This is a genomic window from Terriglobia bacterium (genome assembly GCA_020072565.1).
In the GTDB taxonomy this organism is placed as follows: domain Bacteria; phylum Acidobacteriota; class UBA6911; order UBA6911; family UBA6911; genus JAFNAG01.
On record JAIQGI010000015.1, the window covers coordinates 1 to 57,671 of the forward strand.

Consider the following 57,671-nt stretch of genomic DNA (forward strand, 5'->3'; position numbering starts at 1 on the left):
ATCGTGTCATGTACAACGAAGAGATTCATATCCAATCGCTTCGAAATAAAGGGTCCGAGGTTTTGGACTTTATTGACAAGGCCGCATAGAGAATCATGAAATCAAAAATACTTGACAGACTACCTCAGATGTCTTCGGGATTTCGGCGTTGAACTGAACGCTCTCGATGTGAGTGTCGATCTGCTGGGAGAGCACCTTTCTTCTCAGCTCGTGAGGGACCAGGATGCCCTCGACGTTTCTGTAGTCGCTCAGGTAAGTCTCGACGGCGATCTCCCCCATCGTTGGCGTCAAGGTGGTCATGGCCATCTTGACAAGCAAGCCGGATCTTTCGTCGTAGTACTGAGTCACCGGTTTCCCTTCCTTTGGCGTCAGCACCACTTTGAAGCACAGCTGGTCGCCGACCTTTTCGCTGCTGACGCATTCGGACTTGCTGTACAGATCACGCCAGTGAAGTGCAGCGTTGAAGGTCGCTTCGCGCAGTGCCGTAGCCCTTTCTTCGCCGGACTTAATCCTCGCCCCTGTCTCGGATGAGCGCTCCCAGGCAACGCTCCCGTCGGTGCCGGCTTCAATCTTACCGACACCCTCGAGATCAACAACCCTGTAAGCTTTATTGGTCTCGGTCTTGTATTCGGCGGTCTTCCCCTTGATTCCGGACTCCACGAACTCGACCGCTCCCATGATGATCTGGTTGTGCAGTTTCTCGTAGGCGGGCCTGCCGCCGGTCGCCCGGATGAATCTCTCGAGGATTTCCTCTGCGGCCGGCGGCTTATCCTGGGTGCGGGAGAGCCGGGTCGTGGACGTGCCGGCGATGCCTGCGGCCAGAAGGACAAACACGAGCGAGCGTGAAGACGGCAGGGAAGGTCTCATGACATCTCCATTCTTTTGTGCCTGCAAGTTTACCCCAAAACTCAATGTACCGACACCACGACGTGGAAGGCGAGCTTTCATTTTCGAAGGGGGCAACCAGGGGCGGGTGGAAATCTGCGTGGCGTTCTGCGGATCGCAGATGGCCTAATGACAACTTCAATTGTGTCCTGTGCGAATTCGGGCTATGCTGGCTCCCACGGTCGTTTCGCTTTCCACCCATGCAACGGGAGTGCTCACCATGAAAACCTCATTCGTGGTAACTATGATCGGATGCTGGCTGCTGCTCTCCGGCGGCTGCCGGACGAGCCCGCAGGAAGCTGCGGATCTGGTGCTGCGCGGCGGGCACATCGTGACTATGGAGAGTTCGTACCCGGCCGTCCAGGCCATTGCCGTAAAGGCGGGCCGCATCATCGCTGTGGGCGCGAACGAAGACATTCAGCAGCATGTCGGTGACAGAACGAGGATCATTGAACTCGGCGGCAAGACCGTGATCCCCGGCTTGATCGACGCGCACACACACTTCCTCGGCATCGGCTCCCGCAGCATGCAGATTGACGTGGGCGGCCCGAGCAAGGAGGAAATCATCAAGAGGATCGCCGCCCGGGCGTCGCAGGCGAAACCCGGCGAGTGGATCCAGGGGCGCGGCTGGGATCAAAACAACTGGCCGGTCAAGGCGTTTCCTACCAGAGCCGACCTCGACGTCGTGGCGCCGCAAAATCCCGTTTACCTGAGTCGTGTGGACGGTCACGCGGCCTGGGTGAACAGCAAAGCGCTCGAGATTGCCGGAATCCGCAAAGGCACGCCTGATCCGTCGGGCGGCCGGATTATCCGCGACAGCGGTGGAGAGATTGCGGGCACCCTGGTCGACAACGCGTTCCGCCTGGTATCCAGTCACATTCCCCCGATGAGCAAGGAGCAAAGGAAGGAGGCCGCGCGGCTTTCGGTCCGGGAATGCCTTGCTTCGGGTCTGACCGGCGTGCACGAAGCCGGCGGATCGCGCGAGGACATCGAGCTCTACGAGGAGATGATGAAGGCGGGCGAGTTCGACTTGCGGATCTACGAATTCGTACGCTGGCCGGCAGACGAGCAGAAACTGCCTCACACTTATGAATCACTGGACTACTATCTGGTGCAAGGGCCGCAGATCGGCCTGTACGACAACCGTCTCACGATCCGCGGCATCAAAATGAGCCTCGACGGCTCCCTCGGGTCCCGCGGAGCGGCTTTCCTCGAATCCTACCTTGACGATCCGGGCAATCGTGGGGTACTGCGCCTCACCGAAGAGGAGATCTACCAGACGATTCTGCGGGGTCTGAAGGCAGGCTTTCAGACCGCAGTTCACGCGATCGGCGACCGCGCGAACCGTGTCGTTCTCGACGCCATGGAGCGCGCCCTGAAGGAAGCCAAGGTTGCCGACGCACGCTTGCGCGTCGAGCATGCGCAGGTGCTCGATCCCGCGGATCTCCCCCGCTTCGCCCGGCTGGGGATCATCCCCTCGATGCAACCCACGCACTGCACGACCGACATGCACTGGATTGCGCAGAGAATCGGCGAGCAGCGGACGAGGTACTCCTATGCCTGGCGGTCACTGCTCGACACCGGCGTCCGGATTCCGGCCGGGTCGGATGCTCCCGTCGAATCCGTCGCCCCGCTTCCGGGAATTTATGCTGCCGTCACGCGACAGGACCGGCAGGGTTGGCCGGAGGGCGGCTGGCATCCCGAGCAGATCGTCAGCCGCGAGCAGGCGTTGCGGATGTTCACGATCGACGCGGCCTATGCCGCGTTTGAAGAAAAGATCAAAGGCTCACTTGCCCCGGGAAAGCTGGCGGACATGGTCGTGCTCTCAAAAGATATCCTGACAATTCCCGCCCGTGAGATACTGCAGACAAGCGTCGAAATGACTATTCTGGGAGGCAAGGTCGTCTACCCGAGGTAACGCCGGTCGTGATGGCGCATGGTCCGGGAACAAGGGATGAGTCATAAACGGCCAGGTCTGCGGTGGAGATTTCTGGACAGGCGAATCGACTCCCGAGCTACACGACCGCTCACGTGAATTCTGCAAGTTTTTCGCGCCTACCTATGCTATCTTGCCTCCCGGCGGTGAAAAGCAGGCGACTGTTCCACTTTTCCTGCCTCGGTCTGAGCGCTGGCAGCATCGGTGCGATGGACATCCTGCCGGCCCCAAAAGCTAATTCCTATATCTGCAAGGGGGGAAACAGCCTCATGATGAGTACCGGATGTCCGGACCGGAAAGCGGTCTGGCGGTGCGGGTTCCTGTCGCCGGCGCTGGTGGTGGCTCTGACTCTCGGCGGGTCTGCCTGCCTGTGGAGACAAACCTCCGCGACCAGCGATAATGCGGCAGAAACAGTCAAGGTGTTGTTCCGTCAGTTTTCAGCGAGCGTAACTGCCATCGGCGCGGTGAAGCCGCAGGTAGGGGCGGAAGTCAAGGTGGGGTCGCGCGTCTCCGGCCGGGTCTTGCGCCTGCACGCCAACATCAAAGATCAGGTGCGCAAGGGGCAGGTGATCGCGGAGCTGGAAAAGGCTGATCTGGAGGCGATAGTGGCTCAAAGCCAGGCCGAGGCGCAGTTTGCGGAAGCGAAGCTGGCCGCTTTGGATGCGCTGTTTCCCAAGGAAGTGGCGCGGGCTGAAACGGATGTGGCCCGGTGGGATGCCACCGTGATCCTGGCGCGCAAAGACTTCGGGCGGCAGCAGGACCTGCTTAAGAAGAAGCTTGCGACGCAGGTGGATGCCGATCAGGCGCAGGAACAGCTGGCGGTGTCGGAGGCCCAGCTTGCGACGGCACGCAGAGCTCTTGATCTGGTGCGTGCCCAATACGCCGAAAACCTCAAACAGGCCCAGGCGGAACGCGACCGCGACCAGGCGGCGTTGACCAATGCGCACGTCCAGCTCTCGTACGCGGTCATCACCGCGCCCATTTCCGGTGTCATCGGCTCCGTCTCCACCCAGGAAGGCGAGACGGTCGCGGCCGGCCTGAACGCCCCGACTTTTGTCACCATCATCGACCTGGCCAAACTTCAGGTCGAGGCCTATGTCGATGAAGTGGACATCGGGAAAGTCAAAGTGGGCCAGCACGTGGTCTTTACGGTGGATGCCTTTCCCGCCGACGACTTTGAGGGTAAAGTAGTGGCGATTTATCCCAAAGCCACGATCCAGGACAATGTGGTGAAATACGTGGTCGCGGTCGAAATCGTCACGCCCTACGAAGGCCGCCTGAGGCCCGAGATGACCACGAGCGTCGGCATCCAACTCGAATCCCGCCGGGTTCTGGCGATCCCCTCCAGTGCCGTCCGGCGTGAGGGGGGCAAGCACTTCGTGCTTCTGTCCGTCAATGGCAGGCCCGAGCCTCACGAAGTCAGGCTCGGCTGGAAAGACGGCCCCTGGACCGAAGTGGCTGGCGGCCTCAGCGAAGGGCAGGAGATCTTTCTCGATCTGCCCGGGACAGAGAAAGGGAAAAATTGAATCGATCATTGCGACTGCTGCAGCAGGCCGGTGACTCTCTGCTGTCAAACCGGCTGCGGTCGTTTCTCATGATGCTCGGCCTTGTCATCGGCATCGCCTCCCTCACGGCGGTCATTTGCATCGGTCAGGGGACGCGCGCCCAAGTCATGGACATGGTCGCCAAGCAGGGATGGGACCTGATCATGATCCGCGCCGGCTCAGCCAAGCAGGTCTTCGCGCCCACCACCGACCGCACGGTCGCCTCGTTGATGGAGGCGGACACCCAGGCTATTGAAGCTGGCCTCGGCAACATCCGCTACGTCTCTTCCGTGCAGAACCAGCGCGGCTGGGAGGTCGTTTATGGCGACCAGTCGGTCAAGACCCGCATCTTTGGGGTTGGTCCCACCTGGCATTACATCCGGCGCCGGCCGGTGGAGCGGGGCGAGTTCCTTAGCCAAGCCGACCTGGTGAATATGAACCGGGTGGCCATTCTTGGTTTCCGCACTGCTAAGATGCTCTTTGGCGCAGGTGACCCGATCGGTCAGACCATCCGCATCGGCAGCGAGGCCTTCCAGGTAAAGGGCGTCTTCGTCGAGGCGGGCATCACGCCCGGCGGAGACGACTGGGATGACCGGATCGTCATCCCGTTCACAACCTCCTCCAAACGGCTCTTTGGCCGCTTGTATCTGGAACAGATCGTCGTCCAAGTTCGGGATGCCCGCAAGCTGCACCAAACCGCCGAACAGATCCGCAAACTCCTGCGCGAGCGCCACCAGATCCGCGCTGGCGCCGAAGATGACTTCTTTGTCCGCGAGCCCGAGGATGTCAAAGAGACCGCGCTCACCACGTCATCGACGCTCACCACACTGCTGATCGCGATTTCAGCCATCTCGATGCTCGTGGGCGGCGTGGTGATCATGAACCTGATGCTCATCTCCGTCTCCCAGCGCGTCCACGAGATTGGACTGCGCCTGACCGTCGGTGCGCGCCCCCGGGATATCCTTGTCCAGTTCCTTTTCGAAGCGCTTGGTGTCGCGCTGGCCGGCGGCGTGCTCGGCGCGGCCGGCGGCGCCGGCATCGCCTCGCTCCTGGCATGGAAAGGTGTGGCTGTCAGCCAGATCACCTGGATCCCGTTTGCGATTTCGATCGCGGCATGCACCCTGGTGGCGGTCGCGTTCGGCCTCTATCCGGCGCGCAAGGCGGCGCGTCTGGATCCGGTGGCAGCGCTCCGGGAAAAACGAATGTAGGGGACTTCCATGATTGAACTCGAGAACCTGACCAAGAACTACACCAAGGGCACAGTCGTCACCGAAGTGCTCAAGGGAGTTTCCTTCCGTGTGGAGAAAGGTGAGTTCGTCGCCATCATGGGCGCCTCCGGCTCCGGCAAGACCACCCTCATGAACATCCTGGGCGGCCTCGACAAACCCACGGGCGGCACGTACCGGCTCGATGGCGTGGATATGGCGCTCGCCGGCGAGCATGAGCTCTCCCGCATCCGCAACCGCAAGATCGGTTTTGTCTTTCAGCAGTTCTATCTGCTCGATCGCGCCGACGCCATGAAGAACGTGATGCTCCCGCTCATCTATGCCGACGGAAACGGCGGCGGCGCCGCCCGCGCCGAACAGGCCCTCGCATCGGTGGGCCTCGCCGGGCGCAAACACCATCATCCGGCAGAGCTGTCGGGCGGAGAACAGCAGCGCGTGGCGATCGCGCGCGCTCTCGTCACCAACCCCGTGATCGTCCTGGCGGACGAGCCGACGGGCAACCTCGACACCCGCAACGGCCTGGAAGTCCTGGCCATTTTCCAGCGCCTGCACCGCGAGGGGCGCACCCTCGTCATGATCACGCACGACCGCACCGTGGCCGAACACGCCCGCCGCCTCATCGTGCTGAAAGACGGCCGCATCGCGGGCGACCAGCCTGTCGCCCAGCCGCACGACGCGGAAACGGAACTTCGCCTGATGGCACAGGACGCCCACGGCGCCGGGCCCGGTTAAACGGAACCGCGCCATGCAATTCTCCCGCAACGCCATGCTCTCGTGCCAGATCCTGGCGGCGCACAAGCTGCGGACACTCCTCAGCATGACCGGCATAGTCGTGGGAGTCGGCGCAGTCATTCTGATGGTTTCCACCGGGCGCGGCGCCGAGAAGCGCATTCTCGACCGTATCGGCAAGCTGGGTACGAACCTGATCGTCGTCAACGCCGCGCCCGCCCGTCTCATGATCGGACGGCAGCGGACCGTAGCCACCGTCACTACCCTCACCGCCGAAGACGGCCGTGCTATTGGCGAGGAATGCCCTCATGTCATCGCCGCGGCTCCGGCTGTCGGCAAGTCGCTCGTGGTCCGCTGGGAGAGCAACAATACCACTACCGCAGTGACCGGGATGGCTGCCGAGGGCTTCCGCATCCGCAATATCCCATTTGCGAGCGGCCGCCCGTTTGATGCCGATGAAGACCGCACGCGCCGCCGTGTGGCGGTGATCGGCCCGACGGTAGCGAAGAACATCTTCGGCAGCTCCGACCCTGTCGGCCAGCAGATCCGCATCGGGCGCGTGCCGTTTGAAGTCATCGGCATTACCCGCCCGCGCGGCATTGACGCCAATGGCATGGATCAGGATGACATCGTTCTTGTACCCCTCGAGACTGCCATGCGCCGCCTGTTCAACGTTCCCTACATCCAGACCATTTACATCCAGGCGCGTGGCAGCCAGTGGATGAATCAGGTCGAGCGTGAAGTGCAGGCGCTTTTGCGTGAGCGCCAGCATTTGACGGAAGGGCGCCCGGACACTTTCACCATCCAGAATCAGACGACCCTGCTGAAAACCGAGCGCGATACTGCGCGCGCGATGACGCTGCTCATCGGCAGCGTGGCGGGCATTGCGCTGCTGGTGGGGGGCGTGGGCATTCTGGCGGTCATGCTCATCTCCGTCCGGGAACGCACGCGCGAAATCGGCTTGCGCCGGGCCCTGGGCGCCAGGCCGCACGATATCACGGTTCAGTTTCTCGTTGAGGCTGCCCTGCTGAGCGGAATCGGTGGCATCCTCGGCGTCTGGGCTGGCATCGCCGCCACGCGCGTCGCTGCGGTTTTTGGATTCTGGGAGACCCTGATATCCTGGCCGGCGGCGGCCATCGCTTTTGCGTTTTCGATCACGGTGGGCGTCATCTTCGGCATCTACCCTGCCTTGCGCGCATCCCGTCTCGAACCGATCCAAGCCCTGAAATCCGAATAACGCCGTTCCCCTTGCCTGGCTCCGGTCGACATTCCGATGAAAGCAAGATACAGTCTGCGGTAGCAGGTGTGGAGAGGAGCCTTGGTTGCCATGGGTTCACACTCCCTGCGCCTCGACACGGGAGGGAATGCCATGCACGCCATTTGGAATGACATGTTTACGTTGGGGGTCCCGGTCGCTGAGAAGGTGCTGCGGCCGGTCCTTGTCTACGTTTTTCTGATTGTCGGCCTTCGGCTTTCCGGCAAGCGGGAGCTGGCGCAGTTGAATCCGTTCGACCTCGTCGTTCTGCTCACACTTTCCAATACCGTTCAGAACGCGATCATCGGGAATGATAATTCGGTCGCGGGCGGACTGATCGGAGCGGCCACGCTTCTCCTCCTGAATTATGTGGTGGTCAGGTTTCTGTTTACTCACCAGAAGCTGGACCGCCTGGTCGAGGGAGAGTCCGACGTCCTGATCGAGGGGGGCGTGATTCATGAAGAACGGATGAAGCAGGAACTCCTCACTCGTGCCGAGCTGGAAACGGCAGCTCACCGTCAGGGATTTTCCGGCTTGCAGGAGATTGAGCGCGCCGTGATCGATCCCGGCGGAACCATTTTCTTCATCGGCAGGAAACCTTCGCCTGAAGAGCTTCAACAGAAGGCTCTCACGGACCGCCTCGACGCCATCACCCGCCAGCTGACGGAAATTCGTGAACGCCTCATCGCCCACCCTTGAACTGCTGGATCGGGGCCGGACCGCCGCAAAATATTTGGCGCTAACCTATGCGCCTGTAGAAAGAGTCGATCAAGATCTTTCAGTTCGGCCGCGTCTCCCTGCACAGTCGGCGACTCGTCGCCGATTTCTTTGGCGGCCTTGCCGAGCGTCTTCTCATCGCGAATTCGCACACGGCGAACCTGGGGGGTAGTAAGAGCAACTAGCAGCCGTCGTCGTTCAGCGAACAGCAACACATCAAGCACGGGTGCCTGGCTACGCGTACCGGAAGGTCTCGGCCGCTTGAACTCGGGCTCTACCGACTTTAGCCGCCAGCAATAGCCCCAAAGATAAGAAAGGGCTCCGCGCCCGTGGCAACCGCGTCGGGGAGCGGGGTGTCGGGCAGTTCGTTGGACAGATCCTGCTCGCAGGCGTACAAACGCAAGAACGGCCGGCGCTTTTGCGTGACGTGGTCGCGGATCGTCCCCCGCAGCACCGGATAGCGAGCTTCGAGGGCATCGAGAACCGATCGCTGTGTCACCGGACCCGTGACCTCGAGTTTCACCTCGCCGTCCAGGCGCGCGAGCGTTCGCAGATGAAAGGGGAGCACGACCCGAATCATGGCAGCGTCTGGACCTCGACGGACAATACGGCGGGAAGATCCCGGACGATGGGCGCCCAGTTGTCCCCGGCGTTGTTCGATGCGTACACCTGCCCGCCGGTGGTGCCGAAATACACGCCGCCCGGATCGAGCGAGTCCACGGCCATCGCGTCGCGCAACACATTGACGTAGCAGTCGCGTTGCGGCAAGCCTTTCGTGAGCGCCTCCCACTCGTTTCCGCCCGAGCGGCTGCGATACACGCGCAGCTTGCCGTCGGGTGGATAGTGCTCGGAGTCGCTCTTGATCGGGACGACGTAGATGGTGTTCGGCTCGTGCGCATGAACTTCGACCGGGAACCCGAAGTCGCTCGGCAAATTCCCGCTGATTTTGTGCCACGATTCCCCGGCGTCGTCGCTGCGCATGACGTTCCAGTGCAACTGCATGTACAGCACATTCGGGCGTGAGCGGTGCATCGCGATGCGGTGAACACAGTAGCCGACTTCGGCGTTCGGGTCGGGCAGATATTGGGACTTCAGTCCACGGTTGGTCGGCCGCCACGTGTGGCCGGCGTCATCGGTCCGGAACACGCCCGCCGCCGAGATGGCGATGAAGATGCGCCCGGGAATGCTCGGATCGAGAATGATCGTGTGCAGGCCCATCCCGCCGGCGCCGGGCTGCCATTTGGGTCCTGATTCGTGGCCGCGCAGGCCGGGGAGTTCCTGCCACGTCTGTCCGCCATCGGTCGTGCGAAACAGGGCGGCGTCCTCCACCCCGGCATAAACGGTGTCCGGATCGGTCAGCGATGGTTCGAGATGCCAGACTCGCTTGAACTCCCAAGGGTGCGGCGTGCCGTCATACCACAGATGAGTGCCGGGAACGCCGTCGTACACGAACTTGTTGCCCACGGGCTCCCACGTCTTGCCGCTGTCGTTGGAGCGCTGGATCACCTGCCCGAACCAGCCGCTGGACTGCGACGCGTACAGCCGGTTCGAGTCAACGGGCGAGCCCTTCAGATGGTAGATCTCCCAGCCGCCGAAGTGGGGACCGCTGACATCCCATTTCTCGCGCTTGCCGTCCGATGTCAGGACGAACGCGCCCTTTCGTGTACCCACCAGAACTCGTACTCTGCTCATCGCTTTACCTTCCTCGACCCGGCAGGAAAGCCGTTGGCATCGGTGAAGTAAAAGTTGATGGTTGCGGTTGAGTCATTCGGGTTGACAATCGCCAGCCCGGCGTCCACGCCACCGCCGATTTCAGCATAAATCCGGCCCGCGGTCAGTGCCGCCGTGGCTGGAACACCTGTTTCGCTCACCAGAGCGTTGGCCTGGCGCAGACCGAAAATGGCGACGCCTGAGGGCGTTGTGCTCCCGATGTTGGGTTGGATGTTCGCGTAGCCGCTTAGCGTGGAACTGGAGTCTCCCTGGGTCGTGCGTGTGAACCCTCCGCGGTCCGGGAGGGCAAACGTCATAGTATCGGAATTGGCAGCAATCACGGCAAAGCAGACCAGACAAGAGGTCCTTGGGAGAGAATTCAACCAACCCATGGTTGCAATTCCTCGATTTGTTCCAAGCTCGATTTGTTCCAAGAGAGATGCATGTGCCCACACCCGACTATTTTAAAGGTAACATGACCCAGGGGGGTGATCAACGTCCCATGGCTTGATCCGGCAGTGATTGAGTCAAGGTCAGCTTGCTTTGAATAGAAGCTGAACCTGCTCGATTTGCTTGGAATGTCTGCTGAAATCTGCACGGCTGCATAGGGTAAGGGTCTAAGTGCGTTTTCTAGGGCTTGGGATGCATCACAGGTTCAGGCGCAGGCCGAAGCGGATGGCGCGCGGGTTCTGAATCTCCACTGGTGTGCGCGACGTAAAGAGGGGCCCGGAAATGTCGTACTCGCGGAGATTCCGGTTCGAGTTGAGCAGGTTGAATGCATCGACCATGGCCGAAACCCGGAACCGACCGAGGGCGAAGTCGCGCGCCAGACGCTGGTCGAACGAGAGATCGAATTGGGTGCGAAATCCCCCGGGTTCGCCGCGCGGCGTCGCCAGGATATAGAACGGCCCCTGGTTGAAGCCGGTGATGATGAGCTTGCGGCCGAAAGGCAGACCGTCCGCATACCGGATTGCCGAGCCGGAGTAGAAACCGAAAGGAAGGCGCACGTAGGAAGCAACTTTGCCCACGTAAGCGCGATCGAAGAAGGTGCGCCCGCGCGCGTTCAAAAGGTTGTTGGGGTTGTCGAACAGACCGCCGATGATCCCGGGATCATTCTCGAACTCGGTGTTTCCGGGATTGGTGGTCCCGATGGCCTTATAGGCAGTGAAGGAAGCGGAAAAGAAGCCGCGTTGGGCAAATTCCCAGTGCACGGTAATCTCAAGTCCTTTGTAAGAGGAACGCAGGCCCAGCGGATTGGCAAGAAGATAGCGGTCCTCGCCCAAAGTGCTCGGATCCTGATTTAAAACCGTGAGCGTCTGATCGTCGCTCGTTCCCGGAATATTGTCATCGCCGGCATCGGAAACGCTCACGGGTGTGCAGGAAGAAAAAGGCACCCCGACGTTCACTGTCTCGATCAGCCTCTTTTGATCGCGACGGAATCCACGCGCCTCCAGGGAAAGCCGCTCCCCGATCTGCTGATCCAGACCGATGGCGAATTCATCCGTGAATGGCCGTTTCAGACGAGGATCTACCGAAGAGTAAGGGCCGCCGAACACCCGCAGCAGTGTACCCTCCTCGCCCGGATGGAAAAAGCCGTCGTGATTCAGGTCGTTCCAGAGAAAGACCTGGCCACCGAGGCTCGTCGGATTCGCGAAGTTTGCGTAACTCGCGGGTAAGACATGATAGTAGCGCGCGTATCCGGCGGAAAGCCTGGCTCCCCCGAGGCGGCGGGATAGAGGCATTGACACGCCGATGCGCGGCGCAAGCGTCGTCCAGGATACGATGCTGTTCATCCCTGGGAACTGACGCGCAGGCACGAAGGCTCCGGCGCCGCTGCGCTGCGGCGGCAGGAAGGTTTTGCTGGAATCGAGAAGCAGCCCGGCGCGCACGAAAATCCTGCCCGTCACGTGCACGCGTTCGTCCAGGTACAACGACAGTTCCCGCAATCGCTGCTTGGAATGGCTCGGCGTGTTGTACTCGACGACCTCGGCCGGGACGCCAAACGGGTAGTAGAGCTGCTGGAAGTCACCGAATATCCTGCGCTCTTCCGTTGATTTCGATTCTTCCAGGTCCAGGCCGAAATCCAGCTGGTGCTGCCGGCCCAGGAATCTGCGCCATGCCTCGCCTTGCCCGGCCAGCGAAAAACGGCTGCGGGCGGAATCAGATTCGAGCGGCGCCGCGCCCGCAGTCTCTCCCGTAAAGAGCTGGATGCGGCTTGCGGCGGCGATGCCGTGCTGCAAGGTATCGGTCGGGGAGGAGTGAGAGAACCCCCCGAGTACCTGCCAGACCAGGTCGCCGCCCTGGTAGTGTGTCCAGTGCCCCTGAACCACCTCGAAACGATCGTGACCACGCAGAGTCGACGAAGGGGCAACACCCGAGCGCGCTCCCAGGTTGGAGTTGTCGACGATTTGCCCGGTCGACAGGAGATTGAACTGCTCGCGCGCGCCGAGCCTGCCGTCAAAACGCACCAGGGCGGAGCTGACCGTCGTGTCCGGGATCGAGGGAAAACCGGGGACGACCCTGGTCAGATGCTGGATGCCGAAAGAAGTAAAGAAAGACCATCTCCGCGTCCGCGGCAGCGCGCCCCCGAACTGGAACTGTCCCTCCTCGAAGCGTTTGAAATGCGGCACGTCCGTGAAACCGAAGCCGCGCAGCCGGCTGTCCAGATTACTGCTCTGGAAGGGCTCTCCGAGATAGTAGCCTTCAACCCCGAAATGAAAGTCCCGGGCGCTCTCCCGGCTCGTCATGTTCAGGGAAGCGCCCGGCGCCGCGATTTCCGGCGTGTGGAGAGCGGTCGACGCCTGCAATTCCTGAAGCGCGCCATAGTCCGGAAAGACAAGCGGCTTCCCGGTCTCGAACGGGTCGGTGACGTTGAGGCCGTCGAGACGATAGCTGACTTGCGTCCGCGAGGCGCCCAGGGACCCGGCAAGAGCAATGACGCCCGTTGCAAAACCTCCTTCCTGCGGCGCGTTGGTGATGGTGGACCGCTCCTGACTTTCCAGCACCGCCCAGATGTTGCGTGCGCTCGGGATCAAAGCCAGCCGGGTTGCGTCAAAGTAGCTTCCGTAATCCGCGGCCCATAGATCCTCAGGGCTCCCTTGCCATCGGATGGAAACCGGAGTGGCGCCTGTTCCCATCGTCACGTCTGCGATGCTCGCGCGGCTGCTTGCGACTCTCACAAGATGGATGGTGGTAGCCGCATAGCCGGGCTTCTCGCAAACCAGATCGTATGTGCCGGGATAAAGCGCGAGAAAGTGATAGCCCCCCGAGGAATCTGTGGAAGCGGCCCGTGTCGCCTTGTCGGCGAGCCTGGTTAGAATGAGCCGCACTCCCTGAAGTCCCCGCGAATTGACGGCGTCACACACCCGGCCCGTGATCCACCCTTGCGAGATTTGCGCCCATGCCGACGCTGTTACCACGAACAAGCCAAGACTGACAAGGCAAGCACAGCGTCTCATGCCAACAGGATAGTGAGGGTCCCACAGTTAATCCACACCAAACCCCTGGCTGTGCGTCTATTGACGATGTCGGCCAGAACTTCGGCCCAAGGTTGAAACTTTGGCGCGGCGATTCCTCAAGAATCGCCGCGCCGGCTGTTGGCTTTTGGGAGCTTAGCGACGGCGGGATGAACCAGAGGATCGGCCGCTACTCCCTCCGCGGGGAGCGACACTACCACGTCCACTGGGACCGCGGCTGGGGGCTCCGCGCGGCGGCCCGCTGATGATCGGCCTGCTCAGATTCAGGGGAGGCCGCGCAGTGTAGCGTGGAGGGGCGTAATTCGGCTGAGAGTTGTAATCAGGCGACGGGCCACGCCTGGTGTAGCCCGGGGCCGGACCACGGTTCGAGTATGGTGCGCTTCCCTGATGCCGAGGTTGTGCCACCGCTCCGTTGCTGCGTCCGGCGGGCGCCTGCGCCGGGGATTCGGCCGGATGCGGAGCAAAACGCTGCCAGCCGCCGGAGCTTGCTCCGGGGCTTGAGTTCTGCCCCGGCCGAGTCTCGTGCGTTCTGCAGAAAAAGTGCATCCCTTGATCGTTGCGCATCGTCGACGGGCTGGCGGCACGATTGGTCGGAGCCAGGCTCTGGCGGTCGAGGCCGTCAGTCCGGAGCCGCTGGTCGTGTTGGCGCCGGATGCATTCACGCTTGGCCACAGCCCTGCGCCTGCTATCGTCCGGGATGCGCGCTCAAAAAGTGTATTGGCGCGAGTTCATCCGGCAGTTCTTTATCCTGGCCTCAGCTACGACACTTCTCACCGTGCCCTGCTTCGCGGCTGGCCAGCAGGATACGGGGCTCATTCTCAACCTGGGTTTTGGGGGAAGTTCGAATCAGGCAGGCCAGGTATACAGACGGCAGAATCACACCATTCGTCAGCGCAGGTGTAAGTAACACGATTTCCGACACCCACTTCTTTTATCGTCCTTTCACTCAGTCTTTTCGGCTCGCCCGTAACTGCGACCCTTGGAGCCATCGTCTTCCTCTATCTCGTGCGGATATTAAAAAGGATCTGACGATATCGGTCCAGATCCTCGTGACGCTGTTTGTGGTACTCATTCCAGGCAATCGAACCCATGCCGAAATTGGCAGGACGGCCAGTGTCGATGTCGACAAGAGCAAACAGCGCCGCAGCGGCCGGGAGTTGACCTCTTTCGATCAACTCCTGTTCGTCAGGACCGTCCAGAAAGGGAGTGCCAGGCTTCCAACTGCACTGGAGTTCCGCCCCTGCCTTGTTGCACGTATAGGCTTCGTAGGCGTGGATGTCTTGGATATAATACGTCGCCTGGTTTGAGCGACGTTCGGCTGCGATTCGCCATTGATCGTTCCATGGATGTCGCACTGCACTGCCATGTTTGAAAAGTGTCTAAGCAACGGGGCTTATCGATATGATCATGACGCAGGGACTAACCAAGTGGTACGGCAGAAAGGTAGCCCTCCAGGACCTGAGCTTCTGCGTGGAGCCGGGGACGATTTTCGGCTTCCTGGGGCCTAACGGCGCGGGTAAGTCCACTACCGTGAAGGTCCTTACCGGGCTGTTGCGGCCCACGAACGGACAAGCATCGGTCGCAGGATTCGATGTGGTGGAACAGCCTCTGGAAGTCAAGAGACGGCTCGGCTATGTGCCGGAAACCGGCGCGTTGTATGAGAGTCTCTCTCCAGCCGAGTATCTGGAGTTGGTGGCCTGCCTGCACCATCTCGACCGGAAAGTCGCCATCACCCGCATGGACGAACTCCTGGCGCTTTTCGGGGTCCTGGACGTCAAGCAACAGCGCATGACCGAATTCTCCAAGGGTATGAAGCAGAAGGTGCTCATTTCGGCCGCACTGCTGCATAAGCCGGAGGTGCTCTTCCTCGACGAGCCGCTCAACGGCCTGGACGCCAATGCGGCCATGATCTTCAAGGAACTGCTCAAGAAAATGGCTGCACAGGGTAAGACCATTCTCTTTTGCTCTCACATCCTCGAAGTTGTGGAGCGTATATGCTCCCGCATCCTCATTATCAATGAAGGCAAGCGCATCATCGAAGGCACCGCCCAGGAGATCTGCAGCTCCACGGGGAGCGAAACTCTGGAGCAGGCCTTCGGCCACCTCACCGGTTCGCGCGATGCCGGACAGGTAACTGCCGATTTCCTGGCCGCGCTGGAGAGGGTCTGATGTTGCGGGCTCTCATCAGATCGCTGGGGGTGGATTACGAGCAGTGGCGCGCCCTGACACGCATCTACCTAAGGATGGACTTGCGCACCGCCAGCCTGGGACAGTTCTCCTACGAACGAGCTGGGAAGAGTGAGGGTTCCTACAAACTACTATTCTTCCGGCTTTGGGTATATCTTTTCATGGGGGCAGGGATCAGCGCTCTGGTGTATGTCAATAAGGATGTTTTTTTCACCGGCACCCTGCTGCTGACTTACACCATGCTCATGACGGCCATGCTGGTGCTGGTGGATTTCGGCGCCGTGGTGATCTCCCCCGACGACTTTGCCATTCTGGGCTATCAGCCTGTTTCCTCGCGCACGTACTTCATCACCCGGCTGACCAACGTCCTGGTTTATGCGATCCTGCTGACCCTGGCCCTGGGCGTGATTCCCGTGTTGGTGTTTTTCATCACCCTTGGCTTCCGTCCCCTGCTCGGACTCGCCGCGCTCCTCGCAACCCTGTTGAGCGGGGTGGGCATGACGCTCTTTCTCGTCCTGATCTATACGGGCATTCTAAGATTGATCCACCCCAACAAGTTGCGGCGCGCCGTGAGCTATATCCAATTGATTCTGTCGTTTCTCATCTACGGCGGTTACATTTTTTTGCCGCGGCTGATGGAAGCCGGAACCTTCACCACCATGACCCTCAAGAAATCAGCGGGAGTGCTCTGGTACCCGCCCACCTGGTTTGCCAGCTATCTTGACCTGGCAGTGGGTCGCCGGCGCGCGGTCGATATAGTGCCGGCGCTTCTTTCGGTTGCGGTCTTGGGTCTGCTGGCCCAGCGGGCGCGGGGGAGGCTGGCCCTCGAGTATTCGGATCGCCTGTCGTCAGCAACGGCCGTGAGCGAGGGCCCCAAGAAGATTTCGAGGTCTGCGACCCGCCCGGCGCTCATCTTCAAGAGTGGTGAAGCCAGGGCCGTTGCGCTGCTGGTGCGCAACCAGTTCAAGTACGATCAAAAGTTCCGCCTGGCCGTGCTGAGCATTCTGCCCCTTACAGTTCTTTACCTGTTCATGGGACTGCGTCATGGCCCTCTGCCCGACCCGTTCGTCAGCCATGAAAACACGTTCAATGACTCGTTTTTGCTTTATCTGGCGGTGCTGATGTTCCCGACCATGTTGAGAATAACCCTGGTCAGCAGCGACTCGTATCAGGCATCCTGGATCTATTACGCCACGCCGGCCGACCGCGGGCGGCTGGTCCTGGGGTCGAAAGACTTCGTGTTCACTTATTTTGTCCTGCCCTATCTGATATTCATCGGGGCCGTTTTTCTGTACTTCTTCCACAATCCCTGGCATGTCATTCTGCATTTGACCGTGCTGGCGCTGCTGTCACATTTCTTCCTGCAGATGGCCGTGTTCTTAAATCCGGCGCTCCCTTTTTCCCAGCCATCGAAGAAAGGCCAGCGCTCGGGCCAATACCTCATCACTCTCATGTTCGGACCTTTCGCGGCCATAGGGCTGCTGCTGGCGCTCTCCCGCTGGGTGTATCCCAACATGCCGTTGTTGCTGGTCGTACTGGCAGGGTTTGCCGGATCCTCGTGGCTGCTAGAGAGAGCTCTGCGCGCACGTGTGCGCCGGCGCACTGCATCCCTCGAATATCAGGACTGAAACCGCATCCCCGTGACATTGACCTGCTCCGGTCGCCTGGCCAGGATTACTCATGAATGTGCGGCCAAAATGCAGATTTGGACGCGGAAAAACGCTGACCGGCGCCGACCGTTCAGCCTTGGTCGGCGTGAAAAAGCGCCTGCACGCGTTTATCCGCGGCCAATTTTATTGCTTTTCACGGGCGCGCGGTTCTGCTTCATGAATGATTCAGGCTGGAGGATGGGATCACCTATTTCACGAGAGCAGTCGTGCCCGGCTGCCATTCGTAGCCGTAATAATCGATGCTCAGGCTCGATTTCCCAAAGATCCGCAATTCCACTTCCGTACGGTTCGACTGGGGGAACCAGAAGTCGCCGAAGCGCGCGTACTGGTGGACGAAGTGTGTTTTCTTGATCCAGAAGGATGGGGATTTCGCCGGTTCGCCTTCGAGACGACTGATGGCGAAGTTGTCGCAATCGATCCAGAGCCTGCCGCGGAACAGGTATTTGTTGGCCGAACGCGGCTCGACCGTGAAGATATATGCGCCGCTTGACTCGTCCATCCCGGAGAAGGTGAAGATGTAGTTCTGTCGTGAAATGTCCGTGTCTTTTCGTTCCTGCCGTCGGGCGGCTTCCCGCTCCGAGGCGAGCAGCGGCTCGATCACGCGTTTCTGAATGGTTCGTGAACCGCTGGTCTCCAGCACTCGAAAGCTCTTTTCTTCAGGCGCAGTGTACTGCATCTCCACCACCACGCTGGCCTGACGCCCGAGGAAGGAATTGGCAGCCTGGTAGCGGCGCAGGTTCCGGTAGGATTGCAGTGCTTTCTGGCGGGCGCTGTTCGATTCCTCCATCCTTGCGATCACATCATTGTGATTTACGACCGTGGCGGGTTGCTGTTCCCACAGCGGCAGGAGTCCGGCCAGAGCCAGAAGGACGGCTAGATTCGCGCTGGCGCTGCGGACATGCGCAGGCAGACATATGGCAGGGTAAGGCCGCAGGCGAAATACAAAGTTGCACAAAGTCCGAAGCATGAATGTGGTGGTCACGGCTTCCTCCTCGAGCGGTGGTGCTCTATATTTCCTGATCCCGGCCTGATGAACGCCATGTTCCGTTCGAGAGCATTCAAGGATCCTAGGGTCTGTCCGTAGGAGCAGGATGAAAGGCGCGAACAGGAGGTTCTTGACGAATGAGCGCCTTCTGGAATCGCTCTCACCTAGGAATGCGAAATCGGGGAGGGAATCGGCTCAAAAAGGAAAGTAAAGGCTTCGGAGCGGCAGCTGAACTTTGTCGCACACAGATATGCGGCGGCATTGCTCCGCGTGAATCTGCGGTTCCTGCGTCACCTCACGACCTTCAGCCATTTATCTTGAGGGCGTGAGAACAGTTTGCGGTCGTCGCCGCCGATCGTGAGCTTCTGGGTAGTTTCATTCCAGCGGATCTGGGCGAGGCTGTATTTGCCCTTCTCATATTCGTAGGTCAAGCCGTCATCCTGATACAGATCGAACTGGGCGTCCGCGCCGGCATAGACCCACAGTTCCAATTCTTTCTGCTCGGCCCTCGTGTTGGGGATGTCGTTCCCGTGCGGAATGATGGATCCCGCTCGGACGAACAACGGCAGCAGATCCAGCGGCGCATCCGCGAACAGGCGCTGCCCGCCGGCGAATTTCCTGCCGGTCCAGTAGTCGTACCAGGCCGAACCCTTCGGAAGATAGACCTCGCGGCCGGCTCTCCCTTTTTCGACCATGGGAGCAACCAGAAACGCGGGGCCGAACATATATTCATCTTTGAGATTCCGGACCTCGGGATCCTGCGGAAAATCCATGAACAGCGCCCTCATGAACGGGGCGCCCGTTTCGGTTACTGAATGTGCCAGAGAATAAATGTAAGGCAGCAGCCGGTAGCGCAGGCGCAGATATTTGGCCAGGATCCTCTCGACGCCTTCACCGAAGGACCAGACTTCATTTTCCGGGATCGAACCGTGAGCTCGAAATGTGGGACAAAAGGCTCCATATTCGAACCAGCGGATGTACAGCTCGGAATACTCATCCCGGGCGGAACTGCCGCTGGATGCCAGGGGGGGATAACCGCCGCCGACGGCAGAAGACCAATAGGCCAGACCGGAAGCCGTCATGTTGAGGCCTGCCGGGATCTGGCGCTTCAATGCCTCCCATTGCGGGCTTGTGTCCGACGAGCCGAAGGTGGTTCCGTACTGCTGGGCGCCCAGGTAGGCCCCACGCGAGAGGATCAGGCACCTCTCCTTGGCGTCGTGACGGTGCCCTTCGTAGACGGCTTTGGCCTGCATCAACGGAAAGAGGTTGAGAATCCTGGCGCCCATGCCGGCGTTGAATACCAGGGCAGACGGTATGAGGTCGGATTGATTCCCATCCAGCCACCAGCTCGTGAACCCCTTGGCAGCGTAATTCTCCTGGATGTTGTTCCAGAACCAGGACGCGCAGGAAGGTTTGGTGGTATCGATCAAGGCGCTGCGCGTGTCCTGGGCCGGCTTGCCATCTTTGTCATTGCCGAGGCAGCCCATGGCCTCGAGGGTGTCGAACTGGGACGATCCCAATTGGATGCGGGGCCAGCAGGAAATCATGAGCTTGAAACCCAGCCTGTCGAGCTCGGCATTCATGCTGCGAGGATCGGACCATTGCTTGTCATCAATGCCCATCTCTCCCAGGTTTATCGCCAGCATGTCGGCCGGATATCCCTTTTCGCGGTATTTGCGCGCAACCTGCAGGAGTTCATCCTGTGTCTTGGATCCCAGCTTGGCCTGGATGTACCCGAGAGCGGATTTTGGGGGAAGCGGAGTCACCCCCGTCAGGAAGCGATATCCTTTATATATGTCGTCAGTCGTGTTGCCGTAGATAACGAAGTAGGAGAGAGCGTCGCCGACCTCTGCATCCCAGGTGGTCACGCCTGTTTTTCCGGGAGTGACAGTCGTTTTCGAAGGGTTGTCGAAAACGAGACCATATTTTCGGTTTGTTACCAGAAAAGGCACGGCGACGGCTTCACCTTCGGCCGGCTGATAGTCGTGCCAAAGCCGAACCGTTTCTCCCCGGTGATCCATCCAGCCATTCCCATGTTGCCCGAGGCCGTAATAGGCCTCATCGTCGGGCGCGACGAACTCGGCGTGTACGTTGAAAGTATCTTCGCCCGATACCCGGGCGTCTTTCAAGTGGTACCGCCTCGAGGACAAGAGGACATTCTGCTTCTGGTCAAGAAAGGTAATTTGAGCCGTTTTGCGGTCCACGCTAGCTGTCAGCTGGGCGGTGGAGAGTCTGAGCGATCCCACAGTGGCGTCAACGCGATACTTTGGGTTTGATGGGCTCGCGCTGAATCCCCAAAGAGGCAAGGCCGTTTTTTCCGGGCCGGGGAAATAGCGAATTTGTATGATGTTGTCTGCGTAGGGTTTGATAATCAAAACACCTGCGTCGCATTTGAGGACCGCTTCCTGATTGATATGCTCGAAACTGGTTACCCGCTGGGGCGCGTGGATGGAATCGGACGGCGCCGGATCCTGGCCTGCGGTGAGGACAATCCCCAGGAGCGGGCCCAAAGCCAGGAGCGGAACCGTCGAAGAGACTCTCCTGCGGAGTGCGCGGATGGGCATGGTTTCTCCCCTCTTGCCCGAGTTACGAAACCCCGCCAATTCTAGCAGGGATAGTCAGGAGGCACAGGATAAAAAAATCAATGCAAACCGCAATCCAGCTCTCCCACAGTATCAATCGGACCGAACCGGCTGCCGCGTGAAGAAAAATCTCAGCGCAGAGGGTGCGGGGCACGCCGGGTTGAAACTCTTTCCTTGACATTGATTGGTTGCGTTTTTCCCTGCGGTCTCTGCGTTCTCAGCGTCGAGATGTTTCCCCTCTCGCCGAAGTGCCGCCACATCTTTCGCCTTGCCTTTCCGCTTTCTCCCGCGATAGCATGGCGTCCTGATTTCACCCGAACGAAATCGGCCAAGGAACCGAGCAAACAGGTTTTGGCGTGATTCCGATCCATCATCCGAACTCCTTTTTCAACATGCGCAGAGGGGCCGAATTGCCATGAAATTCCGGCCCATGCCCGCACCCATCCAGGACCAGCCCCACCGGCGCTACAACCCGCTCGCGGGCGAGTGGATTCTCGTGTCCCCGCACCGCACACAACGCCCCTGGCGGGGAAAGATGGAGACTGCCCCTGCGGTTCAACGCCCATCCTATGACCCGGACTGCTATCTTTGCCCGGGAAATCCAAGGGCGAACGGTGCGTCGAACCCGCAATACTCGGGCGTTTATGTATTCGACAACGACTTCAGCGCCCTCCTTCCGGAGACCCAGCCTTTTGTCGGTGGAGACCGCCCCTTCGTGCGCCAGGAAGCGGTGCAGGGTGTTTGCCGGGTGCTTTGTTTCTCGCCGCGCCATGATCTCACCCTGGCTTTGATGGGTGTTGAAGAGATCCTCCAGGTTGTGGAGATGTGGGCTGATCAGGTCCGGGAACTGGGGCGCCTCTACCGGTGGGCGCAGATATTCGAAAACAGGGGTGAGATCATGGGATGCTCCAACGCGCATCCTCACGGGCAATTGTGGGCTGCAAGTGCGCTCCCCAATGAACCCTTCAAAGAAGATATGCATCAGCGCGTCTTTCGGGACGAGTACGGGGCGGTCCTTCTTCTCGACTATCTTGAATTCGAAGAGGCCGAGCGCACCCGTGTGGTGGTCGACAATGACCATTGGACGGCACTGGTTCCATTCTGGGCGGTGTGGCCGTTTGAGACGATCCTGCTCCCGCGCCGCCACATCCATCGGATTACCGAGCTGATTGCCCCCGAGCGGCAGGCGTTGGCGGAGATCCTCAAACGCCTGCTCACCCGCTATGACAACCTGTTCAACATCTCTTTTCCCTATACCATGGGATGGCACGGCGCCCCGAGCGGCGCAGGCGACTGTTCTCATTGGCAGCTGCATGCACACTTCTATCCTCCGTTGCTCCGCTCCGCGACCGTGAAGAAATTCATGGTCGGCTACGAGATGCTTGCGGAACCGCAACGGGATATCACACCTGAAGCGGCAGCCGAGCGCCTGCAATCGCTGTCGGAAGTGCATTACACATCGATCCCGAAGGATTCAAAAAGATGACGAACGCTGTGCCTGGGACTCGGGTTCTCGCGCAGATCTACGCAGCTGACGGGATGACTCTTGCCAGGCAGACAGATCGGTGGGGAAGACTGCTCGGCCAATTCCGGCGCCGGTTCGGAGAGTCGGACGTTCATCTATTCAGCGCGCCCGGCAGGACAGAGATCTGCGGCAATCACACCGACCATAACCATGGAATGGTATTGGCGGCCGGGGTGGATCTGGATTCCATCGCGGTGGCGGCGCCGTCATCGGATGAAACGATTACGGTTTGCTCCGAGGGATATGGCCGGCCTTTTGTGGTGGCGCTCGAAGACCTCTCCGTTGTCGCTGCGGAGCGCGGTACGACGACTGCGTTGATCCGGGGCATCGCCTCCCGTTTCCGGGAACTCGGATATGCAGCCGGCGGTTTTCGCGCCTGCCTTGCGAGCGATGTGCCGGTGGGCTCAGGACTGTCCTCGTCAGCCTCCGTCGAAGTGCTCATCGCCACCATTTTGAATGCCCTGCATAACGGTACTCAGGTGGATGCCGAGCAGATCGCCTTGATCGGCCAGTTTGCCGAAAATGAGTATTTCGGAAAGCCCTGCGGTTTGATGGATCAGATTACCTGCGCGGTCGGCGGCATCGTAAAGATTGATTTCAACGATCCCGGTGCTCCCGTAGTGGAGAAGATCGCTTTTGACTTTGCGGCGTCGGGTTACAGCCTCCTCGTCGTCGACACCGGCGGCAGTCACGCGGACCTGACCGAGGACTATGCTTCGATTCCACGAGAGATGAAATGGGTGGCGGCGCGATTCGGCCGGGAGGTCTGCCGGCAAATCTCAGAACAGGAGCTATTGAACAACCTTGCCGGGCTCCGTGCCGGCGTCGGCGACCGGGCGATTCTGCGCGCCCTGCATTTCCTCAAGGAGAATCAGCGGGTCGATTTACAGGTGGCGGCGTTGAGGAACAAAGATATGCAGGGATTCCTGGAGTTGATCGAGGAGTCCGGGAATTCATCCTATCGGTGGCTGCAAAACTGCGTCAGCGCCCGGGCCGGGACCGAACAGGGAATTCCCCTGGCGTTGGCTCTGGCCGAGGGCTTTGTCCGGAGATGCGGCGGAGCTTGCCGCGTTCATGGCGGCGGATTTGCCGGCACCATCCAGGTCTTCATCCCCTGCGCGTGCGCGGACGAATTTCGCACGTTGATGGAATCGGCATTTGGATCAGGGTGCGTCAAAATCCTGCGGGTGCGCCCCCAAGGCGCGTTGGAATTGAAACCCGAGGACAGCAGGCAATGAAATCAGGACAATTGAAACCGCCAAGATGCCAAGGCGCCAAGACACCGAAATGTGAGGCTCCCGGCCTCGTGGAATCTTGGCGTCCTGGCGGCTCATGTTGTCAATTCTGTGCGCTAAGGTGACGGAAAGGAATTCTATGGTTACGCTTGGCCTAAGTCCTGTGGATTGGCTCATTATTGGCGTTTATTTCGCCTTCATCATCGGGCTCGGGGTTTATCTCAAGCGCTACACGAAGAGTCAGGAAGACTTCTTCATGGCGGGCAGGAAAAACAGCTCCTGGGTGGCGGGTCTGGCCTTTCTGTCGGCGAACCTGGGGGCTCTCGAACTGCTCGGCATGACCGGAAACACCTTTAAGTATGGGATGTATGTGGCGCATTTTTACTGGATCGGCGCCATTCCGGCGATGGTCTTTCTCGGCGTCTATATGATGCCGTTCTATTACAGCAGCCGGATCCACTCGGTGCCGGGGTATCTGAAACTGCGTTTCGATGAGAAGACGCGGGTGTTGAACGCGGTTGCGTTCGCCGGGATGACGCTCCTGGTGTCCGGGATCAATCTCTACGCGATGGCGCTGGTGCTGCACACCTTCGTGGGCTGGAACTGGGACGTCAGCATGTGGATTTCCGCAGGGACCGTGGCGGCATACGTCACCCTGAGCGGGCTCCTGTCTGCGATCTTTACCGAGATCATCCAGTTCTTCCTGATCTGGTTTGGCCTGTTTCTGGTGTCGGTCCTCGGCATTGTGGAGATCGGGGGCGTCAAGGAAGTTTTCGCGCGCATCCCGCCGTCCTTTGCCACGCTGTGGTCCACCTCGGCCGACCCGGCTCAAAACGGCATGGCCATCACCTGGGCCGGCATTGTTCTCGGCCTCGGGTTCGTGCTCTCGTTCGGCTATTGGACCACGGATTTTCTTGTGGTGCAGCGTGCCTTTTCGGCCCGCGACCTGCGCGCGGCGCGGATGACCCCGATCATTGCCTCCTTTTTCAAGATGGCGGTTCCGTTTCTTGTGATCATGGCGGGTCTGGTCGCCTGGGTTCTGGCCAACGATCCGAAAAGCGGTTTTTCCCTGTTGCGCGATGGCGGCCAGATCAACTTTGACTCTGCGTTACCGCTGCTGATTCAGCGGTACTATCCGACCGGTTTGATCGGCTTGGGGATCACAGCGCTGCTGGCCGGGTTCATGGCCGGGCAGGCTGGCAATGTCAGCGCCTTCAACACAGTCTGGACCTACGACATTTACAGGGCCTTGATCAATCCCAAGGCGTCGGACGAGCTGCTCCTGTGGATGGGAAGAGTGACCACGGTCGTCGGCATCATCCTCAGTGTAGGCACCGCGTATTGGGCCAAGAGTTTCCCCAGCATCATGGATTACATGCAGGCGATCTTTTCATGGGTGAATGCGCCCCTGTTCGCCACAATGTTGCTGGGCATGTTTGTCGTGTGGATCACGCCCAACGGCGCGTTCTGGGGGCTGCTAGCGGGCATGGGCTCATCCTTCACCCTCTTTCTTGCCGTCAAGTTTCAGTGGATCGATCCGGCCTCGATCACGCTATCCCCTACTGCGAGCGATATGGCCGCGAATTTCTGGCGGGCCTGGTGGGCGTGGGTGATCTGCTTCGTGGTCACGATCCTCGTCAGTGTGTTCACGCGCAAAAAGCCCGCGCAAGAGCTCGTCGGACTGGTGAAAGGGCTGACGGCAGAGAAGTCCCTGCAACCGGTTCCCTTCATCAAGACACCGGAATTCTATGGGATTGTGTCGGTTGCGATTCTGATCATCCTCAATATTTATTTCTGGTAGGGGCCTGATATGAAATCCATCTGGTACTTCGTCGGCTTGCTCCTCACTACGATGGGGGCCATCATCACCTTATCCGCAATATATTCGTTGGTGAACCCTCCGGCGGACACGAAGGTCCTCTCCCGGCTGCACCCGGACCTCTGGTGGGGGCTCTTCATGTTGGCCTTCGGGCTGGCCTTTGCCCTGCTTAACCGCCGCAAAATCGTTCGGTGATTCTCCGGAGTGCGGCGGCATGACGCTGCGTTCGAATTCCGCATCTGCCAAAGCAGGATCATGCCGCTGCACTCCGGAGCGCCGCTTCGCGACGCCGACCGTGGCGGATCGGTGTCATGGGAGCAATATGAAGCGCATCATCTGTTTGATCTTTATCCTGATGCTCGTTCTGGGAGAAGCGACATCGCAAACCAGACGCCATACGTTTACGCTCGGCGAAAAGGACTTTCTGCTTGACGGCAAGCCTTTCCAGATGATCAGCGGGGAAATGCACCCGGCGCGCATACCGAAGGAGTATTGGCGGCATCGCATCCAGATGGCCAAGGCGATGGGCTGCAATACCATCGCAGCTTACATCTTCTGGAATTATCACGAGAGCGCCCCCGGCCGGTTCGACTTCAAAACCGGTAACCATGACATCGCGGAGTTCGTCAGAACAGCGCAGCAGGAAGGGATGTGGGTGCTGTTTCGCCCCGGACCTTATGTGTGTGCCGAATGGGAACTCGGCGGCATTCCCCCCTATCTGCTCCGGATACCCGACATCAAAATCCGCTGCATGGATCGGCGCTATATGGTGGCGGTCGAGCGCTATCTGAAAGAGATGGCGACCGTGATCCGCCCGCTGCTGGTCAGCCACGGCGGGCCGATCCTGATGGTGCAGATAGAGAATGAATATGGCAGCTTCGGGAACGATAAGAGTTATCTGGAGGAGCTGAGAAAGATCTGGCTGAAGAGCGGTATCGACGTACCCTTCTTCACCGCCGATGGCCCGCAGCCCTTCATGCTCGAGGCCGGAAATATCGACGGCGCAGCGATCGGCTTGGATTCCGGGGACAGTCTGAAAGCTTTCGAGCAAGCCGCGCTGCGAAACCCGAAGGTCCCTGCCTTCAGCAGCGAAAGTTATCCCGGCTGGCTTACGCACTGGGGCGAGAAATGGCAGCGACCAAATCCCAAAGGCGTGTTGAACGAAGTGAAGTTTCTGCTCGACAACGGGAAGTCATTCAACTTTTACGTCATTCACGGAGGAACAAACTTCGGCTTCACCGCAGGTGCAAATTCGGGCGGCAAGGGGTACGAGCCTGATGTCACCAGCTATGACTATGATGCGCCCATCAACGAACAGGGGCAGGCGACCAGCAAATACTCTGCACTGCGGGATCTCATATCCAAATATGTGGGCAGCTTGCCTGAACCGCCCAAGCCGATCCCGGCAATGGATATCCCGGAAATCAAGATGAACGCCTATGGCTCGGTATGGAGCAACCTGCCGAAGGCGGTGAATTCGGTTCAGCCCAAACCCCTTGAAGCCTACGGGCAGGACTATGGCTTCATCGTGTACAAGACGAAGCTCATCGGGCGCAAGAACGGGAAATTGACGATCACGGACGTGCACGACTACGCCACCGTGTTCTTAAACGGAAGTTATGTCGGCAAGCTGGATCGTCGCGAAGGCGAAAACTCGATCGATATTCCCAGGAGCGGCGCCAAGGACCCCGTGCTGGAAATACTGGTGGAAGGGATGGGGCGCATTAACTATGGCCAGTTCATGATCGACCGCAAGGGGATCACGGATCGCGTTACGCTCGGCGGCATGACACTCATGAATTGGGAGGTGTACAACCTGCCGTTTGATGAAGCTTTTGTCCGGACGCTGAAGGCGGCTCCGATCGACCCCGGGAGGAGAGGCACTTTCTTCAAAGGCACTTTTGATCTGACTCAAGTGGCCGACAGCTTCATCGACATGACGAACTACAAGAAGGGAATGGTCTGGGTAAACGGCCACAATCTCGGCCGCTACTGGGAAATCGGCCCCCAGAAGAGACTGTACTGCCCGGCGCCGTGGCTGAAGGCGGGCCCGAATGAAATCATCGTGTTTGACCTGCATCAAAATGAGGCCAAGCCGCTGACTGGCGCCAAGGCTCCCGAGTAACGCCGGCGGAGTGGATATTTGGCCCGGATTAATCATGAATATGCGACCAAAATGCAGTTTTGGTCGCGGGAAAACGCTGACCGGCGCCGACCGTTCGGTCCTGGTCGGCGTGCAGGAGCTATTGCCGCGCCGCATGCAGGACGGCAAAAGCTGCTGCCTGTGAGTTTATCTGCGTCCAATTTTGTCGCTTTTCACGGGCATGCGGTTCTGCTTCATGAATATTTCAGGTTAGTCGGGCTTCTTCCATGTTACCAGGCAGTTTTTGCCACGCCTCTTGGCTTCATAAAGTGCCTTGTCCGCGCGTCCCAGGAGATCTTCGGATTTTTCTCCCGGAATAGACTGGGCCAATCCGCAGCTGACCGTAAGTCGCTCGTGGCGCATCTCGCCGCCGTCGAGGAATTCGAATTGAGAATCCGCGACATATGCGAGGAGTTGCAGGAACCGCATTTCTGCCTGAGGCAGGGTAGCATTGGTGAAGAGCACTACAAACTCATCGCCGCCGTATCGTCCTAAGAAGTCGCCCAAACGGATGTGGGAGTTGATCCACCCCGCAACGCACACCAGTGCCTGATCCCCAACCTGGTGTCCATGGACGTCGTTGATTTTCTTGAAATCGTCCAGATCTATGACGGCCAGGATGAATGGCGTTATTGACTCCTGGAGGGCACGCTTGATCGCCCGATCGATGCTTCGGCGGTTCCCGACCTGGGTCAATGGATCCATCAGTACTTCTTGTTTCGTCTGCCTGAGCTTCTCCTGGAGCAGGTCGAAGCGCCTCGACATCTTTGCGTAGATGGCTTCGTCCTGCTTCTTTTTCTCCTCCACCATGCGCGTAAGCTCGTCGACTTCACTGGCAATCTGTTTTTTCAGTTCGCGGAGATCTTCAATGTCGTTCAAGTGTTTGAAGCGCGTCGAGGAATCCAACAGGCGTTGATTAAAGGTATCGGCCTCGCCGGTGAGGGTGCCGACGGCTTCTCTCAAAACATCTACGACTTCCCGAATTTCGGTCTCTCGTTCCTGCAGATACCCTTGGGCGCGCTTGAAATATTTGTGGCAGAGAGTCAGGCACTTTTCGACGGTGCTCTCGAGGGTGCGGCTGTCGTTGACGCGCTCGAGCTGGTCTCGGAAACGATCCAGCTGGGATCGGAACTCAGAAGTTTTCAGGCCTTCACTTTCGATGGCGATCTCGGAAACCAGGGCCAGGAGGCGTCCCGACAGCCGCCCGAACCGGGCAACGAGACTCTCTCGATCGTCTTTTCGCCGCTTGAAGAGGCCCAGCTCAATAAACTGGTTTGGCATAGATTCAGCTCTCTCGCTCCCGGGATCGGCAACCTTGTCGGGGTCCACGCCGGCGCATGGACAATTGGATCTGAGGATGGGGATTCTTTTCCGTGAATCCCGTTCCCCTGGGACCTGTTCCAGGCTGCGACTCGCGTTTCTGCAATCAGCCTTTCCATGAGCGAAAGCACGGCCGTCAGCGAGTGAACGGGTCCCTCCTCACTACTTATCGGCCCGGTTCAAAAATTCTGAGGTGATATTGCGCTTAAACAAGTAGGGCCGGGCGGGTGGTGGGCAGGAACAGCGTACTTCGGCTACGCTTTGCGCCAGGATTGCACTCTCTCGAAAATGGCAGCGGCGATCTTCGTGGCTGCTTCCTCTGAGAGAGCCTCGGCAACGACGCGGATGACAGGTTCTGTGTTCGAGCCCCGGACGATGAACCAGCCCTCGGGCAAGGTTACCTTGATTCCGTCGCGTACATCGGTCGGATATGCCGCATATTCCCGTTTAACCCGAGCGAGCACTTCTCCGATTCGGTGCGAAGGGAAGGAGAGCCGCTGCTTGACCATACAGCAGGGCGGCAGTCCCTGCACCAGTTGTGAGACGGATTGCCCGGATTCCGCCAGCAGGTGAAGAATGAGAGCTATTCCCGCCAGGCTGTCGCGGGCAAAATTGATCGGTGGATAAATGACGCCGCCGTTGCCTTCGCCGCCGATGACGGCTTTGTACCGCTGCATTGCCTTCGCCACATTGGCTTCTCCGACCGGAGTGCGGTAGACCTTGCACTCGAACCGCGCCGCGACGGCCTCCAGCGCATGTGTGGTTGCCAGATTGGCCACAACGGGGCCTGGGGTTCGGCCGAGCACGAACTGCGCCGCCAACACCAGGGTGCGCTCTTCGCCGATGGGCTGACCCAGTTCTGAGACGACGGCGAGGCGGTCTGCATCCATGTCCTGGGCGAATCCCACGTCGGCCTGGTGCTTTTGAACCGCCTGGCACAGGGCGCCGATGTTCTCGGGGAGCGGTTCGGCCGGTCTGGGGAAACGGCCGTCGGGCGTGACGTGGATGCCGATCACCTCGGTGCCCAATTCCTTAAGGAGGCGAGGGGTGAGGATAGAGCCGGCGCCGTTGCACGCATCGATTACGACCCGCCGCCTGCGCGCATCGCCCCGCAGCGGACCGAGCACCTGAACGATTTTGCGTACATGCTCCTCCGCAGCTTGGGGCATCAACTCAACCGGGCGCATCAGTGAGCCCGGCACCTTGGTATAGTCGCCTTGATGATAAATATCCAACAACTCGCGGGCGTGGCCTCCGTCCAGGAAAAGACCGTCGGGTCCGATGAATTTGAGTGCGTTCCACTCGGGAGGGTTGTGACTTGCGGTAATTGCAATCCCCCCCTGCGCCGACAGACGGCGTACGGTCAGCTGTACGGTCGGAGTGGGGCAGACCCCGAGGTCAATGATGCGGCAGCCTGTTGAAAGGAGGCCGGAGACTACCGCCTGTCGCACCATTTCACCGGACGTGCGCGTATCGCGCCCTACCACGACCCGGCCGTGGCCCACATACGTCCCGAAGGCCTGCGCGAAGCGGGCCAGCAGCGCGGGTGTCAATGATTCGCCCACTACGCCGCGGACTCCGGAGATACTGATCTTGAGGGTCGGGATGGCCTGCATATGTCTGTTACCCGCGTAAACGCTCACGCGCCCAATCCGTCAGTTCGCGCGCCCGCGATTCGTGCTCAGCCTCTGCAATGATCCGGATAATCGACTCCGTATTCGAAACGCGCACATGGACCCAACCGTCCGGCCAATCGATGCGCACGCCGTCGGACGAATCCACCTCGGTGCCACACTCGTCCTGAACGCGGTCGCGAAACGACTGCAATGCCGAGTAAATCAGATTGGGTTCGACCGGCATGATCGATTTGATCATCGAAAGCCGGGGCAGTTCATCGACGAGCACGGACAGGGGTTTTTGTGTCGCTGCGAGGTGCTCCAGGATCAGGCCGATGGCGGCGGAGCTGTCCGGCACAGCCTGGACCTCGGGAACGATGACGCTGCCGTTGCCCTCGCCGCCGAGCACGGCATGATGCTCCAAAACGGCTTCGGACACATAGGCTTGGCCGACCGCGGTCCGGACCACCGGCGTCCGATAGCAGGAGGCGATCCGGTCGACCATCGCGCTCGTCGATATGTTGGTTACGACGGCACCCGGCCGCCGGCTGAGCCTGACGGCTGCTGCCAGGGCGAAGGTAAATTCTTCCGGGAGTATGCGCGCACGCTCGTCAACGAGACCCAGTCGTTCGCCGTCGGCGTCGAGCACCAGTCCAAAGTCTGCACCACCCGCCTTAACCAACGCCCGGACCTGGGCCATCGTGTCCTGTCTCGGCTCGGGATCGTGCGGAAACGGAGCGCTGATGTCGTCATTGATGGTCAGGCCCTGGGCACCCAGCTCCGTGATCCAGCGCGGAGTCAATGCAGAACAGGCGCCGTTGCAGCAGTCGATGGCGACACGATATGCGCGCCTGCGGATCGAGGCAACGTCGAAAGTGCTTGCCAGAATTGCGAGGTGGTGATCGACCGCATCCGCACTTTCGATCATGGGACGGATCCGATCCCATGTCACCTTCTCAAATTCGTGCTCGTGGTATATGTCGAGCAGTTCGGTCGCCTGCGTTGCATTGAGGTAGAGGCCGTCGGCTCTGGCAAACTTCAAGGCGTTCCAGGGCGTGGCGTTGTGACCCGCGGTAATGGCAATGCCTCCCTGGGCATTGAGCCGGCGGACCGCCAACTGAAGGCTGGGAGTAGGGCATACCCCCAGGTCGATTACCTCACATCCCGAAGCCAGCAGCCCGGCCGTGACTGCGGATGCCACCATGGGGCCCGACGGCCGGGTGTCGCGGCAGATGAGAATGCGCCCCGAGTTCAGATATGTGGCGAACGCCTGAGCGAAACTCACTGCCAGCTCGGGAGTGAAGGTCTCACCCACAATGCCACGCACTCCGCTGATGCCGATCTTTAATGGTTTCATCGCCGATGGGCCGCTTAGTGATGTTTCCGAACAACACCGCAATTCCGTGACCGCAAGAATATCACAGCGGATTGCTTTGAGAAACCGCAGATGATCGCAGGTTCTGCGACTCAGACACTGCGGGCAAAATGCAGCCGCGAATGACACGGTGCGGAATATATTTTTCCTCTTGCTCAACGACCGCTTCCGGCGATAGTAGTATCTGTGCTTCAACACTCCCTCTTCCAGCCCAGGAGTTGACTATGAAACGATGGATCTCTGTGTGCGCCATGCTGGCGCTTGCATGCTTTGCCGCTGCCGATGACCATGTCGCGGCGGGCATCGCCTGGGCGGCCGGCGCCGTCGGCTTTCCCGCGATCGACGGCAACGCTGTGTTGCAGCATACCAGGGTCTTATCATCCGCTGAATTCGAGGGGCGATTTCCCGGCACCAAAGGAGAAGATCTCACGGTCGCTTACATCGAAAATCAGTTTAAGAAGCTCGGTCTGAAGCCGGGCAACACCGACGGCACCTACATACAGAAGGTACCAATGGTCGGCATCACGCCAGATCCGACGATGACGCTGGCACTTAACAGCGGCAAAGAGGAAAGCCGGCTCAAGTTCCTGGTTGATTTCGTGGCCTGGACCCGGCGTGAGGTGCCCACGGTCAGTCTCGAGAACTCGCCCCTCGTGTTTGTCGGCTACGGGGTGCAGGCGCCGGAGTACAACTGGGACGACTTCAAAGGAGTGGACCTTCGGGGCAAGACCCTGGTAATGCTCGTCAACGACCCACCGGTGCCCGATCCCAAGGATGCAAGCAAGCTTGACCCGAAGGTTTTCGGCGGGGACGCGATGACCTACTACGGCCGCTGGACCTACAAGTACCATATCGGAGCCGAAAAGGGTGCAGCCGGTGTGCTGCTGGTGCACGAAACCGGACCGGCGGGTTATGCGTGGTCGGTGGTACAGGGATTCAGCGGCGAGCGTTTCACCCTGGTCACTCCCGACAAGAATATGAGCAAGGCGTCCGTGGAGGGCTGGATCTCGCTCGAGCAGGCCAAGAGGCTGTTCACGATGGCTGGAAAGGACCTGGAAGCCCTCAAAAAGCAGGCCGTGAGCCGCAGCTTCCGTCCCGTGCCCCTGTCCGTTGCAGCATCCATCACGATGCACATCAGGATGCGGACCATCCAGTCACGCAACGTCGTTGCCCGGGTTGAGGGGAGCGATCCGAAGCTGAAAGAGGAGTATGTCGTTTATACGGCGCACTGGGATCATCTCGGTATCGGCAAGCCGGTGAACGGCGACAAAATCTATCACGGCGCCGTGGACAATGCCGTGGCCGTCGGGGGCCTCATTGAGATCGCGAAGGCGTTCTCCAGTCTGTCCGTCCCGCCCAAACGCTCTATTCTGTTTTTGGCGGTCACCGCCGAAGAGCAGGGGCTGCTCGGGTCCGAATACTATGCGACCCACCCGATATACCCCCTGTTCAAGACTCTGGCCGACATCAACCTGGAAGGGCTCAATGTTCACGGGAAAACCAGGGACGTCACCATTATCGGCTTGGGAAATTCCGATCTCGATGATTACATGCGCGAGGTGGCTTTCAGCCAAGGGCGTGTGTTGCAGCCGGATCCGGAGCCGGAGAAAGGCTTCTACTACCGGTCGGACCACTTCCCATTCGCCAAACAGGGAGTGCCGGCACTCGAGGCCGACCGGGGCATTGATTTCATCGGCAAACCGGCCGATTACGGCCGCCGGATTCGTGACGACTACAACGCTCACGACTATCACAAACCTTCTGACATTGTGAAATCCGACTGGGACATGAGTGGTGGCGTCCAGGATCTGCAGTTGTTTTGGATGGTCGGGTATAAGGTAGCCGTCGCCGACCGCTATCCCCAGTGGAAGCCCGGTACTGAATTCAAGGCGAAGCGCGACGCACAGCTAAAAGCTGCAGGCGTGCAAAAGTAGAGGAGCCTGCCGTGTGGCCGTAGTTCGGGAAGGTCGCAGCCACCTCGGCATGAGGCATCATGCGGGCGCCTTGGGAGCGCCGCGCTCTCAAAAGCGGTGGCGCGCCACCGCACTCCAGAGCGAGGGATAATGAAATGAGGAAGAATCCGGCTGTTTTGTATACTCTTATCATTCTCTTGGTCGCCATCACGGCCGCTGGACTCGATGGGTCGAAAGCTGCGGATGAGTCTGCGCTGGCCGGGATCAGTGAGGCTTTCAGCCTGACGCGCGGAATGGTGCGTGACTCCAATGGAGACGGCCTTGCCGACGTCGTTGCGGCCCGCGTCATCGTTGCCGCGAAGCCGTCGCCGGAAGATATCCTTGCCGCCGCCAATATCGCGGCGCGACTCGGCTACGAGACCCTGTCGATGAAGCTGCCTCTCGTTATGCGCGAGGACGAGGCAGTCCGTGCGGCGGAGATTGCGCTTCCGATCCTGATCGGCCGCAAAAACTCGGCCATCCAGAGGCTGGCAGAACAGGGCGCCATCGACTTCAAGTCGCTGAAAGCCGGGCAAGGATTGGTCGCACACGTGCCCTCCCCGTTGGGCGGACCTGATGGTCTCGCAGTTGTGGGTGGAGACGACGAGGGAACCCTCGCCGCAGCCAACGAGCTTGCGGCCCGCCTGCCGCGTGTCTGGTCCATGTCGGGGATCACGCTTCCCGGAATCGAGGATCAGGCACTGCGATATCTGCGTGCCAAGGGAGTGGCGGCTGCCGGCGCCGGCATCAGGTCTCTGATTGTGGACAGCGACCGGCGCGGCATTGCCAGGATCGATCTCAGCATTCGAGTCGGCGCTGCCGATGGCGCCAGGTCCCAGACCTTGCTCGAGGATCTCGACCGCGCGCATCGACGCGGGCTCGAGCCCAAGACACTCGATTTTGCCAACGTGGCGGTGATTGCCTGCGAGGTGATCGCAGGAGGGAAGATTGCCGGACAAACGGAGGTTTCCCGTTCCGGCCTCAACTCGCGAACTCTGACTCCTCCGATCGATCCCGATGAATTGGCAACCGATACGCCGCCCGGGAGCCCGCCTCCTTCGGCCCCCGGCAAAAACTTCGATCTGACGTCGACCTATTCGATCGAGGGCTGGTTTGGCGATGCCTATCCGGACCTCATTCCCGACCGCACCGAGACCTCACTGATCATCGGAGACGTTGCCGAATCGCTGGGCGCCGCTCACATAGCGGCTCGTCTCGGTCTGGAAACGACAGGCATTACGCTTCCCATCAGCAAAATTGACCGCAAGGTCAAGGAACCCAACCGTGAGCCGAGCCCGATTCTTGTGGGCCGCAACAACACGCTTGTGCAGCAGCTCATCAAGATAGGGAAGACGCGTCTCGATGATCTCAAAGCCGGCGAAGGTGCGATTCACCTGGTGCCCAAGGCATTTGGAAATGCGACCGCCACGGTTGCTGCCGGCGCCGATGAAACAGGGACGCAGGCAGCGTGCGACTACCTGGCCCGGCGCGTGCCCTACGTCTGGGACGTGGCCCGGGGCGCCCCAACGCTCGACGATGTCGTCACCCAGGTGACCCGCTTTTTCCAGTCCAAGAGCGGTGCCGGCCAGGCCAGCCAGGCGTTGGGCGAGCTCGAAAGCATTGCCGCGGATGTGAAGGATAAAAAGCTGGAATCGTTCGAGGCCAGGCTGTTTCTCGAAAAAGCCGATCCCGCGCTCGATGCCTACCTGGCCGGCCGACTCAAGAAGGCGCTCCAGGATGTCCCCGTCACTGTCACGAGCCAGGGCATCACGGAACCGGTCACGGTGTTTGAGGAAAAGATCGACATTCCGTGGGAGGTGGACGAATTCTGGTCCAAGTTCCACGACGAAGTGTTGCCGAAGGTGAGGTCAGGATCCAAGGTGGCGCTCGAAGCGCGACTAAGCGAATCGCCCGAAGTGCGGATCGACATCGCCGCAAAGGCCCGAGCCGAGCTGGTGAAGGCAGGGGCTGGGGATGCGCGCGTGACCATCCTATCGGCTTACAAACAGGGATTCTTGTGGCTCACCGAGCAGGTCATTCCCGAACTGAAGGGTAAAGGGGCACGCTCCATTCAAATCAAAGTTGCTGCCATCCACCCCGACTTTACCAAGAAGTACAAATTCTATATGGTGCCGAGCCGCTGGCTTCATGAGCTCTATCCTGTGGACGAAATCTTCCAGCGCGATCTCGGCATCGCCAGAGACGCCTTTCGTCTCGAGCTGGTGGACGATCCGAAGGACATTTATAGTCTCGAAGCCCTCGATGGATCGGGAAAGGTCATCTATCGCAGCGCTTTCAGTCCGAAGTTTGTCGAACGCGAGTATCTGGACAAGTTCCCCGGCTGGTCGCGAGTTCAGGTCACCACGGGATGGATTACGGCGTCGGTCGACGGCGGCACGGTCGTGGATGCGCGCATCGCCACTGATCCCGAGCGTTTCTGGGATTACTACCAATCCAAGGTTCTGGCGCGCGTCTACGATCACGTCATGAAAACCACCGACAATAAGCCGATGCCCGACAAGCAGCCGTTCCATCGCGACCTGAACATCGAAGTCTGGATGAGCGAGCCGGACTTTCGCATCGGTGTTGATGAAGAGCAGGTTTCCTCGCTCGAGTCATTGCACGAAGATTTATATTTCGTTACCCTGGATTTCTTTGACGCCCTCGGCCGCACCACCGTCAGGCGGCGGCTGTCATCACCAGGAATGATCTATCCCATCATCCACCCGAATCGACCCGGCCAGGCTGGGCAAGCCCGGGTTCGCTATGCGGGCAACGCCTCCGCAAAGGCGAAGATTGAGATTTCTTATAAGGAAAAGGGAATCGAGAAGCCCAGCCGCGTTTCACGGGATCTGGCCAGGATCGACGCCACGTCCCCGTCGATGGGGCGTATCGTGGTTCGATCGGATCAGATTCGGGAACTCCAGCTGCAGGTGGAGGCCAAGGACGATCGAGAAGCCGCGCGGGCCGCAGATGCGCTGGATAATCTGGCGCTCTTGCATGATGCCGGGCTCTACCGCACAGCTTTTTCTTTTGACCATGTTGACGGGATCTCAATTGATATCGCCCTCAAGGATGCGCGCACCCGGCGGCTCGTGAAGAGCACCGGGGAAGCGCCCGCATCCAATATCCGCGTAACGCATGAGCAGCCCAGGCTGCCTATCGTGACCTGGGACCACATTATCAGTCCGGCCGAAAGCGAGGAGATCATTCAGAAGCTCTCGGCATATCCTGAGGTCAAGGCATACAAGGCCGGCGTTTCCTATCGCGGCCGGGATGTCTCCGTCATGGAGATCACACTTCCCACAACCGGCGAGAATGTTTCCTTGGCCAAGATGACGGCCTGCAAACCGACGATATTCATAACTGGGCGCCAGCATGCCAACGAGGTTTCATCGACCAGCCATATTCTCCGGCTTGCAGAATTGCTGGTCACGGATCCGTCGTACAAGGAGATTCTGAAGAGGGTTAATGTCATTCTCCAGCCGGTGGAGAATCCGGACGGCGCCCAGATGGCCTACGATCTTCAGAAACTCACCCCGAATTACATGTTGCACGCAGGCCGGTACAGCGCCCTCGGGACGGATGTCGGATCCCAGGTTGGACAAGCGGATCCCCTGCTGCCGGAAGCATTGGTCCGCGGGCGACTGTGGCGCGAATGGCTGCCGGACATCTATCTCAACCCGCATGGGTATCCCTCTCACGAGTGGGTCCAACAGTTCTCGGGCTATGTCCCGCCCGGATTCCGTTCTTATATTTTCTCGCGCGGCTGGTACACCGCCATCAGCGGGATTCGCGACCCGCGATATTCACAGTACGCACAAGTGACCGATGCGATTCGCGAGGCTATTGTCCGCGAGGTTAACCGCAGCCCGGAGGTGCGCGCAATGAATCTGCGCCACCAGGATCGCTATCGTCGGTGGGCGTTCGGGTTCGCGCCGTATGTTTTCAATCAGGAGATTTACAAAGACACGAGTGTTAACTACAGCGATCCGGAGACCGGCGAACCGAGCGGGAGCCGCCGCACTACCATGGGAGCGGGCAGCGCGCGGGCGACGATGGGTTCCTGGCCCCAGGTGACCTATTTCAACGGCATGACCGAGGCGCCGGATGAAACGGCACAAGGCGGTTGGCTAGACCTGGTCACGAAACCCGGCTTCGGCTACCTCATGGCCAGCGTCAAGTACCTGCAAGAAGGACAGTACGAGGTGCAACGCATCGGGGAAGAGGGAGGACGCGACAGCGTCTCGCTCACCACGTTCCGGGCGCGTCCGGTCCTGCCCCCGAAGAATCAGGATAATGTATCGACGCCCGGGAAGCAGAAGCTCCCATAACCGCCGGTACGCCATGGCCGCGACATGGCGGATGCCTTGGAAGCCATCAAAAGATCTTGGGATGCTGCGCGCATTCGTGGTAGGGTTGAGGCTCAATACCCAATGGGGTGATCGGGAGGAAGGAGATGACGATGCGCAAATATATGACGGTCCTGTTTTGTGTTTTTCTGCTGGTTCTCGCGCTTCCCGCGTTGCCGCAGACCAAAGACCAGAGCAAGGATCCAGCCAAAGACCAGACCAAAGAGCAGCCCAAAGACATCAATATCAGCGGGATTTGGGAAATGACGTTCCAGACACCCCAGGGGGACAGGCCGCCGACCGATACGACCTTCACCCAGGAAAAGGAGACGCTGAAAGTAACCTTGTCCGGCCCCCAGGGCGTGACTTTGACAGGGGAAGGGACCATCAAGGAGGGCGTCGTTCAATGGTCCATGACCATCAACGGGCCACAGGGGGACTTCACGCTGCTCTTCAAGGGCAAAGTCGACGGTGAAAAGATGTCGGGGGACGTCCAGATGGGCGACTACGGAAGCTTCACCTGGGTAGCAACAAAGAAGAAGAAATAGCTGCCCCCGCACTTCCCGATCCACGAACTGCCTGAACTGTTCATGAAGCAGAACCGCGCGCCGACCAGGACCGAACGGTCAGCGTGTTTCCGCGTCCAAAACAGCATTCTGGCCCCACATTCATGGATAATCCGAGCTAATCGCGAGGACGCCAAGGCGCAAAGGTGCCAAGATCGCTGTCAGATCAAAGCGCTGCAAAACGCGGAACCTTTGGGCGGCTGGGGTGTCCAATAAAACGTCTCAAATGCGAGGCTTTGCAAGGGGTGTGTATCGCATAATAAGGGGCGTGCTCACGACATTTCTACCCTCGGATGACGCAATGAAAGCGAAGTTCATTCTGATTACATCGATCGTGCTTGGGGTCGACCTTCTGACGAAGCACCTGGTCAGCACGATTCCTCGTCTTCAGGGTATCGCGATTGTCCCTCATTATGTGCACATCTCGTTCGCGGCCAACTCCGGCATCTTCTTTCGCCTGCTGGATGACTTCAACCCGGTTTGGAAGCCATATCTCCTGGCGGGAATGGCGATGGTCCCTGTTCTGGTGATCATCATCTACAGCATTCGCAGGCCTTCCGGCCCTGTGCTGCTCCAGGCGGCTCTCGCCCTGATCGCCGGAGGTCTTCTGGGCAACTTTGCAGATCGAATTCTGCATGGTGCCGTGATCGATTTCATCGAGGTGCATGTCGAGAATTCGATCTACTACCCGACCTTCAATGTTGCCGACCTTGCGATCGTAATCGGCATTGCCATGCTGCTGATTCGTATCAAGAGACGCTCGGCCCACGCACGAAAGCAGACGCAGCTCGTTTCAGAGTGATCCGTTTCATCCCCGCATGATTATTCTGGTCCGGCACCGCTCCCCAGGACTGCCTTGAATTGTTTGACGAAGATCTTCATATCGTCCGCGGTACCGAATGTCACCCTCAGGTGGTTCGGCATCGATGGAAACAGGCGGCCCACGATCACCCCTCGCTGCTTAAGCGCATCGATGACTGGTTGCACCGGGCGGCCGAGATTGATCATCACAAAGTTTGTCTGCGAAGGGATGAATTCGAGGCCCATAGCGCGCAGCTCAGTGCAAAGGGAGTTCCGCACCTGTACATTGAGTCTGCGAATCCGCGCCACAAAATCGTCCTCCTGGAGGGAGGCCAACGCCACGGCTGTCGCAATCTGATTGGCATTGCTCGACAGTTTCCGGCCCGACATCTGTTTGATGAGATCCTTATGCCCGATCGCATAACCGAGTCTCAATCCCGCCATGCCGTAGATCTTCGAGAAGGTGCGCGAAACCAGCACCGGCAGCCCTTCCTTCACATAACGCACGCAACTTTCGTAGTCGGGTGCGTCCGCGTAATCGAAGTAAGCTTCATCGATCAGCAGCACGACACCGCCCGGGACCCGGCGGACAAGCTTATCGACCTCCTCTTTGCCGATGTATGTGCCCGCGGGATTGGCCGGGTTGCAGAAGAAAATGAAACCGCCGACGAGGGCAGCCGCCTCCAGCATTTTCGGGAGATCGTGTTTGTAGTCCTCAGTGAGAGGTATTTTTACCGAGCGCGCGTGGGCCAGCGGACAGTACGTGACAACCGCCTCGAAGGTCGGTTCCGCCACAATTGCCGCCCCCGAAGGCGAGCAAAAAGTCTCGGTCGCGATCTTCAGAATCTCCGTGGAACCGCAACCCAGCAGCACCTGCTCCTTCTCTACTCCGAAACGTTTGGAGATGGCCTCGACAAGAGCCGCAGGCTCATCTCTGGGATAACGGTTGGAGACGCCTTCGGCGACGTTATGCAGGACCCGCGCCGCACCAGGGGACAACCCATAGGAACTCTCATTTCGGTCCAGGAGCAGAGCAACCGGCTCGCTTGCCTTCGCCTTGAAGGTTCGAGGGCTCTCGCTACCGTCGAGGAGAGAGGGTAAACCCAAGCCCATGGAAGCAACGCCGATCGTGGTGCCGCCGATGAAAGCCCGCCTCGTTACCGTAGCTTTTCTCTGCATTGCGAATCCCCCCGTTTTTATTGAGCGGACCCGTGACCTGGCTGCAGGATGGGCCGCATGCCCTTCGTGGATCTTCCAGCCCGCCACGGACCAACTGGAGCTGAACGCCGGAACGCGCTCTGGTTGACACCGAGTGTTGCAGATCTTCGCCGCAGACTCAAGCTTTTGCATCAATTCCTTTGAGATCCGCAGCCTTCATTCGTAGCGCAGTGCCACCATGGGATCGACCTTCGCGGCCCGCCGCGCGGGGAAATAAGATGCGACCAGCGACACTGCAGTCAGAAGCAACGGCGTCGACAGAAAAACCACGGCATCCACCGGACTGACTTCATAGAGCAGGCTGCTCAAGAGGCGCCCGACCGCCAGGGCGAGCGCCAGGCCAATTCCCGCTCCCAGCATAGTCAGCCATAGTCCTTCTTTCAAAACCATCCAGAGCGTGTCTCCAACCGTTGCCCCCAGTGCCATGCGGATGCCGATCTCATGCGTCCGCCGGGCGACGGTGTAGGCCTTCAGGCCGTAAACACCAACAACCGCAAGGAATAAAGCCAGCCCTCCCAGGACCGAGAACATCTGTGCGCCGGTGCGGAACAGCCACAAATCCATACTGTTATCGAGCTGCGCGCGCATGGTTCTCAGACTCAGGACGGGAAGATGCTCGTCCGCGGTCCTGATTATGCGGCGTATTTCCGGCATCAGCACGGCCTCGGCCCCTGGGCGTGGTGCCAGCAGCCGCAAATGAAAATGAATGTTGGATTGATACACCTGCCCGAAGGGGACGTAAACGTGCGGGTTGTTCTTCGCGTCCAGAAGTGAATCAAGAAGCGTAGGCACCACCCCGACTACCTCCATGACGGGATTGTCTTTTTTGGCGTCATCACTCCGAAAGACGATGTGCTTGCCCAGGGGGTTCTCTCCCGGCCAGAGTCTTTTCGCCAGCCAGTCGTCGACGATCGCGACCGGTGTCCTGGCCCCCGGTTCCACCTCCGAAGCGGTGAACGGTCGCCCACGCAGCATACGCACCCCGAGCGTACGGAAGTAATCGGCTCCGACTGTGTTGAAGCGCGCGGCAACCGCCCTGGTCTGGTTCCGATCCTCAGTGCGATCGCGCGTCAAGTCCTCCGCCTTGAGCACGCTGCGGTCCAGGGTGATCATCCCGAACGGAGCTATGGCTGCAGGGCTGACCGAATCCACTCCCGGCAGGGCGGACAACCTCTCCTGCACGCGCCGATATGCCGCCCGGCCTTGCGCCTCGTCATAGCCCGCGAGGCCGGCATCGAGCTCCACCAGCACCCCGTTGTCGAGGCTGTATCCAGGATTCACATTGCCGGCTTTGAGCGCCCCATGGACAAAAAGACCTGCGGCGATCAACAGAGTCAACGACAAAGCGAGTTGTCCTACGACCAGCAGGTTGCGCGATGAGAAGATCCGGATTCCCTGACCGCTCCCTGCGTCTTCACCCGTGCACTCTTTGAGAGAAGTAACGAGGTCCAGCCTTATCGCCTTCCAGGCAGGCCCGAAACTGAAGATGAGGGTGCTGAACAGGCAGAAGCCAAGCATGGCAGCAAAAACGCGGACGTCAGGATCAGTATGCAGGCTGACGACGATCGGGGTAATGGTGTTCAGAGAATAGACCAGGAGCCGCATACCCCAAACGGCGAACAGCAATCCCAGCGCAGCTCCGATCACCGAGAGGATGAAGCCCTCGGTGAGCAACTGGCTCAGGATGCGCCGGCGCCCGCATCCCAGTGCCAACCTCATGGCAAACTCCTTCCGGCGGGCTGTTCCGCGCGCCAGCATCATATTGGCGAGGTTAAAACACGCAATCAACAAGACCAGCCCGGCCATGCCAGCCAGCAGGATCGAAAGGCCGGTCAACTCAGAGTCGTCCATCGGGCCGGTGCTGATGGAAAAACGACTGAGGCCGTGCGTGATGATCGTCTGATTTTCATTTTCCTGAGGATAGCCTTTCTCCAGCTGGGCGGCGAGAACGGCGAGCTGACTGTCGGCCCGGGTGGCAGTGATGCCCGGCTTCAACCGTCCTACCAGAAACAGGGAGTAGTTGCTGCGATTTGCCAGCGGCTGTTTGACGCCGTCAAAATCGTTTACGGTGGCTTCATACATTCCCAGGGGCAGCCACACTCCTGAGGCAGCCATGACCGTCCTGCCGGTAAAACCTTCGCGGGCAATCCCGATCACCTCATAGGCGCGGCCGTTGATCCATAGACTCTTCCCGACAAACTCCGGATCCGCCCCGGCCCGCCTCCAATAGTCGTAGCTCACGATGACCACCGGGTTGGCAGCGCCTGGCTTCTCCTCGTCCGGCGTAAAGGTGCGCCCCTGCCGGAGGCTGACCCCGAACGTTTTGAAGTAGTTGGATGAGACAATCTCCGAAAAGACACGGCGCGTGGTGTCGCCCTCTTTGATGCCCACCATCGCCACCGAATGCGCCATCAGGTCGGTGAACACGGTGTTCTTTTCCCGGATGTCGAGGTAGTTGGGGTAGGAGAATTGGCGGTAGGAATCCGGTGTTTTGGTGTTCTTGCTGTGACAGCTCACCAGCCGATCCGGGCTCTCGAAGGGAGCCGGCCGCAAGATGAGGTTATTGATCAGCGTGAAAACGGCCGTATTGGCCCCGATTCCCAGGGCCAATACCAGCACTGCCAGCCCCGCGAAACCGGGATTACGAAGAATGAGACGCACGCCAAAGCGAAAGTCCTGCAAGAGACTTTGCACAATCCCTCCCCTATAAAGGAAAGACCCTGAACCTCACCCCAGATAAAACGAATATTGGACACAATAAGTTCGGGGATGGATTTCAGGACACGCCGAGATCCCGAATTTGGAGGTCGAGCTTTCGCGGCCGATTCGGGGATTTCGGAGGCGGACTGTCTCCAGAATTGATCTAGGGCGCAAGCGCGACCGCTTTGCGGCTGCTCCGAAGGCTGCCCACGAAATGGCGCGCCTGCTCCATGTAGACGTAGATCACCGGCGTGATGTAGAGGGTGAGCAATTGAGAAACCACCAAACCGCCTACCACTGCCAGGCCGAGCGGCCGCCGCGCCTCCGAGCCGGCGCCGACACCCAGGGCGATCGGCAGCGTGCCGACGAGAGCCGACATGGTGGTCATCATGATCGGGCGGAAACGCACCAGGCAGGCCTGGTAAATCGCTTCGGCCGGAGCAGTGTGGTGTTGCCGCTGCGCTTCGAGGGCAAAGTCGATCATCATGATTGCGTTCTTCTTCACGATTCCGATCAGCATGATGATGCCGACGAAAGAATAGATATTCAGCTCCTGTCTGAAGAGCAGCAGCGTGGCGAGTGCGCCCAGGCCCGCCGAAGGCAGCCCGGAAAGAATAGTAATGGGGTGGATAAAGCTCTCATACAGGATGCCCAGCACAATGTAGATCACCAGCAGAGCCGTCACCAGCAGCACGCCCATACCCTTCAAGGACGACTGGTACGCAGCGGCCGTGCCTTGGAAGGTATTGCTGATGTCGACCGGAAGGTTCTCCTGGGCAGCCTGCCCAATGGAATCGACCGCTTGGCCGAGTGAGACTCCGGGATTCAGGTCGAACGACAGGGTGACCGCCGGCAACTGGCCGTAGTGCGCCACCGTCAGCGGCCCCACTCCCGTATGGATGCCGGCAACCTCGTTCAACGGCACCAGCTTGCCGGTCGACGATTTGACGTAGAGCAGTCCCAGGGCACTCGGATCCTTCTGATACTGGGGCAAAAGCTCGAGTATGACGTAGTAGTCGTCTGTGGATGTATAGATGGTCGAGACCTGGCGCGATCCGTAGGCGTCATAGAGCGCATTTTCAATCGCATCGGCGGTGACGTTCAGGGAGGAGGCAACGTCGCGGTCGATGTTCACCGTCACTTGCGGGTTGTTGAGTTGCAGGTCGCTCGACACGTCCGTGATTCCAGGAATGGCGCGCATGCGTTTCTCGAAATCCGCGCCTGCGCGGTACAGTTCGGCGATATCGGGACCCTGCAGCGTGTACTGGTATAGACTTCGGGTCCTCATGCCGCCGAGGCGTACCAGGGGCGGGTTTTGCAGAAAGGTCCGTATTCCGGGAACCGCGCTCAACCTGGGCCGCAAGCTTTCGATGATCTGTTCCGGGGCCGACCGGCGCTCGCCGCGCGGTTTCAGCCGGATGTTGAGACGGCCCGCGTTGTCCGAGCCGATGCTGGAGGTGATCGCATCGATGTCGGGATGAGCGAGCAGAATATCGGACACCTGCTTCTGCATCTGAGCCATGGCGTCAAATGAAATGTCCTGTGGGGCCTCGGTGGTTCCCGAGAGGATCCCGATGTCCTGGCTGGGGATGAATCCCTTCGGCACAAAGCCGTAAAGGTAGAGCGTGGCCACGAGGGTTCCGGCCGCAAGGCCCAGCGTGACCAGACGGTGGCGGAGCACCCCGCGGAGAGTCCAGTCGTAAGCATGGCGCATGGCCTGGAAAGCACCTTCGGTGACGCGATAGAAGGCGTTCGGATTCTCGTGCTCCGGCTTCAAGATGCGGCTCCCGAGCATCGGAGTGAGGCTGAGCGCTACGAGGCCGGAGATCAGGATGGCCACACTGATCACCACGGCGAATTCGTGGAACAACCGGCCCATAATCCCGCTCATGAACAGCACGGGGATGAAAACAGCGGCCAGGGAAAGCGTCATGGAGAGGATCGTGAAGCCGATCTCCTTCGCCCCGTCGAGCGCCGCCCGCAGCCGTTGCTTGCCCATCTCCATGTGGCGGACGATGTTTTCCAGCATGACGATGGCGTCATCCACCACAAACGCCACCGAGAGTGTAAGCGCCATCAGAGAGAGGTTGTCCAGCGAATAGCCCAGCAGCGCCATGGCGGCAAACGTGCCGATGATCGACATGGGCAGCGCCAGGCTGGGAATCAGCGTGGCGGAGACGTTCCGCAGGAAAAGGAAAATCACCAGCACCACCAGCGTCACCGTCAGAAGCAGTGTGTACTTTACGTCATTGACCGAATCGCGAATCGATTCCGAGCGGTCGATCAGGATATCCATCTTGACGGAAGGCGGCAGCAGATTGCGGAAGGTGGGCAACAGATTCTTGACCGAGTCGACGACTTCCACCGTATTCGTCCCCGGCTGTCGCTGGATGGCAAGGGTGATCGAGCGCGCGCTGTTGAACCAGGCGGCCGACTTGTTGTCCTGCACGCTGTCGATGACCTGCCCCAACTCTCCAAGATGGAGGGGCGCGCCGTTGCGGTAGGTCACAATGAGCTTACGGTACCCTTCCGCGTCCGTGAGCTGTCCGCTGGCCTGCACGGTATAGGCCTGCCTGGGACCCGAGAGGGTGCCGCTCGGCATGTTGACGTTGTGCTGCTGGATGGCCGCCTCTACCTCGTCGATGGCGACGCCGCGGGCGGCCAGAATGGTCGGATCGACCTGCGCGCGCACCGCGTATTTCATGGCGCCAAAAACGTTGACTTGCGCCACGCCGGAGACCATCGAGATGCGCTGCGCGATCATGTTCTCCGCGTATTCGTCGACGGTGGACAGCGGCATGGTCGGCGAATTGAGCGAAAGCATCAGGATCGGTGAATCCGCCGGGTTGACCTTGCGGAAGGTTGGAGGCGTGGGCATTCCGGGCGGCAGCCGCCGCTGGGCCGTGGCGATGGCCGTTTGTACGTCCTGCGCCGCCGCGTCGAGATTGCGCTCCAGGGAGAATTGCAAGGTGATGTTGGTGGAGCCGAGGGAACTGGAAGAGGTCATCGAATCGATGCCCGGAATGGTCGAGAATTGCCGCTCCAGCGGCGTCGCCACTGAGGCGGCCATCATTTCGGGACCGGCACCCGGAAGGCTGGCGCTCACCTGGATCGTCGGAAAGTCCACGTTGGGAAGATCGCTCACGGGCAGGGTGCGGTACCCGACCACGCCGAAGATAAGGATCCCCAGCATCAACAGTGTGGTCATAACCGGGCGCCGGATGAAGATTTCAGTGATGTTCATTGCACAGTCCCTGTCTTTGCTGAATTTCTGCCGCCGGCATCCTGGCGCCCGACGTGTCACTTCCCCTGATGTTTCGCCCCGTTGCTCCCGGCGGAGTTTCCCGGGCTGTCAGAAATCTGCACGCGGCTGCCCGGCGCCAGCCGGAGTTGTCCTTCGGTGACCACTGTCTCACCCGGATTCAGTCCTTTTTCGATCACTATGTCCTGATCGACCCTAGCTCCCGTGACCACCGGCCGTGATTCCACGGTCCGATCAGGCTTCACGACAAAGACATACAATCCGTCCTGTCCATTCTGCACCGCCTGGCTTGGGACGATCAGGGCATTCGGCCGTGTGGCGAGATTGAGCGTGACGCGTACAAACTCTCCCGGCCATAGCTTCTGATCCGAGTTCGCGAAAGTGCCTTTGAGCCGGATGGTGCCGGTCGCGGGATCCACCTTGTTGTCGATGAAGGTAAGCTCGCCGGTTTCCTGGGGAGCTGATTCATTCCGGGGAGTCGCCGTCACGATCTGAGACCTCCTGATCATGGCAAGCTGAGTTTCAGGAACGGAAAAAGCCACGTAGATCGGTTCCACCTGGTTGATCGTGATCAGGTCGGTGGCATTGGCGTTGATCACGTTGCCTTGCTGAACATTGAGGTTCCCGGTGCGGCCGTCGAGGGGTGATTGGATCGCGGTGTACCCCAGCAGCACCTTGGCATTCTCCACTGCAGCTTTACTCGCGCTCACCGCGGCCTGCCCGCTGCGAATGGCGGCCTTGTCGGCGCGGACGGCGGCGGATATGGCGTCGGCGTTGGCCTTGACCTCGTCGGCTTGTTCCGCTGCCACCAAACCCTTCTTTAACATGCGGGAGTAACGATCCACCTCTGCAAGAGCGTACTTCTCCTGCGCTTCGTCCCGTGCGAGGTTGGCTTCCACCAATCCCAGCTGGGCTTCATCCCTGGAGAGATTGGCCTGATACTGGTTGAGCTGGGATTCCAGCATTCTGCTGTCAATGTCGAACAGCGGATCCCCTTTCCTGACGAAGTCTCCTTCACGGAAGTAGACGCGTGTGAGCTCGCCGCCGACCTGGGCTTTTACCGTGACAGTCAGATAGGTTTCCACGTTGCCGACGACTTGGAGGTCTATGGGGACATCTTTCTGGACGACTCTTGCCACCGTCACCGGAACACGGCCGGCCCCATCCTCTCTCTTTGAAGGGGAAGACGCCTTGCTCGTACAGCCCTGCCATATCAAACAGGACGGAAGAGAGCAAAGTGCGGCAAGCAGTAACCAGGCAGAGCCGCGGACTGATTTTTCATTTGTTCGTGTCCTCATCGCTGGGGATCTCCTTACAGCACAATTCAGAGGGACTGCGCGGCACGTCCGACTGCAGCAGTATCTACTTCAGCGGAATATTATCATATCACTCTTGTGTTCAAAGCGGCATATTTCCTTATGAGCATTTCTATTTGGGAGAATCGGAGAGGGAATTCAGGACTGTCGCCGAGGTCCCGAAGACTATCTGGTTGGCATCGTTGGGGTGCCCGAAGAGCGACGACGAATAAACATTCCGAGCCATAGAAACGTCGCAATGAGGCCCGTAGACAGGGTCAATGCCAGCCCGGCATAAAACGTGCGCGGGGTGAACCTGAACTCAACCGTGTGCTGCCCGGCGGGAATGAATACTGCTCTGAATGCGAAGTTCGCACGCAGGATGTCGGCTTCCCGGCCGTCCACAGTTGCGTGCCATCCCGGATAGTAACTATCGAGAAGCACGAGATAGCCGTCGGAATGTGCCTCCACCCGGCACGAGACGCGGTTGTTCTCATAACGCGCGATTTCCACTTGTCCGCCTGTGGCCGGCGCCTGTCCGAGGGGTTCCCCCGCCGATTCCAGGATGACTGAGCCTAGCAGGCCGTTGTTATTCGTCTCGGCGAGCCGGTTCAAAGCCTCTGCCTCAGATGCAACCCGGATGACGCGCGTGGCAAAGTAGGCGCGCGGCAACGCGTCTTTCAGGCTGTAAAGACCATAGTCCAGGTTGCTGTGCGTGTCGAACCGGCTCAGGAGATCCGCCCGAGGATCCTTAAGGTCACCCAGGGACATGATCCTGGCCGAGTTCAGATTGCCAAGCAAGGCCAGCCTTTCCTTCGGCGCCATGTTGACGCAGCTCTTCAGCAGCAGTTCTGATTCCCGCGTGTTGAGATGATCTATGCCCTTGTCGATTGAGTACTGGATGCCATTGCGGATGCCGGCCAGGCTCTGTCCGCTTCGTCGGTAAAACAGGATCATCCAGGCCAAGGAGCGATTCGGAGCGCGAAGCATGAGCCCGGTCGGTATTGGAGTCATGATGTTCGGCGAGACCGCGCGGATCAGGTTCCGGTCACCATGCCGGAGCATGTACAAATCGACCTCGGGCACAAAGTCCATGTCGGCATCCGAAATGAGAGGTGCCAGCCCAAGATTCGGCGGCACGAGTTCAAGGGCGAGCAGGAATGCCAAAAATCCTCCCAGAGCGGCAAACCTTCTCATCCGCCGCCCCGCCAACACCACCAGACCGCTCAAGAAGAGGAAAGCGCCGGTGGCTCTGATGGAATTGCCCAGACCGGCAGCGATCGCTGGCAGATCTTTGTTTTGCGCGACAGCGGGCAGCACTGCAGTGCGCAAAAGCGATTCCAGCTGATCTCGACTCATTCTCCAGTAGAAAGCAAGCCCGATGGCACACAGGCCCAGAAACATGCCGGCGATGCACACTCGATCAATACCGCGCGGGTGGGTCCTGCCTGGTCCGGGGCTCACGGCTGCCTCAAGGCCCAAAGCCGCAAGCACAGAAACAATCAAACTCGTAAGCAGAAAGAACTTGGAAGGATACCTCCCCATGTTGAAAAGCGGCACGTGCTCATACAGCCAAGGGTAGACCGGAGTGAACTTGCCGAGCGCCAGGATAATGCTCACGCCGAAGAAGGCCATCATGACCGTCCTCAACTTCGTTCGAGTCGAAAACAACGAAAGGCTGGACAGGAGCAAGGTGACGGAGCCAAGGAAAAACGAAGCCAGGTACCCTGTCGTCGATTCGTGATACGCCTCTCCCCAGTAGTTCGAAACGTCAATGGTAAAGGGATATCCGAAGAGGTTGGGGACCAAGGTGTTCATGAGGTCGCGGGGATTCATCGACCATTCGCTGGCCGTTTTGAAATCCAGGCCGGATCCTCGCGCGGAGAGCGGCAGCATTTCCAGGGTCGGTACTATTTGGGCGGCTGCCAGCCCGACTGCGATCAGCGCACCCACGGCAGCGACTCCGAGCGTACGTCGAAGTGCCTTGAAACGACTTTCCTGTTCCCAGATCCAGATTGCGGCGAGGGCCATGACGAGCAGGACATCGCATTGAAGAATCAAAGGCTCAACCGCTATGGCTTGCAGGGCGAGCAGGCCTCCAAATCCGAGTGTGCGCCGCCAGCGATGTTCGTGCAGGGCTCCGTAGAAAGCCCACCCAAGCCACGGCATCAGGGCAACTGCCGGGATGATGTTGTAGAGGTTCAGAAATGATAAGACCGCGCCCGAGAACTCATATGACAATGCGCCGGCGAGAGAAGCCACCCATTGGATGCCGAGCCGGCGCGCCAGGAAGTAAAAGCCCAGGCCCCCAGCGATGGGGTGGAGGATGAAGTGGATCTTAAAGGCGTAATTAAACGGCAAAAACAGGTGCAGGAGATTTGTCGGATACAGGGCCATATAGTTCGGGTTTGCCAGCATTGGCTGCCCGAGGTAGATGTACGGGTTCCACAATGGAAATTCGCCTCTGGCGAAGCTATCGATGAGGATTTTGCGCAAGGGATAATGGAAATTCAGGATATCGCGATAATAAAAGTTCTTTGATGAGAAGAGGGCATCCGCAAAGAAAATGATGCCCGCGGCCACCAGAATCAATGTTGCTCGGAGATCCGGATTCTCCCACCAGGGACGTGAAGAGACCTCGCTTGTATGTTTTGTCGCCATATTGATGCTGACTCGAGGCAGCCTCCGTCTTAACCTTATCGTCAGGGCTCAGGACATCTCTATGATTTAGATGTCTGCGCCTTCGATCTACTCCATTGCAGTGCCCGCTTTTCTCCGCTTATGCCATATACCGATTGCGCCGCCTGGTACGCACCCTCTCACATTACCCTTTGAAAACACCGGTGTGCGCTCACTGCCGGTTGGACCGTGATCTTCGTTGGGCGGAACAACATTGATGCCCGTGGCGCCATTTTGAGATATGCTGCTGAAAATGAATCGGACCAATATCCGCAAGGCGTATGCTGCGGCATTCCTGAAGAACCTGCAGTTCTTCGGCCCGATCTCCGTCCCCTACTTTCTGGACTGGCTCCGGGTGGATTATACCCGGATGTTTGTTCTGCAAGCCTGGTTTCTGTTCTGGGTATTTGTGCTTGAAATACCGACGGGAGTGGTGGCGGACAAATTCGGCCGCAAAATTTCGGTTGCTCTGGGATGCATTTTGTTTGCGTCCGACATGCTGTTCTTTGGACTTTCCAGCGACTATTATCTCCTCTTCGCCGCCGAATTCCTGGGAGCCGTAGGCATGACCCTCATATCAGGAGCCGATCAAGCCCTGCTCTACGACTCACTGATTGTAATGAAGGCGGAGGAGCGGGCACGATTCTATTTTTCGCGCTACGAAGCAGCCGGAACCCTGGGGCTCCTCGTCTCGTTCCCGATCGGGTCATCGATAGCCGGCCTTCGTAATTACCCCAACCTGTTGCCCGTGCCATTCATCATGACCGCAATATCCGCTATCCTTGCGGCCGGCATGTTCCTTTGGATGCGGGAACCTCCTCGGACCAAACCCAAACAGGGTTTCATCCAAATGGGTGTGCTCGGACTTCGCACGCTTTTCGCGCGCAAGGAACTGCGGGCGTATGTGCTCAATGCCGTCACGATCTCCGCCGTGACTTTCTTCGCATTCTGGTTTTATCAGCCCGTTACGCAGCGGGCTGGACTCAGGGTGGCCTATCTGGGATGGATCGGCGCCGGGTTCAACCTGTTCTCGGCGGTATTGCTCACCCATGTGGGTCTCTTGGAAAAGGCCATCGGCGTCAAGCACCTGCTATTGTTTTCGGCACTCGTGCCGGGTGTGCTTTTCATTGCCCTCGGCTTTGTGCACCCGCTCGCATTCGCAATTCCTGCGCTGTTCGTTCTCGTAGGATGCAAAATGGTACGGATTCCAGTGCTGAATGAATTCATCAATCGTCATATCGAAAGCGAAAACCGCGCGACTGTGATTTCGTCGGTTTCGCTGCTGGAGCGCTCCGTCACCTTTCTGCTCTACCCCATTGTCGGCCTTCTTGCGGATGTGTCTCTGGATTACGTACTGTGGCTGCTCGGAGGAGTGTGCCTGGTTTTTGCGGCCATGACACGCCTCAGCGACCGGCACCTTAGGATCGATGAATCATTGGCCACCGCCCGGTAGGCAGCCCATGGCTTTCCCTGTTCCAGAATGATTGGTGTGGCACCAGGCTTTTATGAAGATAAAACTCAGTAGTGCCGAGATCCCCAAATTGGAGGTCGAGCGGTCACATTCGATTAGGGGATTTTTGTGACTGTCGCCGAAAGAGGAAGATCAGGGAGAGGGGGTCCACACGGGTCCCCACCAGGCGCACAGACCAGTGGAGATGCGGACCCGTCACCAAGCCCGTGGCTCCCACCTTGCCCACGACGTCACCCGTGCTGAGCTGATCCCCTTCTCGCACCGAAAAAGCCGATAGATGGCCGAAATAGGAATACAAGCCCAGACCGTGATCCAGGATTACGGTGTTGCCTGAATAATATAGGTCTGCGGCCAGAACCACCCTGCCCGCGTTCGGTGCCTGGACCGGCGTGCCGGTCGCCCCTTGGAAGTCTGTGCCGGCATGCGGGCTGCGCGGCTTGCCGTTGTAGATGCTTCTCTTGCCGAACTCACTGATCGGCGGTCCGGGGACAGGAACGTGGAAAGCTCCGAGCCAATATCGTCGGGGTGAGAGCGCATCGAAGATCGCGCGCACCTTTTCGGCTTCTCTTTTGATCCGCGCCTGCGCCTCTGGCGGCGGAGTGACATACTTCTCATCGACGGTGAGCTCGCGGGTGGGAAACTTCTTGGCGAGAACGACGAGCGTATCCTGGGACACCACGGGCTCGCCGCTCGCGTCCGATCCGCTCAGCTTGACTGGATACCGGCCGGGCTTGGTGTCGAGATCAATCCCGACGAGTGCCGTCCAGTTGGCTCCATTCGGGAAAAAGGGAAATTCGTGCCCGAAAACGGAAGCCTGAAGTCGGCGCAGCGGTTGCGCACTCTCCACTTGGAAAAGAACTACCTCGCCGGGTTGAAGAGATCGTGCCTGATGGGTGACCTTGATATCGGCGCCCGCCGCGCCCGGGGATGCAAAGATGAATACCCATGAGATAAACGAGAACCACTTTCGTGCATTTCGGGGATTTCGCGATTCCTGTTCGTTTGTTTTCATCGTGCCCCAAGAATTACTCGACGCTTTGGATCCATTCAATCATCTTTTCGAGACAGAGCAGGTACGGCCTGTCAGGCGTGTTCCGGTTGACATACTTGAACTGGACGATCCGGCTACGGTTCAAGGAGTGGCTTCTTTGCGAGATGCACTTGGACAGTGAGCCGCTGTCCTGCTAGAGAGATGACACCATATTCGTTATTGTAATCTCTGAAAACCAGCCTCCGATCATTCTTCTCCTGGATCTTAAGATAGCTGTCCAGGTTGCTCTGCACATTGAGGAATGCCCTCCGCGCCGCCTGTTCGTTCGGATAGTCGACCAGCACGAGCGCATACTTGCCGCCGGCATCCTGATAACTGCCCGAAACGGCCGTCAGCTTGCGGCCGAGCTGAAGTATGTCCCCGTTGCCCAGGGTGAAAATCGATTGAAGCGCATACGGCCCGCGGATCAGCCGGATCGAGGCCTGGTTCAGCCCCGCCTGCGGCAGAAGCTCGCCTGGCCTGGTCGGCGTTTCCGGGGGCAGGCGCCCGGCGATGAAGCGACCGAACTCGAGCATGTCGAGCCGGAGCTTTTCGTTCCCCTCGGAGTTGTTGACGATCACGTAGTAGCGGTCGCGCTTGAAGATCAGCTGGAACTGGTTCAAGCTGTGGCGCTCCTGAAAAGACGGGTCCTGAGATTCCTTGCCGCAGTTCATGAGGTAAATGCCGGTGGCTGCGATCGGATCGGCCATCCGGTAGATCTCGATCTTGAACTCGTCGGCTGTGGTTTTCGCGGCGCCGGCCGCGATGGGGGAGTAGGGCTGCACGGTGAGCTGCTCGAAGCCGAATTCGAGAAAAATCTCGGCGCCGCCGTCAATGTGGCCGTACAAATCGCTCGCGGTGAAAACGCGGGGATTTTCGGCCTTTTTCCAGGCCTTGAGAAAACCGTCGGGAGGCAGGAGAGCCGTATCCGGGAAGATCGCAGGCAGCGCACCTGCGATCCCGAAGCATGCGAGCCAGATTGTCAGGAGCGCCGTCATACTTGAACCAGGTTGATTTTCTCCACGTTGGCCACGCCGAGGCCCAGTTTCTCGCCATAATGGAGGTATTCGGTGAAGCGGGGATTCTCGTTGACCTGAATCCCCATTTCCTTGCGCTTTCCCACCAACTCACGATGGCAGACCATGTCGAGCGCAAAGGGATCGGTGGCAAAGTAGAGGGAGTGATTGGCATAAACGAACTGGGCATTCTTGTCGGGGCCGCCTTCATATTGCCCGCGAATCCCATCGGTGATGTTCAGGACCAGCTTGTCGCGGATCACAGGCGCTGCCAGGACCTCGGCGCAGACGTTCAAGGACAAGGGCGCGTGCAGCCGCCCGCTGTTGCAGATTGAGCCGTATCCGAGATTCTTGCAGGCCATCGAGATGGCGTTGCCTGTGTTCTTGTAGGCTGCCAGGTTGACGATCTTCGTCAGCTTCCGGGTGATCAGTTTGCCGAAGTAGGAGTACTCGCCGTTGAACACGTGCTGATTCAGGTAAAACTCGTCGTCTTTGTAGCCCTGCACATTCTTCCCCACAACGCCTTTGGCGAAGTAGTAGAACTCCCGGTCAAAGTTGTTGATGCTCAGGTGGTTGCCGTCCTGGTCGCGCCAGTTGTTCCCCGTCTCATCCATGGTCTGCAGACCTTGGATCCCTACTCCGGGGAAGCGTGCCGGCGTGAACCCGGCGTCCTTGAGCATGTAGTCGAACCGGTCCCAGATAATAATATTCTGTTTAGGCACACCACTCGTGACCAGCCACTCGATGACCGCTTCCACCAGTTCCGGACGCGTGTTGATCAGGGGAGGTCCGACAGGATTGACCTTCAGACCAATGATGTCGTTTTGTTCGAAGAACAGGCCGAAACTCTCCTTCGTGCTTTTTCCGGTGAGTCTGGCGATGCCTTTTTCGACCATTTCAGCTATTACCTTGGCATCGAACCGGTCCTCCTGAAGAGAGCGCTTATCCGTGACCCTGATGACCCGGCCGGGGAATGGACCCGGCAGCGAATATCTGGTTTTCGGAACCTTGGTGAAGTCGAGGATGTTGGTTTCGACCTTTTGCGGAGGTTCCTTTTCCTGGCCGAACATCGGCACACCGAGGACTATGCCTCCGGCGGCTATCGAGCAGGTTCCAAGAGTTTTGACGAATTCCCGGCGGTCCATGCCGGGCGGGTTGGTGTTCAGAGATACATATCTGGTGTCTGTCATGACTCGTATCTATCACAAGCGGGCGTAAGGCACCACCGGGAAATTTGGGGAAATGCGACAACGCCCTTGGTGCGCAAGCCTTGCCTGCTCCTTATTCGGGCCGTTCTGATGCGCTTCACCAAAACGGCCGTAAGCTGCCGCAAAATGGGACAATCCTGTGATATGCTCCACGCCGGAGGAGGCTCACGATGCCTAGCAAGGTTCTGATTCTGATTCTTTTGACCACAACCAGTCTGCTGGCCCAACAGGACAGCCTTCACCTCACTGTTGGGGACCCGGCCCGCAAGAACAAGGAGGCCAAGGTTGTGCTCGATGCCGTGACTGAGACCGCGACTGGTGAACAGCTGACCCCGGGCGAGACAGTTGCGCGGCTCGCCGGTACGCACCTCATTTATATCGGCGAAAGCCATACCACCATGGATTTTCATCGAGTCCAGAAGAAGATGATCGAGGAGCTGCAGGGCGCCGGGAGGAAGGTCCTCATCGGGCTGGAAATGTACCCCAGCACGGAGCAGCAATACCTGGACGATTGGTGCGGTGGCCTCCTTACAGAGAGCGGGTTCATTCGGTTGTCGCACTGGTACAAGAACTGGGGCTACCACTGGAACTACTACCGGGATATTTTCGTCTTCGCTCGCGATCACGGCATTCGTATGTTCGCGCTCAATGCACCCCGGGAAGTGGTGTCATCCGTAACCAAGAAGGGCCTTGAAAATCTGAGCCCGGAGGAAAGAGCGCACATCGCACCGAAGATCGATACTTCCAGCGAAGAGCACCTCACTCTATTTAAAGCATTTTTTGCCGAGTCCATGGGGATGCATTCCGTGATGAGCGACAGCCGGGTGGACGCCATGTTTGCATCCCAGTGCACCTGGGACGCTACGATGGGATATAACGCAGTTCAGGCGCTGAAAGAACACGGGGACGAAAACACCGTGATGGTTGTGCTCATTGGCTCAGGCCATGTTGCGTACAATCTCGGGATTCAGAGGCAGGCAGCCCAATGGTATGACGGCAAAATGGCGTCCATCATTCCCATCCAGGTGCTTGACGAGAGGGGTCGGCCGGTTGAGAGCGTTCAGGCATCCTACGCCGATTACATCTGGGGACTGCCGCAAGAAAAGGCCCCCCTCTACCCGGAGCTTGGGGTCGCGACCAACGAAGTTCCCGGGGAATCCCGGCGCCGGGTTCTTTCGGTGAGCGAAGGTTCCCCGGCAAGAAGCGCCGGATTTCAATCAGGGGATGTCCTTATCTCCATGGATGGAGTTCCTTTGACCGACGCCGAAACCTTGAATCGGCTCATGGCGGGGAAATCCTGGGGAGACTCCGCGGTTTTTGTCGTCCGCAGACAGTCGAAGGAAGGCGCGCCGCAGGAATTGACCCTCATAGTCAATTTCCGGCGCCCCTCTTCCTCCGCACGGCCGGCGATGCCAGGCAAACAGGGACAGATTTCACAAACAAATGCTCCGCGGTCTCAGCGATCTCTGCGTTGAGGTTTTTGGTTACAAATATCCTGTGCCGTGGAATTCGCGCCGGCCTTCAGGTTTGATCAGCGCTGGTTGGCCGTCAGGATTTTCTTCCGCAGTCGGATTGCCTGCGGGGTGACCTCGACGAGTTCGTCGTCGTTAATGAATTCGAGGGCCTGCTCGAGGGAGAGTTCGCGGAAGGGGACAAGTCGGATTGCTTCATCGGAGGTGGAAGCCCTCATATTGGTGAGCTTCTTTTCCTTGACGACGTTGACATTGAGATCGACGTTGCGGGCGTTCTCGCCCACAACCATTCCTTCGTAAACCGCAGTGCCGGGCCGGATGAAAAGTTCGCCGCGTTCCTGCAGGTTGTAAAGGGCATAGCTGGTCGCGGCACCCGGACGGTCCGCGACCAGGGCTCCGGTCAGCCGGTTGGTAATCTCTCCCAGCCACTCGCCCCACCGCAGGAAGAGCGTATTCAACAGACCGGTGCCTTTCGTGTCGGTAAGAAATTCCGAGCGGAATCCGATCAGGCCTCTGGTCGGAACTTCGAATTCGAGCCTGACCCGCCCGGCACCGTGGTTCACCATCTTTGTCATGCGCCCCTTGCGGCGCCCGAGAGCTTCGGTCACGACGCCTATGAACGCATCAGGACAGTCGATGACGACCAGTTCAATCGGCTCCAGCTTCTTCCCGTCTAGGACCCGCGTGATGACTTCAGGCTTCGAGACCTGCATC

General features: G+C 59.2%; 39 protein-coding genes (1 of these 39 running past the window's edge). 19 read left to right on the forward strand and 20 right to left on the reverse strand.

Translation table 11 applies throughout. The features are described 5' to 3' along the window. Positions 1 to 93: 93 nt before the first annotated feature. On the reverse strand, positions 94 to 867 hold the full coding sequence (locus tag LAP85_10835) for an outer membrane lipoprotein-sorting protein (GenBank protein ID MBZ5496885.1): 774 nt from the start codon (positions 865 to 867) through the stop codon (positions 94 to 96). A 262-nt stretch (positions 868 to 1,129) separates the two neighbouring features. Between LAP85_10835 and LAP85_10840 the strand changes: the two genes are divergently transcribed. The 6 genes from LAP85_10840 (at position 1,130) to LAP85_10865 (ending at position 8,274) form a co-directional block, all read left to right on the forward strand. Further along, entirely contained in the window at positions 1,130 to 2,803 is a 1,674-nt protein-coding gene (locus LAP85_10840; protein MBZ5496886.1) for an amidohydrolase, read from the forward strand. A gap of 287 nt (positions 2,804 to 3,090) precedes the next feature. Then, positions 3,091 to 4,347 (forward strand): efflux RND transporter periplasmic adaptor subunit, encoded by a 1,257-nt coding sequence (locus LAP85_10845; GenBank protein MBZ5496887.1) that lies wholly within the window; start codon positions 3,091 to 3,093, stop codon positions 4,345 to 4,347. Continuing rightward, positions 4,344 to 5,573, forward strand: a complete 1,230-nt coding sequence (locus tag LAP85_10850; GenBank protein ID MBZ5496888.1) for an ABC transporter permease — start codon at positions 4,344 to 4,346, stop codon at positions 5,571 to 5,573. The genes LAP85_10845 and LAP85_10850 overlap by 4 nt, the downstream gene beginning before the upstream one ends. A 9-nt stretch (positions 5,574 to 5,582) precedes the next feature. Then, positions 5,583 to 6,323, forward strand: a complete 741-nt coding sequence (locus LAP85_10855; GenBank protein MBZ5496889.1) for an ABC transporter ATP-binding protein — start codon at positions 5,583 to 5,585, stop codon at positions 6,321 to 6,323. Between the two features lie 85 nt (positions 6,324 to 6,408). Continuing rightward, positions 6,409 to 7,557 carry an ABC transporter permease gene (locus tag LAP85_10860; GenBank protein ID MBZ5496890.1) on the forward strand — a complete coding sequence of 383 codons (1,149 nt, stop codon included), beginning with the start codon at positions 6,409 to 6,411 and terminating at the stop codon, positions 7,555 to 7,557. Between the two features lie 141 nt (positions 7,558 to 7,698). After that, positions 7,699 to 8,274, forward strand: coding sequence for a DUF421 domain-containing protein (locus LAP85_10865; GenBank protein MBZ5496891.1), 576 nt, complete (start codon positions 7,699 to 7,701; stop codon positions 8,272 to 8,274). A 301-nt stretch (positions 8,275 to 8,575) separates the two neighbouring features. Here LAP85_10865 and LAP85_10870 read toward each other — a convergent pair whose 3' ends face one another. The 5 genes from LAP85_10870 to LAP85_10890 all read right to left on the reverse strand — a co-directional run bounded on the left by LAP85_10870 (position 8,576) and on the right by LAP85_10890 (position 14,833). Further along, positions 8,576 to 8,872, reverse strand: a complete 297-nt coding sequence (locus tag LAP85_10870) for a MoaD/ThiS family protein (GenBank protein ID MBZ5496892.1) — start codon at positions 8,870 to 8,872, stop codon at positions 8,576 to 8,578. Beyond that, the gene (locus tag LAP85_10875) at positions 8,869 to 9,984 is read right to left on the reverse strand and encodes an exo-alpha-sialidase (GenBank protein MBZ5496893.1); all 1,116 of its coding nucleotides are present in this window, start codon (positions 9,982 to 9,984) and stop codon (positions 8,869 to 8,871) included. Before LAP85_10875 ends, LAP85_10870 begins: the two co-directional genes overlap by 4 nt. Then, positions 9,981 to 10,394, reverse strand: a complete 414-nt coding sequence (locus LAP85_10880) for a hypothetical protein (GenBank protein ID MBZ5496894.1) — start codon at positions 10,392 to 10,394, stop codon at positions 9,981 to 9,983. Before LAP85_10880 ends, LAP85_10875 begins: the two co-directional genes overlap by 4 nt. Positions 10,395 to 10,649: 255 nt before the next feature. Next, entirely contained in the window at positions 10,650 to 13,421 is a 2,772-nt protein-coding gene (locus LAP85_10885) for a carboxypeptidase regulatory-like domain-containing protein (protein MBZ5496895.1), read from the reverse strand. Between the two features lie 1,055 nt (positions 13,422 to 14,476). Continuing rightward, positions 14,477 to 14,833 (reverse strand): hypothetical protein, encoded by a 357-nt coding sequence (locus tag LAP85_10890; GenBank protein ID MBZ5496896.1) that lies wholly within the window; start codon positions 14,831 to 14,833, stop codon positions 14,477 to 14,479. 46 nt (positions 14,834 to 14,879) lie between these two features. On the opposite strand from LAP85_10890, the gene LAP85_10895 reads away from it, so the two are divergent. Both LAP85_10895 and LAP85_10900 read left to right on the forward strand, forming a co-directional pair. After that, the gene (locus tag LAP85_10895) at positions 14,880 to 15,647 is read left to right on the forward strand and encodes an ABC transporter ATP-binding protein (GenBank protein ID MBZ5496897.1); all 768 of its coding nucleotides are present in this window, start codon (positions 14,880 to 14,882) and stop codon (positions 15,645 to 15,647) included. Beyond that, positions 15,647 to 17,293: a hypothetical protein gene (locus LAP85_10900; protein MBZ5496898.1), complete on the forward strand. Its 1,647-nt coding sequence runs from the start codon at positions 15,647 to 15,649 to the stop codon at positions 17,291 to 17,293. The genes LAP85_10895 and LAP85_10900 overlap by 1 nt, the downstream gene beginning before the upstream one ends. Before the next feature lie 229 nt (positions 17,294 to 17,522). On the opposite strand, the gene LAP85_10905 is transcribed toward LAP85_10900, so the two are convergent. Together LAP85_10905 and LAP85_10910 are read right to left on the reverse strand one after the other, a co-directional pair. Beyond that, on the reverse strand, positions 17,523 to 18,317 hold the full coding sequence (locus LAP85_10905) for a hypothetical protein (GenBank protein ID MBZ5496899.1): 795 nt from the start codon (positions 18,315 to 18,317) through the stop codon (positions 17,523 to 17,525). 293 nt (positions 18,318 to 18,610) lie between these two features. Then, on the reverse strand, positions 18,611 to 20,884 hold the full coding sequence (locus tag LAP85_10910; GenBank protein MBZ5496900.1) for a DUF5110 domain-containing protein: 2,274 nt from the start codon (positions 20,882 to 20,884) through the stop codon (positions 18,611 to 18,613). A gap of 448 nt (positions 20,885 to 21,332) precedes the next feature. On the opposite strand from LAP85_10910, the gene LAP85_10915 reads away from it, so the two are divergent. The 5 genes from LAP85_10915 to LAP85_10935 all read left to right on the forward strand — a co-directional run bounded on the left by LAP85_10915 (position 21,333) and on the right by LAP85_10935 (position 27,606). After that, a complete protein-coding gene (locus LAP85_10915) occupies positions 21,333 to 22,388 on the forward strand; it encodes a UDP-glucose--hexose-1-phosphate uridylyltransferase (GenBank protein ID MBZ5496901.1) in 1,056 nt (351 codons plus the stop codon). After that, complete coding sequence (locus LAP85_10920; GenBank protein MBZ5496902.1) at positions 22,385 to 23,665, forward strand: galactokinase; 1,281 nt, start codon at positions 22,385 to 22,387, stop codon at positions 23,663 to 23,665. Before LAP85_10915 ends, LAP85_10920 begins: the two co-directional genes overlap by 4 nt. 136 nt (positions 23,666 to 23,801) lie before the next feature. After that, complete coding sequence (locus LAP85_10925) at positions 23,802 to 25,463, forward strand: sodium:solute symporter family protein (GenBank protein ID MBZ5496903.1); 1,662 nt, start codon at positions 23,802 to 23,804, stop codon at positions 25,461 to 25,463. Positions 25,464 to 25,472: 9 nt separating this feature from the next. Further along, on the forward strand, positions 25,473 to 25,676 hold the full coding sequence (locus LAP85_10930) for a hypothetical protein (GenBank protein MBZ5496904.1): 204 nt from the start codon (positions 25,473 to 25,475) through the stop codon (positions 25,674 to 25,676). Positions 25,677 to 25,803: 127 nt separating this feature from the next. Next, positions 25,804 to 27,606, forward strand: coding sequence for a beta-galactosidase (locus tag LAP85_10935; protein ID MBZ5496905.1), 1,803 nt, complete (start codon positions 25,804 to 25,806; stop codon positions 27,604 to 27,606). A 228-nt stretch (positions 27,607 to 27,834) separates the two neighbouring features. On the opposite strand, the gene LAP85_10940 is transcribed toward LAP85_10935, so the two are convergent. The 3 genes from LAP85_10940 to glmM (LAP85_10950) form a co-directional block, all read right to left on the reverse strand. Further along, entirely contained in the window at positions 27,835 to 28,905 is a 1,071-nt protein-coding gene (locus LAP85_10940) for a diguanylate cyclase (GenBank protein MBZ5496906.1), read from the reverse strand. 293 nt (positions 28,906 to 29,198) lie between these two features. Then, positions 29,199 to 30,587 carry a phosphoglucosamine mutase gene (gene glmM / locus LAP85_10945; protein ID MBZ5496907.1) on the reverse strand — a complete coding sequence of 463 codons (1,389 nt, stop codon included), beginning with the start codon at positions 30,585 to 30,587 and terminating at the stop codon, positions 29,199 to 29,201. Continuing rightward, the gene (glmM, locus tag LAP85_10950; GenBank protein MBZ5496908.1) at positions 30,568 to 31,917 is read right to left on the reverse strand and encodes a phosphoglucosamine mutase; all 1,350 of its coding nucleotides are present in this window, start codon (positions 31,915 to 31,917) and stop codon (positions 30,568 to 30,570) included. Before glmM (LAP85_10950) ends, glmM (LAP85_10945) begins: the two co-directional genes overlap by 20 nt. A gap of 242 nt (positions 31,918 to 32,159) precedes the next feature. On the opposite strand from glmM (LAP85_10950), the gene LAP85_10955 reads away from it, so the two are divergent. The 4 genes from LAP85_10955 to lspA all read left to right on the forward strand — a co-directional run bounded on the left by LAP85_10955 (position 32,160) and on the right by lspA (position 39,607). After that, a complete protein-coding gene (locus LAP85_10955) occupies positions 32,160 to 33,869 on the forward strand; it encodes a M28 family peptidase (GenBank protein MBZ5496909.1) in 1,710 nt (569 codons plus the stop codon). 134 nt (positions 33,870 to 34,003) lie between these two features. Continuing rightward, positions 34,004 to 38,221, forward strand: coding sequence for a hypothetical protein (locus LAP85_10960; protein ID MBZ5496910.1), 4,218 nt, complete (start codon positions 34,004 to 34,006; stop codon positions 38,219 to 38,221). Positions 38,222 to 38,346: 125 nt separating this feature from the next. Beyond that, positions 38,347 to 38,787 (forward strand): hypothetical protein, encoded by a 441-nt coding sequence (locus LAP85_10965; GenBank protein MBZ5496911.1) that lies wholly within the window; start codon positions 38,347 to 38,349, stop codon positions 38,785 to 38,787. A gap of 319 nt (positions 38,788 to 39,106) precedes the next feature. Beyond that, on the forward strand, positions 39,107 to 39,607 hold the full coding sequence (gene lspA / locus LAP85_10970) for a signal peptidase II (protein ID MBZ5496912.1): 501 nt from the start codon (positions 39,107 to 39,109) through the stop codon (positions 39,605 to 39,607). 20 nt (positions 39,608 to 39,627) lie between these two features. Here the strand turns inward: lspA and LAP85_10975 are convergent, their stop codons facing one another. From LAP85_10975 to LAP85_10995, 5 genes are all read right to left on the reverse strand, one after another. After that, the gene (locus LAP85_10975) at positions 39,628 to 40,785 is read right to left on the reverse strand and encodes an aminotransferase class I/II-fold pyridoxal phosphate-dependent enzyme (protein ID MBZ5496913.1); all 1,158 of its coding nucleotides are present in this window, start codon (positions 40,783 to 40,785) and stop codon (positions 39,628 to 39,630) included. Positions 40,786 to 40,980: 195 nt separating this feature from the next. Continuing rightward, positions 40,981 to 43,518: an ABC transporter permease gene (locus LAP85_10980; GenBank protein MBZ5496914.1), complete on the reverse strand. Its 2,538-nt coding sequence runs from the start codon at positions 43,516 to 43,518 to the stop codon at positions 40,981 to 40,983. A 169-nt stretch (positions 43,519 to 43,687) separates the two neighbouring features. Continuing rightward, on the reverse strand, positions 43,688 to 46,768 hold the full coding sequence (locus tag LAP85_10985) for an efflux RND transporter permease subunit (protein ID MBZ5496915.1): 3,081 nt from the start codon (positions 46,766 to 46,768) through the stop codon (positions 43,688 to 43,690). A gap of 56 nt (positions 46,769 to 46,824) precedes the next feature. After that, on the reverse strand, positions 46,825 to 48,084 hold the full coding sequence (locus tag LAP85_10990) for an efflux RND transporter periplasmic adaptor subunit (GenBank protein ID MBZ5496916.1): 1,260 nt from the start codon (positions 48,082 to 48,084) through the stop codon (positions 46,825 to 46,827). A gap of 183 nt (positions 48,085 to 48,267) precedes the next feature. Further along, positions 48,268 to 50,742 (reverse strand): YfhO family protein, encoded by a 2,475-nt coding sequence (locus LAP85_10995; GenBank protein MBZ5496917.1) that lies wholly within the window; start codon positions 50,740 to 50,742, stop codon positions 48,268 to 48,270. Positions 50,743 to 51,013: 271 nt separating this feature from the next. On the opposite strand from LAP85_10995, the gene LAP85_11000 reads away from it, so the two are divergent. Continuing rightward, the gene (locus LAP85_11000; protein ID MBZ5496918.1) at positions 51,014 to 52,213 is read left to right on the forward strand and encodes an MFS transporter; all 1,200 of its coding nucleotides are present in this window, start codon (positions 51,014 to 51,016) and stop codon (positions 52,211 to 52,213) included. A 103-nt stretch (positions 52,214 to 52,316) separates the two neighbouring features. On the opposite strand, the gene LAP85_11005 is transcribed toward LAP85_11000, so the two are convergent. From LAP85_11005 to LAP85_11015, 3 genes are all read right to left on the reverse strand, one after another. Beyond that, positions 52,317 to 53,243 (reverse strand): M23 family metallopeptidase, encoded by a 927-nt coding sequence (locus tag LAP85_11005; protein MBZ5496919.1) that lies wholly within the window; start codon positions 53,241 to 53,243, stop codon positions 52,317 to 52,319. A gap of 113 nt (positions 53,244 to 53,356) precedes the next feature. After that, positions 53,357 to 54,259, reverse strand: coding sequence for a hypothetical protein (locus tag LAP85_11010; GenBank protein MBZ5496920.1), 903 nt, complete (start codon positions 54,257 to 54,259; stop codon positions 53,357 to 53,359). Then, positions 54,256 to 55,422: a DUF362 domain-containing protein gene (locus LAP85_11015; protein MBZ5496921.1), complete on the reverse strand. Its 1,167-nt coding sequence runs from the start codon at positions 55,420 to 55,422 to the stop codon at positions 54,256 to 54,258. Before LAP85_11015 ends, LAP85_11010 begins: the two co-directional genes overlap by 4 nt. 233 nt (positions 55,423 to 55,655) lie before the next feature. On the opposite strand from LAP85_11015, the gene LAP85_11020 reads away from it, so the two are divergent. Next, positions 55,656 to 56,960: a ChaN family lipoprotein gene (locus LAP85_11020; protein MBZ5496922.1), complete on the forward strand. Its 1,305-nt coding sequence runs from the start codon at positions 55,656 to 55,658 to the stop codon at positions 56,958 to 56,960. Positions 56,961 to 57,016: 56 nt separating this feature from the next. Here LAP85_11020 and typA read toward each other — a convergent pair whose 3' ends face one another. Beyond that, on the reverse strand, positions 57,017 to 57,671 hold the 3' end of the coding sequence (gene typA, locus LAP85_11025; GenBank protein MBZ5496923.1) for a translational GTPase TypA. It continues 1,157 nt past the right edge of the window; only the last 655 of its 1,812 coding nucleotides appear in the window; its start codon lies off the right edge, out of view; the stop codon is at positions 57,017 to 57,019.

Bases quoted from the DNA above. Each gene is read 5' to 3' on its own strand.
- LAP85_10835 (MBZ5496885.1), bottom strand. From the start codon at position 867: ATGAGACCTTCCCTGCCGTCTTCACGCTCGCTCGTGTTTGTCCTTCTG.
- LAP85_10840 (MBZ5496886.1), top strand. From the start codon at position 1,130: ATGATCGGATGCTGGCTGCTGCTCTCCGGCGGCTGCCGGACGAGCCCG.
- LAP85_10845 (MBZ5496887.1), top strand. From the start codon at position 3,091: ATGATGAGTACCGGATGTCCGGACCGGAAAGCGGTCTGGCGGTGCGGG.
- LAP85_10855 (MBZ5496889.1), top strand. From the start codon at position 5,583: ATGATTGAACTCGAGAACCTGACCAAGAACTACACCAAGGGCACAGTC.
- LAP85_10860 (MBZ5496890.1), top strand. From the start codon at position 6,409: ATGACCGGCATAGTCGTGGGAGTCGGCGCAGTCATTCTGATGGTTTCC.
- LAP85_10870 (MBZ5496892.1), bottom strand. From the start codon at position 8,872: ATGATTCGGGTCGTGCTCCCCTTTCATCTGCGAACGCTCGCGCGCCTG.
- LAP85_10875 (MBZ5496893.1), bottom strand. From the start codon at position 9,984: ATGAGCAGAGTACGAGTTCTGGTGGGTACACGAAAGGGCGCGTTCGTC.
- LAP85_10880 (MBZ5496894.1), bottom strand. From the start codon at position 10,394: ATGGGTTGGTTGAATTCTCTCCCAAGGACCTCTTGTCTGGTCTGCTTT.
- LAP85_10895 (MBZ5496897.1), top strand. From the start codon at position 14,880: ATGATCATGACGCAGGGACTAACCAAGTGGTACGGCAGAAAGGTAGCC.
- LAP85_10900 (MBZ5496898.1), top strand. From the start codon at position 15,647: ATGTTGCGGGCTCTCATCAGATCGCTGGGGGTGGATTACGAGCAGTGG.
- LAP85_10910 (MBZ5496900.1), bottom strand. From the start codon at position 20,884: ATGCCCATCCGCGCACTCCGCAGGAGAGTCTCTTCGACGGTTCCGCTC.
- LAP85_10915 (MBZ5496901.1), top strand. From the start codon at position 21,333: ATGCCCGCACCCATCCAGGACCAGCCCCACCGGCGCTACAACCCGCTC.
- LAP85_10920 (MBZ5496902.1), top strand. From the start codon at position 22,385: ATGACGAACGCTGTGCCTGGGACTCGGGTTCTCGCGCAGATCTACGCA.
- LAP85_10925 (MBZ5496903.1), top strand. From the start codon at position 23,802: ATGGTTACGCTTGGCCTAAGTCCTGTGGATTGGCTCATTATTGGCGTT.
- LAP85_10930 (MBZ5496904.1), top strand. From the start codon at position 25,473: ATGAAATCCATCTGGTACTTCGTCGGCTTGCTCCTCACTACGATGGGG.
- LAP85_10935 (MBZ5496905.1), top strand. From the start codon at position 25,804: ATGAAGCGCATCATCTGTTTGATCTTTATCCTGATGCTCGTTCTGGGA.
- LAP85_10940 (MBZ5496906.1), bottom strand. From the start codon at position 28,905: ATGCCAAACCAGTTTATTGAGCTGGGCCTCTTCAAGCGGCGAAAAGAC.
- glmM (MBZ5496908.1), bottom strand. From the start codon at position 31,917: ATGAAACCATTAAAGATCGGCATCAGCGGAGTGCGTGGCATTGTGGGT.
- LAP85_10955 (MBZ5496909.1), top strand. From the start codon at position 32,160: ATGAAACGATGGATCTCTGTGTGCGCCATGCTGGCGCTTGCATGCTTT.
- LAP85_10960 (MBZ5496910.1), top strand. From the start codon at position 34,004: ATGAGGAAGAATCCGGCTGTTTTGTATACTCTTATCATTCTCTTGGTC.
- LAP85_10965 (MBZ5496911.1), top strand. From the start codon at position 38,347: ATGACGATGCGCAAATATATGACGGTCCTGTTTTGTGTTTTTCTGCTG.
- lspA (MBZ5496912.1), top strand. From the start codon at position 39,107: ATGAAAGCGAAGTTCATTCTGATTACATCGATCGTGCTTGGGGTCGAC.
- LAP85_10975 (MBZ5496913.1), bottom strand. From the start codon at position 40,785: ATGCAGAGAAAAGCTACGGTAACGAGGCGGGCTTTCATCGGCGGCACC.
- LAP85_10985 (MBZ5496915.1), bottom strand. From the start codon at position 46,768: ATGAACATCACTGAAATCTTCATCCGGCGCCCGGTTATGACCACACTG.
- LAP85_10990 (MBZ5496916.1), bottom strand. From the start codon at position 48,084: ATGAGGACACGAACAAATGAAAAATCAGTCCGCGGCTCTGCCTGGTTA.
- LAP85_10995 (MBZ5496917.1), bottom strand. From the start codon at position 50,742: ATGGCGACAAAACATACAAGCGAGGTCTCTTCACGTCCCTGGTGGGAG.
- LAP85_11000 (MBZ5496918.1), top strand. From the start codon at position 51,014: ATGAATCGGACCAATATCCGCAAGGCGTATGCTGCGGCATTCCTGAAG.
- LAP85_11005 (MBZ5496919.1), bottom strand. From the start codon at position 53,243: ATGAAAACAAACGAACAGGAATCGCGAAATCCCCGAAATGCACGAAAG.
- LAP85_11010 (MBZ5496920.1), bottom strand. From the start codon at position 54,259: ATGACGGCGCTCCTGACAATCTGGCTCGCATGCTTCGGGATCGCAGGT.
- LAP85_11015 (MBZ5496921.1), bottom strand. From the start codon at position 55,422: ATGGACCGCCGGGAATTCGTCAAAACTCTTGGAACCTGCTCGATAGCC.
- LAP85_11020 (MBZ5496922.1), top strand. From the start codon at position 55,656: ATGCCTAGCAAGGTTCTGATTCTGATTCTTTTGACCACAACCAGTCTG.